At 60.4% G+C, this 55,364-nt stretch carries 52 protein-coding genes (1 of these 52 running past the window's edge); 22 read left to right on the forward strand and 30 right to left on the reverse strand.

Annotated features, from left to right (window positions below):
- The first annotated feature begins 326 nt into the window (after positions 1–326).
- Positions 327–1,388, forward strand: coding sequence for a DNA polymerase IV (gene dinB / locus ACLD1X_RS09930; RefSeq protein WP_429367148.1), 1,062 nt, complete (start codon positions 327–329; stop codon positions 1,386–1,388).
- Between the two features lie 111 nt (positions 1,389–1,499).
- Here dinB and ACLD1X_RS09935 read toward each other — a convergent pair whose 3' ends face one another.
- The 4 genes from ACLD1X_RS09935 to ACLD1X_RS09950 form a co-directional block, all read right to left on the reverse strand.
- Positions 1,500–2,453: a hypothetical protein gene (locus ACLD1X_RS09935; RefSeq protein WP_429367150.1), complete on the reverse strand. Its 954-nt coding sequence runs from the start codon at positions 2,451–2,453 to the stop codon at positions 1,500–1,502.
- A gap of 19 nt (positions 2,454–2,472) precedes the next feature.
- Positions 2,473–4,188 carry a proline--tRNA ligase gene (locus ACLD1X_RS09940; protein ID WP_429367152.1) on the reverse strand — a complete coding sequence of 572 codons (1,716 nt, stop codon included), beginning with the start codon at positions 4,186–4,188 and terminating at the stop codon, positions 2,473–2,475.
- Between the two features lie 143 nt (positions 4,189–4,331).
- The gene (locus ACLD1X_RS09945) at positions 4,332–5,891 is read right to left on the reverse strand and encodes an AmpG family muropeptide MFS transporter (RefSeq protein ID WP_429367154.1); all 1,560 of its coding nucleotides are present in this window, start codon (positions 5,889–5,891) and stop codon (positions 4,332–4,334) included.
- A gap of 44 nt (positions 5,892–5,935) precedes the next feature.
- Entirely contained in the window at positions 5,936–6,298 is a 363-nt protein-coding gene (locus ACLD1X_RS09950) for an MGMT family protein (RefSeq protein ID WP_429367156.1), read from the reverse strand.
- 154 nt (positions 6,299–6,452) lie between these two features.
- On the opposite strand from ACLD1X_RS09950, the gene ACLD1X_RS09955 reads away from it, so the two are divergent.
- A complete protein-coding gene (locus ACLD1X_RS09955; RefSeq protein WP_429367158.1) occupies positions 6,453–7,460 on the forward strand; it encodes a DUF481 domain-containing protein in 1,008 nt (335 codons plus the stop codon).
- Between the two features lie 147 nt (positions 7,461–7,607).
- On the opposite strand, the gene ACLD1X_RS09960 is transcribed toward ACLD1X_RS09955, so the two are convergent.
- On the reverse strand, positions 7,608–7,817 hold the full coding sequence (locus ACLD1X_RS09960) for a cold-shock protein (protein WP_002554837.1): 210 nt from the start codon (positions 7,815–7,817) through the stop codon (positions 7,608–7,610).
- A 353-nt stretch (positions 7,818–8,170) separates the two neighbouring features.
- Here ACLD1X_RS09960 and dcd point away from each other — a divergent pair, with 353 nt between their 5' ends.
- From dcd to ACLD1X_RS09975, 3 genes are all read left to right on the forward strand, one after another.
- Entirely contained in the window at positions 8,171–8,737 is a 567-nt protein-coding gene (gene dcd, locus ACLD1X_RS09965) for a dCTP deaminase (RefSeq protein ID WP_007904652.1), read from the forward strand.
- A 107-nt stretch (positions 8,738–8,844) separates the two neighbouring features.
- Positions 8,845–9,054: a hypothetical protein gene (locus ACLD1X_RS09970; RefSeq protein ID WP_085715610.1), complete on the forward strand. Its 210-nt coding sequence runs from the start codon at positions 8,845–8,847 to the stop codon at positions 9,052–9,054.
- 246 nt (positions 9,055–9,300) lie between these two features.
- Positions 9,301–9,681 carry a hypothetical protein gene (locus tag ACLD1X_RS09975; protein ID WP_429367162.1) on the forward strand — a complete coding sequence of 127 codons (381 nt, stop codon included), beginning with the start codon at positions 9,301–9,303 and terminating at the stop codon, positions 9,679–9,681.
- A 54-nt stretch (positions 9,682–9,735) separates the two neighbouring features.
- On the opposite strand, the gene ACLD1X_RS09980 is transcribed toward ACLD1X_RS09975, so the two are convergent.
- The 6 genes from ACLD1X_RS09980 to ACLD1X_RS10005 form a co-directional block, all read right to left on the reverse strand.
- Positions 9,736–10,500 carry an ABC transporter ATP-binding protein gene (locus tag ACLD1X_RS09980; protein WP_429367164.1) on the reverse strand — a complete coding sequence of 255 codons (765 nt, stop codon included), beginning with the start codon at positions 10,498–10,500 and terminating at the stop codon, positions 9,736–9,738.
- A gap of 13 nt (positions 10,501–10,513) precedes the next feature.
- On the reverse strand, positions 10,514–11,632 hold the full coding sequence (locus ACLD1X_RS09985) for a succinylglutamate desuccinylase/aspartoacylase family protein (protein ID WP_429367166.1): 1,119 nt from the start codon (positions 11,630–11,632) through the stop codon (positions 10,514–10,516).
- Positions 11,633–11,659: 27 nt separating this feature from the next.
- Positions 11,660–12,370 carry an ABC transporter permease gene (locus ACLD1X_RS09990; protein ID WP_429367168.1) on the reverse strand — a complete coding sequence of 237 codons (711 nt, stop codon included), beginning with the start codon at positions 12,368–12,370 and terminating at the stop codon, positions 11,660–11,662.
- On the reverse strand, positions 12,367–13,095 hold the full coding sequence (locus ACLD1X_RS09995) for an ABC transporter permease (protein ID WP_429367170.1): 729 nt from the start codon (positions 13,093–13,095) through the stop codon (positions 12,367–12,369). Before ACLD1X_RS09995 ends, ACLD1X_RS09990 begins: the two co-directional genes overlap by 4 nt.
- Positions 13,096–13,151: 56 nt before the next feature.
- Positions 13,152–13,934, reverse strand: coding sequence for a transporter substrate-binding domain-containing protein (locus tag ACLD1X_RS10000; protein WP_429367172.1), 783 nt, complete (start codon positions 13,932–13,934; stop codon positions 13,152–13,154).
- A gap of 430 nt (positions 13,935–14,364) precedes the next feature.
- Positions 14,365–16,815, reverse strand: coding sequence for a penicillin acylase family protein (locus ACLD1X_RS10005; RefSeq protein WP_429367174.1), 2,451 nt, complete (start codon positions 16,813–16,815; stop codon positions 14,365–14,367).
- A gap of 194 nt (positions 16,816–17,009) precedes the next feature.
- Here ACLD1X_RS10005 and ACLD1X_RS10010 point away from each other — a divergent pair, with 194 nt between their 5' ends.
- Positions 17,010–17,567, forward strand: coding sequence for a cysteine hydrolase family protein (locus tag ACLD1X_RS10010; protein ID WP_429367176.1), 558 nt, complete (start codon positions 17,010–17,012; stop codon positions 17,565–17,567).
- Positions 17,568–17,716: 149 nt separating this feature from the next.
- Here the strand turns inward: ACLD1X_RS10010 and ACLD1X_RS10015 are convergent, their stop codons facing one another.
- The 4 genes from ACLD1X_RS10015 to ACLD1X_RS10030 all read right to left on the reverse strand — a co-directional run bounded on the left by ACLD1X_RS10015 (position 17,717) and on the right by ACLD1X_RS10030 (position 19,480).
- Positions 17,717–17,923 (reverse strand): SEC-C metal-binding domain-containing protein, encoded by a 207-nt coding sequence (locus ACLD1X_RS10015; RefSeq protein ID WP_008056806.1) that lies wholly within the window; start codon positions 17,921–17,923, stop codon positions 17,717–17,719.
- A complete protein-coding gene (locus ACLD1X_RS10020; protein ID WP_429367179.1) occupies positions 17,920–18,414 on the reverse strand; it encodes an LEA type 2 family protein in 495 nt (164 codons plus the stop codon). Before ACLD1X_RS10020 ends, ACLD1X_RS10015 begins: the two co-directional genes overlap by 4 nt.
- 87 nt (positions 18,415–18,501) lie before the next feature.
- Complete coding sequence (locus ACLD1X_RS10025) at positions 18,502–18,978, reverse strand: YchJ family protein (RefSeq protein ID WP_429367181.1); 477 nt, start codon at positions 18,976–18,978, stop codon at positions 18,502–18,504.
- A 4-nt stretch (positions 18,979–18,982) separates the two neighbouring features.
- On the reverse strand, positions 18,983–19,480 hold the full coding sequence (locus ACLD1X_RS10030) for a DUF6231 family protein (protein WP_429367183.1): 498 nt from the start codon (positions 19,478–19,480) through the stop codon (positions 18,983–18,985).
- Between the two features lie 189 nt (positions 19,481–19,669).
- Here ACLD1X_RS10030 and ACLD1X_RS10035 point away from each other — a divergent pair, with 189 nt between their 5' ends.
- The 4 genes from ACLD1X_RS10035 (at position 19,670) to ACLD1X_RS10050 (ending at position 22,344) form a co-directional block, all read left to right on the forward strand.
- Entirely contained in the window at positions 19,670–20,362 is a 693-nt protein-coding gene (locus ACLD1X_RS10035) for an OmpA family protein (protein ID WP_429367185.1), read from the forward strand.
- Positions 20,363–20,452: 90 nt separating this feature from the next.
- On the forward strand, positions 20,453–21,166 hold the full coding sequence (locus ACLD1X_RS10040; protein WP_429367187.1) for an OmpA family protein: 714 nt from the start codon (positions 20,453–20,455) through the stop codon (positions 21,164–21,166).
- A 148-nt stretch (positions 21,167–21,314) separates the two neighbouring features.
- Positions 21,315–21,593 (forward strand): DUF1145 domain-containing protein, encoded by a 279-nt coding sequence (locus ACLD1X_RS10045; RefSeq protein ID WP_429367189.1) that lies wholly within the window; start codon positions 21,315–21,317, stop codon positions 21,591–21,593.
- Positions 21,586–22,344 carry a collagen-like triple helix repeat-containing protein gene (locus tag ACLD1X_RS10050; RefSeq protein WP_429367191.1) on the forward strand — a complete coding sequence of 253 codons (759 nt, stop codon included), beginning with the start codon at positions 21,586–21,588 and terminating at the stop codon, positions 22,342–22,344. The genes ACLD1X_RS10045 and ACLD1X_RS10050 overlap by 8 nt, the downstream gene beginning before the upstream one ends.
- Before the next feature lie 81 nt (positions 22,345–22,425).
- Here the strand turns inward: ACLD1X_RS10050 and ACLD1X_RS10055 are convergent, their stop codons facing one another.
- Positions 22,426–22,890 (reverse strand): CopD family protein, encoded by a 465-nt coding sequence (locus tag ACLD1X_RS10055; protein WP_429367193.1) that lies wholly within the window; start codon positions 22,888–22,890, stop codon positions 22,426–22,428.
- A gap of 99 nt (positions 22,891–22,989) precedes the next feature.
- Between ACLD1X_RS10055 and dinG the strand changes: the two genes are divergently transcribed.
- The 5 genes from dinG to pdxH all read left to right on the forward strand — a co-directional run bounded on the left by dinG (position 22,990) and on the right by pdxH (position 30,685).
- Positions 22,990–25,134, forward strand: a complete 2,145-nt coding sequence (gene dinG / locus ACLD1X_RS10060) for an ATP-dependent DNA helicase DinG (RefSeq protein ID WP_429367195.1) — start codon at positions 22,990–22,992, stop codon at positions 25,132–25,134.
- A 96-nt stretch (positions 25,135–25,230) separates the two neighbouring features.
- Positions 25,231–27,618, forward strand: coding sequence for a beta-galactosidase (locus tag ACLD1X_RS10065; protein WP_429367197.1), 2,388 nt, complete (start codon positions 25,231–25,233; stop codon positions 27,616–27,618).
- Positions 27,619–27,747: 129 nt separating this feature from the next.
- Positions 27,748–28,893 (forward strand): serine hydrolase domain-containing protein, encoded by a 1,146-nt coding sequence (locus ACLD1X_RS10070; RefSeq protein ID WP_429367199.1) that lies wholly within the window; start codon positions 27,748–27,750, stop codon positions 28,891–28,893.
- A gap of 112 nt (positions 28,894–29,005) precedes the next feature.
- Complete coding sequence (locus ACLD1X_RS10075; RefSeq protein ID WP_429367201.1) at positions 29,006–30,013, forward strand: OmpA family protein; 1,008 nt, start codon at positions 29,006–29,008, stop codon at positions 30,011–30,013.
- Positions 30,014–30,037: 24 nt separating this feature from the next.
- Entirely contained in the window at positions 30,038–30,685 is a 648-nt protein-coding gene (gene pdxH / locus ACLD1X_RS10080; protein ID WP_429367203.1) for a pyridoxamine 5'-phosphate oxidase, read from the forward strand.
- A gap of 6 nt (positions 30,686–30,691) precedes the next feature.
- Here the strand turns inward: pdxH and ACLD1X_RS10085 are convergent, their stop codons facing one another.
- Positions 30,692–30,928: a hypothetical protein gene (locus ACLD1X_RS10085; protein WP_429367205.1), complete on the reverse strand. Its 237-nt coding sequence runs from the start codon at positions 30,926–30,928 to the stop codon at positions 30,692–30,694.
- A gap of 165 nt (positions 30,929–31,093) precedes the next feature.
- Between ACLD1X_RS10085 and ACLD1X_RS10090 the strand changes: the two genes are divergently transcribed.
- Positions 31,094–31,558, forward strand: coding sequence for a glycine zipper 2TM domain-containing protein (locus ACLD1X_RS10090; RefSeq protein WP_007992400.1), 465 nt, complete (start codon positions 31,094–31,096; stop codon positions 31,556–31,558).
- 104 nt (positions 31,559–31,662) lie between these two features.
- Here the strand turns inward: ACLD1X_RS10090 and nhaA are convergent, their stop codons facing one another.
- A complete protein-coding gene (gene nhaA, locus ACLD1X_RS10095) occupies positions 31,663–32,850 on the reverse strand; it encodes a Na+/H+ antiporter NhaA (RefSeq protein WP_429367208.1) in 1,188 nt (395 codons plus the stop codon).
- Between the two features lie 247 nt (positions 32,851–33,097).
- On the opposite strand from nhaA, the gene ACLD1X_RS10100 reads away from it, so the two are divergent.
- A complete protein-coding gene (locus tag ACLD1X_RS10100) occupies positions 33,098–34,195 on the forward strand; it encodes a PLP-dependent cysteine synthase family protein (protein WP_429367556.1) in 1,098 nt (365 codons plus the stop codon).
- A 143-nt stretch (positions 34,196–34,338) separates the two neighbouring features.
- On the opposite strand, the gene ACLD1X_RS10105 is transcribed toward ACLD1X_RS10100, so the two are convergent.
- Both ACLD1X_RS10105 and ACLD1X_RS10110 read right to left on the reverse strand, forming a co-directional pair.
- Entirely contained in the window at positions 34,339–35,952 is a 1,614-nt protein-coding gene (locus tag ACLD1X_RS10105; RefSeq protein WP_429367210.1) for an NAD(P)/FAD-dependent oxidoreductase, read from the reverse strand.
- 107 nt (positions 35,953–36,059) lie between these two features.
- The gene (locus ACLD1X_RS10110; protein WP_429367212.1) at positions 36,060–36,728 is read right to left on the reverse strand and encodes a COG3650 family protein; all 669 of its coding nucleotides are present in this window, start codon (positions 36,726–36,728) and stop codon (positions 36,060–36,062) included.
- Positions 36,729–36,862: 134 nt separating this feature from the next.
- Between ACLD1X_RS10110 and ACLD1X_RS10115 the strand changes: the two genes are divergently transcribed.
- Positions 36,863–37,963 (forward strand): acyltransferase family protein, encoded by a 1,101-nt coding sequence (locus ACLD1X_RS10115; protein ID WP_429367213.1) that lies wholly within the window; start codon positions 36,863–36,865, stop codon positions 37,961–37,963.
- Positions 37,964–37,984: 21 nt separating this feature from the next.
- Here ACLD1X_RS10115 and ACLD1X_RS10120 read toward each other — a convergent pair whose 3' ends face one another.
- Complete coding sequence (locus ACLD1X_RS10120) at positions 37,985–38,584, reverse strand: short chain dehydrogenase (RefSeq protein WP_429367215.1); 600 nt, start codon at positions 38,582–38,584, stop codon at positions 37,985–37,987.
- A 107-nt stretch (positions 38,585–38,691) separates the two neighbouring features.
- On the opposite strand from ACLD1X_RS10120, the gene ACLD1X_RS10125 reads away from it, so the two are divergent.
- The gene (locus ACLD1X_RS10125; protein WP_057400812.1) at positions 38,692–39,600 is read left to right on the forward strand and encodes a LysR family transcriptional regulator; all 909 of its coding nucleotides are present in this window, start codon (positions 38,692–38,694) and stop codon (positions 39,598–39,600) included.
- Between the two features lie 200 nt (positions 39,601–39,800).
- Here the strand turns inward: ACLD1X_RS10125 and ACLD1X_RS10130 are convergent, their stop codons facing one another.
- From ACLD1X_RS10130 to ACLD1X_RS10150, 5 genes are all read right to left on the reverse strand, one after another.
- Entirely contained in the window at positions 39,801–40,502 is a 702-nt protein-coding gene (locus ACLD1X_RS10130; RefSeq protein ID WP_429367218.1) for an ABC transporter ATP-binding protein, read from the reverse strand.
- On the reverse strand, positions 40,503–41,270 hold the full coding sequence (gene livG / locus ACLD1X_RS10135; protein WP_429367220.1) for a high-affinity branched-chain amino acid ABC transporter ATP-binding protein LivG: 768 nt from the start codon (positions 41,268–41,270) through the stop codon (positions 40,503–40,505).
- Positions 41,267–42,523, reverse strand: a complete 1,257-nt coding sequence (locus ACLD1X_RS10140) for a high-affinity branched-chain amino acid ABC transporter permease LivM (protein WP_429367222.1) — start codon at positions 42,521–42,523, stop codon at positions 41,267–41,269. Before ACLD1X_RS10140 ends, livG begins: the two co-directional genes overlap by 4 nt.
- Positions 42,520–43,443, reverse strand: coding sequence for a high-affinity branched-chain amino acid ABC transporter permease LivH (gene livH, locus ACLD1X_RS10145; RefSeq protein ID WP_429367224.1), 924 nt, complete (start codon positions 43,441–43,443; stop codon positions 42,520–42,522). Before livH ends, ACLD1X_RS10140 begins: the two co-directional genes overlap by 4 nt.
- A 232-nt stretch (positions 43,444–43,675) precedes the next feature.
- The gene (locus ACLD1X_RS10150) at positions 43,676–44,803 is read right to left on the reverse strand and encodes a branched-chain amino acid ABC transporter substrate-binding protein (RefSeq protein ID WP_429367226.1); all 1,128 of its coding nucleotides are present in this window, start codon (positions 44,801–44,803) and stop codon (positions 43,676–43,678) included.
- Positions 44,804–45,153: 350 nt separating this feature from the next.
- Here ACLD1X_RS10150 and ACLD1X_RS10155 point away from each other — a divergent pair, with 350 nt between their 5' ends.
- Complete coding sequence (locus ACLD1X_RS10155) at positions 45,154–45,459, forward strand: DUF2288 domain-containing protein (RefSeq protein WP_429367228.1); 306 nt, start codon at positions 45,154–45,156, stop codon at positions 45,457–45,459.
- A 283-nt stretch (positions 45,460–45,742) separates the two neighbouring features.
- Here ACLD1X_RS10155 and ACLD1X_RS10160 read toward each other — a convergent pair whose 3' ends face one another.
- Positions 45,743–47,941: a hypothetical protein gene (locus ACLD1X_RS10160; protein ID WP_429367230.1), complete on the reverse strand. Its 2,199-nt coding sequence runs from the start codon at positions 47,939–47,941 to the stop codon at positions 45,743–45,745.
- A 196-nt stretch (positions 47,942–48,137) separates the two neighbouring features.
- Here ACLD1X_RS10160 and ACLD1X_RS10165 point away from each other — a divergent pair, with 196 nt between their 5' ends.
- Positions 48,138–49,034 carry an NAD(P)-dependent oxidoreductase gene (locus tag ACLD1X_RS10165; RefSeq protein WP_429367232.1) on the forward strand — a complete coding sequence of 299 codons (897 nt, stop codon included), beginning with the start codon at positions 48,138–48,140 and terminating at the stop codon, positions 49,032–49,034.
- On the opposite strand, the gene ACLD1X_RS10170 is transcribed toward ACLD1X_RS10165, so the two are convergent.
- Complete coding sequence (locus ACLD1X_RS10170; protein ID WP_429367234.1) at positions 48,991–51,207, reverse strand: putative bifunctional diguanylate cyclase/phosphodiesterase; 2,217 nt, start codon at positions 51,205–51,207, stop codon at positions 48,991–48,993. The two genes, ACLD1X_RS10165 and ACLD1X_RS10170, sit on opposite strands and share 44 nt — an antisense overlap.
- Before the next feature lie 147 nt (positions 51,208–51,354).
- On the reverse strand, positions 51,355–51,720 hold the full coding sequence (locus ACLD1X_RS10175; protein WP_429367236.1) for a YkgJ family cysteine cluster protein: 366 nt from the start codon (positions 51,718–51,720) through the stop codon (positions 51,355–51,357).
- A 267-nt stretch (positions 51,721–51,987) separates the two neighbouring features.
- Here ACLD1X_RS10175 and ACLD1X_RS10180 point away from each other — a divergent pair, with 267 nt between their 5' ends.
- Positions 51,988–53,337 (forward strand): spinster family MFS transporter, encoded by a 1,350-nt coding sequence (locus ACLD1X_RS10180; protein ID WP_429367238.1) that lies wholly within the window; start codon positions 51,988–51,990, stop codon positions 53,335–53,337.
- Between the two features lie 168 nt (positions 53,338–53,505).
- Here the strand turns inward: ACLD1X_RS10180 and rapA are convergent, their stop codons facing one another.
- Positions 53,506–55,364, reverse strand: the 3' portion of a protein-coding gene (gene rapA, locus ACLD1X_RS10185; protein WP_429367240.1) for an RNA polymerase-associated protein RapA. Its footprint extends 988 nt past the window's final position; the window shows 1,859 of its 2,847 coding nt (coding positions 989–2,847); the start codon falls outside the window, past its right edge — the gene reads right to left on this strand; it ends in the stop codon at positions 53,506–53,508.

A 55,364-nucleotide genomic window follows, 5' to 3' on the forward strand; every position in this document is an offset into this window, starting at 1 on the left:
AGCTACCAGACTGCTCCATCCCGCGTCTGTGTGTCGGCATTCTATAGAGATACGCCGGGGTGTCAACCGTCAATTCAGATAAAACCTGTTCCGCTTCAATCGGTTAGCTTGCGCAAGGGCGGGTTGATCAGCCTGTGAGGCAGGCGGGGCAAGGCCTGCGGCTCTATCGTGAGTGTTTCTTTGATTGAAAAAATAAATTTACCAACGACATTTCCCACGAGTCGAAAAGAACATTCAGACTACTGGTGCTATATACAGGTGTCGGTGAGATACTGCATGTCCGTCATACCACGACGCCTTTTCCTTGCCATGAACACTGCTTTGCCATGACTCAGCGAAAGATCATCCACGTCGATTGTGACTGTTTCTACGCCGCCATTGAGATGCGTGACGACCCGCGCCTGGCCGGCAAGCCGTTGGCAGTGGGTGGGTCGGCGGATCGGCGCGGGGTGATCGCCACCTGCAACTATGAGGCGCGAGCGTACGGGGTGCGTTCGGCGATGTCCTCAGGGCATGCCTTGAAACTGTGCCCGGACCTGATCATCGTCAAGCCACGCATGGATGCCTATAGAGAAGCGTCCAGGGAAATTCACACGATCTTTCGCGATTACACCGAGATCATCGAGCCGCTCTCGCTCGATGAGGCGTACCTCGATGTGTCGGACAGCGCGCATTTCGCGGGCAGTGCGACACGAATCGCCCAGGACATCCGGCGCCGGGTCTCCAACCAGTTGCATATCACCGTGTCGGCGGGTGTGGCGCCCAACAAGTTTCTGGCCAAGATCGCCAGTGACTGGAAAAAGCCCAACGGTCTGTTCGTCATTACTCCGGACCAGGTCGAGGACTTTGTCAGTGGCTTGCCGGTGAGCAAATTGCACGGGGTCGGCAAAGTCACCGCCGACAAGCTCGGCAAGCTGGGTATCTCCGATTGCCTGCAATTGCGCGAGTGGGACAAATTGGCGCTGGTGCGTGAGTTCGGCAGCTTTGGCGAGCGGCTCTGGGGCCTGGCCCGCGGGATCGATGACCGGGTGGTGCATAACGACAGTCGCCGTCAGTCCATCAGCGTTGAAAACACCTATGACGTTGACCTGCCGGACCTGAAGAGTTGCCTGGACAAGTTGCCCGAGCTGCTGGAAACCCTGGCCGGTCGCATGGCGCGGATCGACAGCAGTTATCGTCCGGGCAAACCGTTCGTCAAAGTGAAATTCCACGACTTCACCCAGACGACACTGGAGCAGGCCGGGGCAGGGCGGGATCTGGGAAGTTATCAGTTGATGCTGACACAGGCCTTCAATCGCGGCGGTAAGCCGGTGCGGCTGTTGGGCGTTGGCGTGCGACTGGAGGACTTGCGGGGCGGGTTCGAGCAGATGGAGTTGTTTGAGCGCTAGTTCGGAGGTGAATCTGCGGGCCCCTTCGCGAGCAAGCCCGCTCCCACATTGGATTTGAGGTGTTCACAAATCCAATGTGGGAGCGGGCTTGCTCGCGAAGGCTTCTGGCTTTTAATTCAGTCCCGGATTCGCCACCAGTCGTTCGCCATTGCGGGCCAGCGACTTGAGGAATTCACTCTGCAATTCGGGATCATTGCGCGTCAGTTCGATCAGGCTCTGTTCCAGCTCACTGGCTTCTTCTTCAAGACCCAGTTCCGACAGGCGCTTGACCCGGTGTACCCACTGGCTCACCTCATCACCTTCGAGGTCGTCGTAAATCAGGCCGTGGGCCTCATAGAGCTTGCTGCGCAGGTTGCTGCTGATGGCCAGGGTCGAATTGCTGTGCACGTTGCCTTGGGCATCCTCGACGCGGATCAGCAACCGGCTCAGATGATTGATGTCATGTTCGGCGAACGGGCTGTCCAGCAGATTCAGGCGCAGCACGCCGTTTTTGTCGGTGGTCAGCTCGAAGGTTTCCTTGCCGGCCTTGACTTCGACCGGGCGCTCGCTCCAGGGCAGGCTTGAGTACTCCGTGCGTTTGTCGCGCTGGACTTCGCCAATACCGGCCAGGTTTTGCTGGGCGCGGCCGTGGGACTGCACGTTCATGAACGGGTTGAGCCCGGCGAAACCGTAGCTCAGCCAGTCCTTGGTCACGCTGTCCGGCAGATTGCCGAGGGCGAACACGTTGACCACGTTGGCACCAATACCCGCCACCACGGCCACCGCGCCGAGCGGGATTTCGTAGATCTCCCGCCAGGGTTGGTACGGCGTATAGCGGTCGTAGTAACGCGTGACTTCGTACTCGGTGACTTCGAAAGTCTTCTGCTCGTGAATCTTCACCCGCCGTTGCGGCAGCTCAAGCACCTTGGGCTCACCGACATCGATCTGCAGGCTGTGATCGAGCAATTTGCGCTCGACACGTTCCTCTTGCTCGCTGCGTTGTGACATGTGGTTGGCACAGCCGCTGACCAGCAGGGTGCCGCACAAGGCGGCACCACCGAGGCCTAAGGTGTTTCGCTTGAACATGACGTCTCTATATCTGGTATCAGCGGCGGATGCGGGCCTGAAGGAAGGACAGCACGTCGGCGACCGGCAGCGCTTGTGCGTCGGCCTCGGTACGGCTCTTGTATTCCAGGTTGCCTTCGGCCAGGCCGCGATCGCTGACCACGATCCGGTGTGGAATGCCGATCAGCTCCATGTCCGCGAACTTGATGCCCGGGCTGGTTTTCTTGTCGCGGTCATCCAGCAACACTTCGAAGCCGGCAGCGGTCAGTTGCGCGTACAGCTTGTCGGTGGCTTCGCGAACCTGCTCGGTTTCGTAGCGCAACGGCACCAGGGCGATCTGGAATGGCGCGAGTGTGTCGCTCCAGATGATCCCGTTTTCGTCGTTGTTCTGCTCGATGGCAGCGGCCACCACGCGGGACACGCCGATGCCGTAGCAGCCCATTTCGAGGGTGACCGGCTTGCCGTTCTCGCCCAGCACTTCGCACTTCATCGCCTTGCTGTACTTGTTGCCCAGCTGGAAGATGTGCCCGACTTCGATGCCGCGCTTGATTTCCAGGGTGCCTTTGCCGTCCGGGCTCGGGTCACCGGCCACGACGTTGCGCAGGTCGGCAACGGTCGGAACAGGCAGGTCGCGCTCCCAATTCACGCCGAAGTAGTGTTTGTCGTCGATGTTGGCACCGATGCCGAAATCGCTCATCAGTTCGACAGAGCGGTCGATGATGATCGGCAGCGGCAGGTTCAACGGGCCGAGGGAACCGGCGCCGGCGCCAATGGCGTCGCGCAGTTCGCTTTCCGAAGCCATCACCAGAGGGCTGGCGACGCCTGGCTGGTTGGCCGCCTTGATTTCGTTCAGCTCATGGTCGCCACGGATGATCAGGGCAATCAGCTTGCCTTTCTCTTCGGCGTGCACCACGAGAGTCTTGATGGTTTTCTCGATCGGCAGGTTGAAGCCTTCGACCAGTTGCGCAATGGTCTTGGCGTTCGGGGTGTCGACCAGGCGCAGCTCTTCAGCCGGAGCGGCGCGCGAGGTTTCCCGTGGCACGGCTTCGGCTTTTTCGATGTTCGCGGCGTAGTCGGAGCCGTTGCTGAAAACGATGTCGTCTTCACCGGACTCGGCCAGCACGTGGAACTCGTGGGAACCGGCACCGCCGATGGAGCCGTTGTCGGCTTCAACAGGGCGGAACTTCAGGCCCAGACGGGTGAACACGTTGCAGTAGGCCTGGTGCATGCGGTCATAGGTGACCTGCAGCGAAGGCTGGTCGGCGTGGAACGAGTAGGCGTCCTTCATGATGAATTCGCGGCCGCGCATCAAACCGAAGCGTGGGCGGATTTCGTCACGGAATTTGGTCTGGATCTGGTACAGGTTGATCGGCAGCTGCTTGTAGCTGCTCAACTCGTTGCGCATCAGATCGGTGATGACTTCTTCGTGGGTGGGACCTGCGCAGAAATCGCGACCGTGGCGATCCTTGAAGCGCAGCAGTTCAGGGCCGTACTCTTCCCAGCGCCCGGATTCCTGCCACAGCTCAGCCGGTTGCGTGCTCGGCATCAACACTTCGAGAGAGCCGGCGGCGTTCATTTCTTCACGAACGACGGCTTCGACCTTGCGCATTACCCGCAAGCCCATCGGCAGCCAGGTGTACAGGCCCGAGGCGAGTTTGCGGATCATGCCGGCGCGCAGCATCAGCTGGTGGCTGATCACGACCGCGTCGGAAGGCGTTTCTTTTTGTGTGGCGAGCAAAAATTGACTGGTGCGCATGGTTGGCCGTTATCGATTGCTGATGACGAGAAATGACGGAGCATTGTACGGGCGAGATCCGCTGGCGTACAGGCGTGCGGTCGGCGGTGTGGCCGGAGGGCGTGATTCGCACGGCCCTCCGCGATTTTTCCTGCGTAAAGAATCTAGGATTCTTCGGCGACCGGGGTCTGCACCGGTTCCGGTGTCGGGGTCGGGCCTGCGCGGCGGTTCTCCTGGAACCAGTGCAGCGCGATCAGCAGCAGGGTCGGGACGCCCAGCAAGGCGGTGATCAGGAAGAAGTTGTGGTAACCGAATTTTTCCACCATGACCCCGGAGTAGCCGCCGATCAGGCGCGGCAGCAACAGCATGATCGAGCTGAGCAGGGCGTATTGCGTGGCGGAGAACTTGAGGTTGGTCAGGCTCGACAGGTAGGCGACGAACGCCGAGGTGGCCAGGCCCGAGCTGAAGTTGTCCAGGGAAATGGTCAGGACCAGCATCTGCAGGTTCGGGCCCATGTCGGCGAGCATCAGGAACAGGATGTTGGTCGCCGCCGAGGCGACGCCGCCAATGAACAGGATCGGCAGGATACCGAAACGCACGATCAACAGGCCGCCCATGCCGGCGCCGACCAGGGTCATGATCAGGCCGAAGATTTTGCTGACGCTGGCGATCTGGTCCTTGGTGAAGCCCTGGTCGATGTAGAACACGTTGGCCATCACGCCCATGACCGTATCGGACATCCGATAGGTGGCGATCAACCCGAGCAGCAATAGTGCTTGCCAGCGGTATCGCAGGATGAAGTCGTTGACCGGCGTCAGTACTGGCGCCAGGCCGCGACGGCCCATGGCCGAGAGGCACAGGGCGGTGAGCGTGGTGTAGAGGATGGCCCGCAGGAATGCGCGGTCTTCGAGCAGCAGGTCGAGCAGGCTCACGCCCTGGAACAGTACGCTGGCGAAGTCGGTGTTGTAGAGCTGGGTGAACATGGCCGGCACGGACACCAGCAATATGATCAGCACGAATACCGAGGCCAGTTGATGCGCGAAGCTGTAGCGTCCGGCCTGCAATTGCGTGCGCAGCGGCACAGGTGGTTCGCGCATGAACAGGGAGGTCAGCAGTGCCGGGACCATCAGCGCGCCGAACAGGATGTAGGTGCCGGCCCAGGCCGTATGCTTGTAGTTGAAACCTGTGGAGCCAAAGCCTTCGGCGAAGTACAGCGCGCCAGCGGTCGCCAGCAGCGCCGCGACCCGGTAACCGGACATGTAGCTGGCGGCCAGGGCTGCCTGACGATTGTCTTCGGCGATTTCCAGGCGGTAGGCGTCTACCGCGATATCTTGCGTCGCCGAGGCGAAGGCGACGACCACGGCGATGGCGATAAGCCAGGAGAGATGCTTTTGCGGGTCGCAGAAACCCATCCCGATCAGGCCAAGGATGACCAGTGCCTGGGACAGCACGAGCCAGGATCGTCGTCGACCGAGTTTGCCGAGCAATGGCAATCGCCATTGGTCGAGCAGCGGCGACCAGACCCATTTGAAGGCATATGCCAGGCCGATCAGGCTTGCATAGCCAATGGTTTCGCGCGCCACGCCGGCTTCACGCAGCCAGACCGAAAGCGTCGAAAACACCAGCATGTATGGCAGGCCGGCGGCGAAACCAAGCAGCAACAGCACGAGTGTCGAAGGGCTGGCATAAGCGGCGAGCGCGGCGCGCCAGGTTTTACGGGGCATGGGCTGGAGTCTGCCTCAAGAAATACGGAAACAAAGCGCGCACTCTAACCGCTGTGCTCTACCGGACGCCAGCCATGGCGCTGAATATCAACACGATTATTCAGGACACTGATGCCCTCCATGCGTAATCGTGCGCGCTGCTCATCCCCCGAAGGGCTGCCGACCGGCAGGCTGATACGCCCGTTTGCACCCAGAACGCGATGCCAGGGCAGCTTGCTGTCGCTCGGCAACTGGCTGAGGGTGCGGCCGACCCAGCGGGCGGCGCGACCCAGTCCTGCAAGTTCGGCCAATTGACCGTAGCTGACGACTTTGCCCTCGGGAACTTGCGCCAGTGTCAGATACAGTGCCGTGCGTCGGATTTGTGCCGCATTTTCGGGTTCATCGGTTGGATCGGTCACGTCCGTCATTCCTGAGGAAATCTGCTTTACCGTCTGTAGAGTAAATCCTGTGCAAAAAGTTGAGAAATGAACTCGGCAGAAATAGTCGGGTCAGTCCTTGTCAGGGTCTTATTCCTACGGATAATGCCGACTTTTCTTGCAAGCCTGAGTCCGTATTTTGCTTATGTTGTCCAGATCCCTGCTGTGCCTCGCTGTCCTCAGTGCTTCAACGCCCTTGTTGGCCGATACCGTATGGTTGAAGAACGGTGACAGGCTGAGCGGCAAGATCACACTGTTCGATGGCGGCAAGTTGTTGATCCAGACCGAGTACGCCGGCGCGGTGACGATCGACTGGAAACAGGTCAAGACCCTGGACAGCGATCAGGAATTGCTGGTCAAGCAGGATGCCTACAGTGGCGAGAAGGCCAAGTCGCTGAAAGCGGCGGATGCCGGCAAGGTCACGCTGGCCAACGGTGAAGCACCGAAGACGGTCGAGTTGGCGAGCATTCAGCAGATTCTCAAGCCAAAACCGGTGGTCGAGGATCTGGTGTGGAAAGGCAACGTCGATATCGCTTTGGATTACCAGCGGGCGGAAAACGACACCGATGACTACGGCATCGATTTCAAGACCAGTGCGCGTCACGGTCGCTGGCGGCATACCGCCGAAGGCGAATACAACCGCGAGTTCCAGGACAGCGTGGTGACCACCGACAACTGGCGGGCCGAGTACTCCATCGACCGGTTCCTGACCGAGCAATGGTTCTGGCAGGGGCGTCTGGTGTACAAGCGCGACAAGGTTGAAGACCTTTCCCGCCAGCGCACTGTCGGTACCGGTCCCGGTTATCAGTTCTGGGATGACGAACTCGGTGCGTTCTCCCTGGGTTCGCTGATCAACCACACGGACTATGAGTTTTCTGATGGCAGCAAGGACAACTTCTACGCCCTGGCCATGAAGTGGGACTACAACCGCTACCTGATCGGCAAGCGTGTCGAGTTCTTCACCAATGGTGAGGTCGGCAAGCCGTTGTCGGATGTCGCCGACTACGCACTCGATGCCGAGATGGGGTTGCGCTACAAGGTAACTGAATGGGCTTCGCTGAACCTGAAGGCCGAGCGCGACATCATCAGTGGTACCGAAGATGCGGATCTGGACAAGACACGCTATACCGCAGGGTTTGGCGTGACCTGGTAAGAAAATCAAAAAAGCGCCACCTTCAACTGCGCCTGCAAGCTCGACGCAGGGGCTGTTGAAGGTGGCGCTTTTTTGTGCGGACAAAACAGTCGCCCACAAAAAAGCCCCGCTGTTGAGGGCGGGGCTTTTTACTAAAGCAAGTACAAGTTAGATAACTTGAACTTCTTCAGCTTGCATGCCTTTCTGACCGCGGGTAGCGATGAAAGAAACCTGTTGGCCTTCTTTCAGGCTTTTGAAGCCGTCGGACTGGATAGCTTTGAAGTGAACGAACAGGTCGTCACCGGATTGTGGAGTGATGAAGCCGAAGCCTTTTTCATCGTTGAACCACTTAACGGTACCGGTTTGGCGATTAGACATGGTGTAACTCCTTGAACAAAGATAACTGCGACTCAGGAAGAACCCTGGCCGAGACTGAGTGCAAAGAGCAGGAAAAATTCTTGTAGATGGTTGGATCGAAATTCAACATATCGTGTAGAGATTCTCAGTGACACAAGCAGCACAGTGACGCCACCTTAACCCTTTTTCCGGAACGTGCCAATGCTTCTTGCGCAGGTTTCTCTGTTTTAAGGATCGGCGGTGTGACGGTTCGTCGCCAGCACAGGTAATTCCTGCCTGTTCGGCGAGAATTGCAGCGCGGACTTTGAACCCGGCGGCGCGCCCGGTAAGATGCGGGACAGATTTTTTCGACCTCGCTATTCAGGACACCCGCCATGAGCATCAAATCGGACAAGTGGATTCGCCGCATGGCGCAAGAACACGGCATGATCGAACCTTTCGTCGAGCGCCAGGTGCGCGGCAGCGACGATAGCCGTGTGATCTCCTATGGCGTGTCAAGCTACGGCTACGATGTGCGTTGCACCAATCATTTCAAGGTGTTCACCAACATCAATTCGGCAATCGTCGATCCGAAAAACTTCGATGCCGGCAGCTTCGTCGACATCCACAGCGACGTGTGCATCATTCCGCCGAACTCCTTCGCCCTGGCCAGCACCGTCGAATACTTCCGCATTCCGCGTAATGTGCTGACCATTTGCCTGGGCAAAAGCACCTACGCCCGCTGCGGCATCATCGTCAACGTCACGCCGCTCGAGCCTGAGTGGGAAGGTCACGTGACCCTGGAATTCTCCAACACCACCAATCTTCCGGCGAAAATCTACGCGAACGAAGGCGTGGCGCAGATGCTGTTCCTCGAGTCTGACGAAGAGTGTGAAGTGTCCTACAAGGACCGTGGCGGCAAGTACCAGGGCCAGCGTGGCGTGACCCTGCCTCGCACCTGAGTCAACCGTCCGACAAATACCGGGAATTCCTGGGCGGGCGTACACTCTATGGAGTGTACTGCTCCGATCCGCGCAAGGCGGTTCGGGCCATCGCCCAGGAGTGCCGAATGAAGATCGATCCACGAATCAGTGCCGAACTGGCACGGCTTGAACCCAATCAGGTTGGCGTTCTGGCCTGGTCCTTGATGGCACATCCGCCCGTCAGCATGGCGGGAGGCATCCCCGGTCAGCCTGACCCCGATACCCCGAATGAAGAGCCGATGGAACCTGGCGAGCCTACTTTGCCGGATGAGCCGCCGCCTGCGCCTGTTGTCTGACTTTCGATTTCCGCCGTTCATGGCCGGTGCACTGCAATGGCTTTCTTGAGCAAGCAGGCCGGTGTCTGTGTTTGCTATTTGCGAACGCGGGGTCTGAACCGGTTCGCACATATTCGGAAGTAACTGTGTCTGTCGTGGAAACCAATCGATGGGCTGGTCCGTGGTTCTATCTGCGAGCTGCGTGCCCTGGGGTCCTTGGCAGAGGTCGCCAGACAGTTACCCACGAATATGAAAAGGAACATTCAGATGAGTGCAAATCGAGCGGGGCATTTAAGTGCCGATGTGATCACGGCTGATGGCGTTTTGGAGTTTCGTGTTACGCAAGGGGTCTATTTCTTCGAGCGGCCAGGCATTCACTGTATCTTCGCAAATAATGGTCAGGGGAAGGAGTTTTATGTCTATCTGCCAGTGGGGACAGCAAGTGGCAGACATAGTTTGGGGCTTAATGAGGGATGCCCCATGGTTATTCATGTCACAGGTAGCTCCGAAGCAGAGGTGTACCCGGGCGTGCTTGAGTTGACGGTGGGTGAGGATGCTCGGTTTTCCGGAAGCTTCAGCGGGACAGATGCCGACGGTCTGGAAGTGACCAATGGCAGCTTCAGGCTGGAGTACGAAGCAGGTGTCTAACCCGGATTGACGATGGAAGCCGGATAAGCCGGCTTCCACTTCTCCTCCCGGCGACTATTTCAGGTTGCCACTCAGGAACTGCTTCAGCCGCTCGCTTTTCGGATTGCCCAGCACGTCTTCCGGCGCGCCTTCTTCCTCAACCAGGCCCTGGTGCAGAAACAACACCTGGCTCGACACTTTGCGGGCAAAGCTCATTTCGTGAGTCACCATGATCATGGTCCGGCCTTCTTCGGCCAAGCCCTGGATCACTTTCAGTACTTCACCCACCAGTTCCGGGTCCAGCGCCGATGTCGGTTCGTCGAACAGCATGACTTCCGGCTCCATGGCCAGTGCGCGGGCAATCGCGACCCGTTGTTGCTGGCCGCCGGACAGGAATGCCGGGTACTGGTCCGCCACACGGGAGGCCAGCCCCACCTTGTCGAGGTAGCGCCGGGCGCGGTCCTCGGCTTCTTTTTTGTCGCACCCCAGCACCCGTCGCGGAGCCATGGTGATGTTTTCCAGCACCGTCATGTGGCTCCACAGGTTGAAGTGCTGGAACACCATGGCCAGGCGCGTGCGAATGCGCTGCAGTTCAGCGGCGTCGGCCACGTGCATGCCGTGACGATCCTTGATCATGCGGACGTTCTGCCCGTCGAGGCTCATGGCGCCGTCGTTGGGTTGTTCCAGGAAATTGATGCAACGCAGAAAGGTACTTTTGCCCGAGCCGCTGGCGCCGATCAGGCTGATGACGTCGCCGGTCCTGGCCTTGAGCGAAACACCTTTGAGGACTTCATGGTCGCCATAGCTTTTATGCAGGCCTTCGATGGTCAATTTGTACATGGGGCATGCATCCTCAAGGCGAAAGTAGATAGCCGCTGCGATAGGCTTCGGTGCCCGCGACATGGGCGATCACCATGCCGGCAGTGGCCATGCGGCGCAGCGAACGGGCGTACATCAACCCGGCGGCGGAGCAATGAACGGGGGTGACGCTATCGTTGACCGGGTCGATGATTTCGGCGATCAGTTGTCCGGCTTCCAGGTACTGGCCCGGCAACGCGGTGAACACCAGCAGCCCGCCGACCGGCGTGGCCACCGGTTCTACACCGGCCAGCGGTGTCGCCGGATAAGGCAGCTCGGGCAGGGGCGCGGGGTCGCCGGCGATCGCGCCGAAATGGATCAGGTAGTCGATCAACGCCTGACAGTCGAGGCTGGCCAGTGGGTGATTGACGTCGCCCTGGCCGCGCAATTCGACAGTCACCGAAAAACTGCCTGGCGGAATGTCGAAGTGTTCGCCGAAGCGTTCCTTCAACTGCCACCAGAGCAGGGTGAAGCATTCGTCGAACGACTGGCCACCGGAATCGGTGGCCAGCAGGCTGGCTTCGGCGCCGATGTAGCGGGCCAGCGGCTCGACCTGCGGCCAGGCTTCAGGTGTGGTGTAGAGGTGCGCGACCGCTTCGAAATCGCAATGCAGGTCGAGCACCATGTCGGCGTCACAGGCCAGCCGTTGCAGGGTCAGGCGCTGGGACTGCAATTGGGTGTCGGCGGTCTGCCGGGCCAACGCGTCGCGCAGGCTGCTGCGGATCAGTTGCAGATTGTGCTGCGGATCGTCACTGAGTTCACCTTCGATCGCGTTGCCGACTTCCTCACTGAGGTCGACGAACCAGCGGTTGAAGTTTTGACCGCTTTCCAGCTCGTAGCGGCCCAGCGGTACATCCATCAGCACCTGTTCCAGGCCCACCGGGTTGGCGATGGGCACCAGCACGATTTCGCTGCGCAGGCGGCCGGCGGCTTCCAGCTCCGCCAGGCGTTGCTTGAGATGCCAGGCCACCAGCATGCCGGGCATTTCGTCGGCGTGCAGGGAGGCCTGGATGTAGATCTTGCCGTTGGCCGGTTGTGGGCCGAAGTGAAAACTGTGGATCTGTCTCGCGGTCCCCGGCAGCGGGGCCAGCAGGTCATGTTTCTGGTGGCGCATCTGTTGTTTCCTGAAGCAGGTTGAGACCTAGTGGGTCGGCCCGAGGAAGGCCAGCCATCGGCGTTCGGCGAGGCGGAAGAGGCCGACCAGCGCAAAGGTGACAGTCAGGTAGATCAGCGCGGCGATGCCGAACGACTGGAAGGTCAGGAAGGTCGCCGAGTTGGCGTCCCGCGCGACTTTCAGGATGTCCGGGATGGTCGCGGTGAAGGCCACGGTGGTCGAGTGCAGCATCAGGATCACTTCGTTGCTGTAGTAAGGCAGCGAACGACGCAGGGCCGATGGCATGATCACGTAGGCGTACAGCTTCCAGCCAGTCAGGCCATAGGCCTTGGCCGCTTCGACTTCACCGTGGGCCATGCTGCGAATCGCCCCGGCGAAGATCTCCGTGGTGTAGGCGCAGGTGTTCAGGGCGAAGGCGAGGATGGTGCAGTTCATCGCATCGCGGAAGAAGCTGTCGAGCAGCGGTTGCGCGCGCACCGCGGCCAGGCTGTAGATCCCGGTGTAACAGATCAATAGCTGGATATACAGCGGCGTGCCACGGAACAGGTAGGTGTAGAACTGCACCGGCCAGCGAATGTAGAAGTTCGGAGAAACCCGGGCGATGGACAGCGGAATCGACACCAGAAAGCCGAAGAAGATCGACGCGCTGAGCAGCCACATGGTCATGGCCAGCCCGGTGATGTTGTTGCCGTCGCTGTAGAGGAAAGGTTTCCAGTATTCCTGCAGGAGTTCGATCATCGTACGGCCTCCCGTGTTCCGGCGGCGTAGCGGCGTTCGAGCCGGCGCAGGATGAAGTTGGAGACACTGGTGATCACCAGGTAGATCAAGGCAGCGAGAACCAGGAAGTAGAACAGTTGATAGCTGCTTTTACCGGCGTCCTGCGCGGCCTTGACCAGATCGGCCAGGCCGATGATCGATACCAGCGCGGTGGCCTTGAGCATGACCATCCAGTTGTTGCCGATGCCCGGCAGGGCAAAACGCATCATTTGCGGAAACACCACGATCCAGAAGCGCTGGCCGCGTTTGAGGCCATAGGCGGTGGCGGCTTCGACCTGGCCCCGTGGTACCGCGAGAATCGCGCCACGGAAGGTTTCGGTGAAATAAGCGCCATAGATGAAGCCCAGGGTAATGACCCCGGCACTGAACGGGTTGATCTCGATGTATTCCCATTCCATGTAGTCGGTCAGCGACGTCAGCCAGGTTTGCAGGCTGTAGAAGATCAGCAGCATCAATACCAGGTCCGGCACCCCGCGAATCAGCGTGGTGTAGCACAGGGCAGGCAAGCGCAGCAGTTTGACTTTTGACAGCTTGGCACTGGCGCCGAGCAGGCCGAGCAACACGGCCACCAGCAGCGACATCGCCGATAATTTGATGGTCATCCAGGTGCCTTGCATCAGCAAAGGACCGAAGCCCTTGAGGCTGAAGGCTGAGAGCCCCAGATTTTGCAGGAGGTTTTCGAACATAAATCAGCAACCTGATCGGAAGAAAAAAGCGCCCATCGCGAGATGGGCGCCGGGCATTATTTGCCGCTGTACAGATTCAGATCGCCAAAGTGTTTCTTCTGAATGGTGGCGTAGGTGCCATCATCGTGTAACGCTTTGATACCTTTATCCAAAAGGGCTTTCAGCTCGGTGTTACCTTTCTTAATGCCGACAGCGGTTTTGGCTGGCAACAGAGGGTCATCAACCGGCTTGCTGACTTCGAAATCGGCACCCTGTGGCGACTTCAGGAAGCCCAGTTCGGCTTGCAGCATGTCCTGGATGCCTGCGTCGAGACGACCGGAAGTCAAGTCGGCGTAAACCTGGTCCTGGTTGGCGTAGGCCTGGGTTTTCACGCCGGCCTTGTCCAGGATGGCCTTGGCGTAGGCTTCCTGAATGGTGCCTTGCTCGTAACCGACGGTCTTGCCTTTGAGGGAAGCGGTGTCGGTCGTGATGCCGGAACCTTTCTTGTACACGAGAGCGGTCGGGCCGGAGAACAGCTCGCTGGAGAAGTCGATGACTTTTTCGCGGGCTTCGGTGACGGTCATCGACGAGATCACACCGTCGAATTTATTGGCCTTCAGGCCAGGGATCATGCCGTCGAAGTCACTTTCGACCCACTTGCACTTGACCTTCAGTTCGGCGCAGATCGCGTTCCCCAGATCGATGTCGAAGCCTACCAGGCTGCCATCGGCCGCTTTCGACTCGAACGGTGCGTAGGAAGGGTCAACGCCGAAACGCAGTTCTTTGTATTCCTTCGCCATGGCGGAGCCAGCAGCCATGCACAACGCCAGTGCAGAAAGGGTCAGCAATGCTTTTTTCATTATTCAATCCCTAAAAACCAATATGAGCGCTTGGGCGCAGAATTATTGTTACTGGAAAGCGTAAGACCTATTGAAAGTAGCAATTTCCGAACCAGAGTGCCGAACAAGCGTTTTAAAAGGTGCTTGGAAATGGCCGGAGACAGATTTATGCACGAAAACGGGCGCAGGGAAATGGCTGCACCCGTTCGGTTCAAAAGAAAAAATATTGAGGATGAAAAGAGGTTCTGGCTGAGCAGATTTTGCAGGGTCGCAAGGGCACGCTCGCTGGCATCTGGTGGGCTGTCCCAGACGGCGAATGTGTCATTTTCGGGAACCAATGACAGCCCCCTGCAGGAGCGAGCCTGTTCGCGAAGCGATTCAACATTCAATCTCCATTTTGAATGTCAGAGCGCTTTCGCGAGCAGGCTCGCTCCCACAGGCAAGGCCGGAGTTACTTGCCGGGCGTCAGCGTCAATCGCGCCTTGCCATAGGCGTTGTCGAAGTTTTGCGGCTGCATCGGCAGGCTCATGTACTGGCCCTTGAGCCAAGGTTCGATGCCGTTGAGGTAATTCGGGCTGGCCGGGTTGCCGGACTGGCCGGTGCCGTTCTGCGCCATCAGCGGTTCGGACTGGCCGAAGTCGACGATAAAGCGCATGGCTGGCGCCAGCGTGGTGTTGAAGTCCTGGCCCCAGGCGAAGGCAGCGGTATTGAGCGTGGTGTGATCGCCGCCGGCCGGCAGTGGCCCGCGTACAGTCTGGCCGCTGCTGTTCTTCCAGTCATAGCGATGCAGTTTGCCCCACTGCCAGGCTTTGTGATCGCTGCCCATCTGGCTGTCGCCTGCGCTGATCGCTGCCGCGAGGCTGCGAGCGAGGATGGCCGGTTTGTCTTCTTTTTGTGCGGTGCGTACGTCATCCCAGAACGGGCTGTCCTCACGTCCGAGCAAATGATCGGCCTGGGCCGCGTAGGACAATTTGCCGTCGGCGACAAAGGCTTTCCATGCCGGGCTGCTTTCAGGGCCCAGTTCATCGAGGAAGATCTGCCGGGTGCTTTCCTGCAGGAACAGTTCGTAGATTGCCGCATCGGTGGAGGTCGGGCCGAGTTTGCCGTCGAACGCCATCAAGCGGCTGTAGGCCTCGTGGGCCTTGGCGCGATCGGCCGCCGGCAAGGCGTCGATGGCTTGCTTGAGCGGCTGGGCCATACCCGGTGCTTCAAACATCTTCTTCAGCTTGGCAGCGAAGGTCGTGGTCTGGTCGTATTGCATGGCGATCAGGCTGCGGCTGTCGTGTTTGCCGGCACCGGCCAGTTCGGCCAGGCGCTCGCCGCGCTCCGGAGCGGCCCAGGAGTTGGACAACTGCATGCCGTAGCCATGGGGAATGACCCGCTGGTTGGCAGTGCCGAGCCAGCCTTGGGCCGGGTCCTGGTCGTACGGGTGCAGCATCGGGTCGGCATAACCGTCCCAATCGTAGCGGCCTTCCCAGCCCGGAGAGGGCAGCAGGCCTTCGCCTTCGCGGCGGTTCGGGTAACGACCGGTGACTTGCCAGCCAATGTGGCTGGCATCGGCAAACACCAGGTTCAGCGCGATGGCGCGGATTTCGCGGCTGGCATCCGAGGCTTTCTCGACGCTCTGGGCGCGGGACAGGTCGAAGAACGCATCCAGGCTCTTGTCGTCGGTGAAGCTCGGCATCTGCAAGGCCAGGCCGAAACCATTGGCCAGCGTGGTGCCCTGGGCACTGTTGAGCAACGGGCCATGGCGGGTTTCGTACACGACTTCGCGAATCGGCCGCTGGCCTTTGACGAAATAGGTTTCGTTGCGCACGATCGCCGGCTGCCATTTCCCGGCGTTCTCAAAGGTAAGCCCGTTGCCCTGGCGCTTGATCTTTTCCAGGAACAGGTCCTGGTTGTCGCCCATCACGGACGTCATGCTCCACGCCACTTTGCCGTTGAAACCGCCGAGCACCATCGGCAGGCCGGCGATGGTCACGCCGGACGCCTGATACTTCGGCGCGCGAATCTGCACGTAGCTGAACAGCGAAGGCACGCCCAGCGGGCCGTGGCTGTCACTGGCCAACAGGCTCTTGCCGCTGCGGCTGCGTTGCGGGGCGATGGCCCAGTTGTTCGACGAGGTGGCGCCCAGCAGATTGAGGTCCGACAGTTGCCCGGCGGCCTTACTGAGTTCGGCCAGCCCCGGGACTTGTCCGTTGAGCTTGAGTCCTTGCAGTTTTTCGCTTTCGGCGACCGGCAGTTTTTCATCGGGAGCCGACGGTGTCAGCCAGGCGAGCTTGTCGGTGGTGACGGTCTGGGCCAGCACCAGCGAGGAAATTTCTTCCGGCAGGTTGGTCGACTGGCTGAAGTTCAGCAGGCAGAAAATCAGCGCCGAATCTTCCGGCTGCCAGTATTCAGGCTTGTAGCCGGTGGCCGCCAGGTCCGCCGGCAGTTTGTCGCGGTAGCGGAACAGGTAGGCGTTGACGCCCCGCGCATAGACTTCGAAGAAACGCTTGAGGCGCGGCGAAGAGGCTTTGTACAACTCGCCGGCACTTTTCTTCAGGTTGACCGCCCGCATATAGCGGTCGGCGTCCAGCAGGTCCGCACCCTGCATCTCGGCCAAACGGCCCTGGGCCAGCAGGCGCAGGGTAACCATTTGGGTGATGCGGTCGCTGGCATGCACGTAGCCGAGGGTGAACAGCGCGTCGTGGAAGCTGTTGCTTTCGATCAGCGGCATACCCATGGCATTGCGGCGCACCGAAACGTTCTGCGCCAGGCCCTTGAGCGGCTGTACACCGGAGGTTGGCGGGAGGGTGTCCTGGGCGTTGAAGTTCTGACATCCGGTCAGGCTCAAGACACCGGCCACTGCTGCGGCAACGCCGAACCGGGGTAGAAAATGAGTAAGGGCTGGCGAGGCCATGGCAAAGCTCCTGCGGGGGTAGAGGCGGCGGCGCGCAATAAAGGCGCTACGTTAGTGAGCGGGAGGTGGCCGCGCAAGCGGGGTGCAAGGTTATTTCAGGATTTGTCTGATAAACCTGAAAGATCGCACCCTTGCCAGTCGCAATGGCTGATGTTGAAGTGCGAAACGCTCAACAATCCTGGAGAACAGTCGGCATGGAGCTCAAGGCAAACGCGGCACTGATCATCATCGATCAACAAAAAGGCATTCTTCACCCCAGGCTTGGCCGCAGGAATAATCCTCAGGCCGAAGAGCGCATGCTGGAAATGCTCGATCATTGGCGGCGCACCGCTCGCCCGGTGATCCATGTGCAGCATCTTTCCCGCTCAGAAGACTCAGTGTTCTGGCCGCAGCAGTCGGGGGTGGAGTTTCAAGAACGTTTTGCACCAGGGGCCGGCGAACGCCTGATCCAGAAGCAGGTGCCGGATGCGTTTTGTTCGACGGGGCTGGAGACAGAGTTGCGCGAGGCGGGGATCGGGCAGTTGATCATCGTCGGTGTCGCGACCCACAACTCGGTGGAGTCCACGGCGCGCACCGCGGGCAACCTGGGGTTTGATACGTGGGTGGTCGAGGATGCCTGCTTTACCTTCGACAAGGCTGACTTTTTCGGCCATGCCCATAGCGCCGAAGAGGTGCATGCGATGTCGCTGGGGAATTTGCACGGCGAGTATGCGACGGTGATTAGCAGTGCATGTGTATTAAAGGCTGACTGAAAAACCTGTAGGAGCGAGCTTGCTCGCGATGGTGTGTCAGCAACACAGATGTCGACTGACAGTCCATCGCAAGCAAGGGAACCGCATTCACACAACAGACCTGCTCGCGAACGCGATTCAACAGGCGAAGCAAGTCTTCGCCCGAAGCATCAAGCGCCGTGGCACTTCTTGAATTTCTTGCCGTTGCCGCACGGGCATGGATCGTTGCGGCCGACATCTTTCAGGGCATTGCGCACCGGTTCCTGGTGAGCGTGGCCGCAGTTCGGACCGTGGACATGACCGTGGTCGTGATCATGCTGGTGGTGGTCATGATCGTGGTTGCAGTCAGGGCCGTGGACGTGGGGTTGCTGGGTCATCGGTGTTGCTCCGGAATTAAATCGGCGGGGATTATCACGCCATTGCGCGCCAGGTGCACGTAGTGGGCGATGAATATACCGGTTTCCAGTTCACCTTCCAGACGATAAGGAACGGGCTGATCGGGATTTTTCAGCTGTTTGACCAGGTCACGCACCTTTGACCACAGGTTGGTGCGGATCGGCACCTTGAAGTAGGCGCTGTGTTTGGCGCCGACGGTGAACCAGTGTTCGTGCTCGCCTTCGGCCAGCAGAATGTCGCCCAAGTGAATGCGGTACTCCAGGCTGCGCACCGTCAGGTCGCTGTCATTGGGGTTGTCGATGCGAAAATGCAGGAGGAATTTCTGCTCCAGCAATTTGGCGCGGACCACCTCGATCTTCACCAGATGGACCTCGGGGTCCGGCAAGTCGTCGCCGAACCACGATGCACAGCCGCCGAGTCCCAGCGTCAGGAACAGCGTGAGCAGATAACGTGCGCCGCAGCGGATGATCATCGTGGCGTTTCTCCCTTGAGCCCCAGTCTAGACCCAAAAGATCGCAGCCTTCGGCAACTCCTGCGGGGTGGACGGGCATTGCATGTCCTAATTGCTGAAATACCCTGCGCAACACTTCTTGAATTTCTGCCCGCTCGCGCATGGGCAGGCGTCATTGCGCCCGGGCTTGAGCGGTACGGTGGGGTCGATGAAATACCAGCGCCCGGTGTTTTGCACAAATGACGAACGCTCCCGGTGACTGTGCTCGCCACTGCTGTCGTGCCACCGCGCGGTGAAGGTCACGAAGGCATGTTCAGGCTGGCCGCCCAGTACTTCGGAGCTTTCCACCTCAAGGCCCAGCCACGTGCTTTGCGCGCTCCAGTCGCTGATCGATTGACGGTCCAGGCCGGCCTGTTGGGCAGGCAGGGTGGTGGCCACCAGATAATCGACCAGCCCCAACACATAGGCGCTGTAGCGCGAGCGCATCAAGGCTTGCGCGCATGGTGCCGGGTGCCCGGCATGGTAGTGACCGCAGCAGGCATCGAGCGGGGTGCCGCTGCCGCAGGGGCATATGGATGTACTCATTGCATTACCACCAGTATTTCCCGAAATTTTCCGGATTGGCCCAGAAGCGCGAATTGAGCCAGTCGGGGACTTGTTTGTATTCAAGCAGATCGTAGGTAAACAGGGTCAGGACCTGTTCGTCCCGTTGAAAGCGTTCACTGGCTTGCAGGGCCAGGGAGAAAAAGTCGGTTTCCTGCCAGCCGCAGGCCGGCAGGTCTGCCAGCACGGCGATGCGGCTGGCGTTGAGATTGCGGATGCCGCCCAGCAGGTTCAGGCCGTCGCGCTTGGGCAGATGCTCCAGGCAATCGACCGCCAGGGCCAGGTCAAATCGGCGGGCTGCCAACTCGGCAGGCAATGGCCCGGGGGCAGCGAACGCGACGCTGCTGTCCGGGTGCGCGAGTTTGAACGCTTCCAGTGCCGGGAACTCGCTGGCGCCGATCAACAACAGGCGCGCGGGGGCATATCGGTCAAGTAAAGCGGCCAGTGCCTGTTGTGGCGTGCGTGAAGAAATACCTGCAGTCATCGAAGATCCTCAATCAGATCTGCCAAGACTAGCCTGCCCGAACGTTGAGGCCTAGAGCGGCCTGGCGACAAAAGCGCCAACCTGTCGCCAATGCGTGAATAAACAGCATGGCCTATTGCTGGCGGAGTTTAAAACTCGGGTCTTTACTACCTGAATCGGTTCTAAGCCGATCCTTCAGGAGAAAACTAGATGAGCATAGTTCGGACAGCATTACCCTTGGTTCTGCTAACCAGTGTCTTGACTGGTTGCGCAGGTTTGCAAAAAACCGATTGGCCGACCTGTGCGGCGGTTGGTGGTGTCGTGGGTGCGGGCCTCGGTGCGACCGAAAGTTCGGCATGGGCAGGGTATGGTGCTCTGCTCGTCGGCGGTACGGCAGCGGCTTATTGCTGGGTTCATGGTGATGGCGACGAAGACGGCGATGGTGTGCCGGATAGCCGTGACAAGTGCCCTGGCACGCCAAAAGGCGTTCAGGTCGATGCCAACGGTTGCCCACCAGCACCGGCGCCTGTGGTCGAAGAAGCGGTTGTGGTCAAGGAAGAAACCATCGTCATCCGCGATGTTCACTTCCAGTTTGACAAGGCCACGCTTACCTCGTCCGACAAACAGGTACTCGACAAGATTGCCACTCGCCTGAAAGCCGAAGCCCCGACTGCCAAACTGACCGTCACCGGTCATACCGATAGCGTGGGCAGCGACACCTACAACCAGAAACTGTCGGATAAACGCGCCCACTCGGTGGTTGAATACCTCATCTCGCAAGGCGTGCCTCGCAGCAACTTCGTGTCGGTTGTCGGTGCCGGTGAAAGCCAGCCGGTTGCTGACAATAAAACCGCTGACGGTCGTGCACAGAACCGTCGTACGGAAATCAAGATCGAGCGTTAAGCCCCCTCGCATCCGCGCCTTGTGCAGTCGCGGATGCGGGTCTTTACTCCTGTGTAACCGGTATTGGCCGGTGACACAGGAGCTTTCAACATGATCGTTCTCACAAGGACCGTCTTGCCGGTTCTGCTACTTGGCAGCCTCTTGACCGGCTGCGCGACCCACAGCGATGGCACTGCCCCTCTCAATCAACAGAACTGGCCAATTTGCAGCCTCATCGGCGGCCTGGTCGGTGGTGGTCTGGGCGCCATCGAGAGCGGAGGTTGGGCCGCGGGTGGAGCAGCGCTGGGTATCTTGTCTGGCGGCTTGATCTGCTATGCCCAGGATGGCGACGAAGACGGCGACGGCGTTTTCGACCGACGCGATCGCTGCCCTGACACCCCCGCCAATACCCCGGTCGACCATCACGGTTGCCCGATGCCGCAGTATCCGGCGGCCAGCGTCAAACCCGAGCCTGCGCAATCCGAAGTCATCACCCTGAGCGATGACGTGCTGTTTGCCTTCAATCAATCCGACCTGACCCCCACGGCCAAGAGTCAACTGGATGCGTTGATGAGCAAGTTCGAAGATGCCAATGTGGTCAGCATCAAGGTGGTCGGCCATACCGACAGCGTCGGTGCGGATGCTTATAACCAGGCCTTGTCGGAGCGCCGCGCCAGCAGTGTGGCGGAATACCTGCTGAGCCAGGGGGTGGCGCCGAACAAAGTCACCAGCGAAGGCAGGGGCGAGAGCCAGCCGATTGCCGACAACGAAACGGAAGCAGGGCGTGCGAAAAATCGTCGCGTGGAACTGCATATCAACCGCTAAACCAAGAGATAGAGCCGTCGAGCGACTGTTGTGAACGCTGCGACGGCCGTTCGGCGGCCTTCATGAAGAATTTTCCGTTGCCCTCTGGCTTATCCCGCGTGGAAGCCGTTACTGTGCGCCCAAACAATAATTCTCATCGGGGGAGCGTATGAAAGTGTTATGGGGGCTGGGGCGCTTGTTGACCCTGCTGTTCTGGTCGGTGGTGCTGGTCAATCTGCTCATGCCGTTCGTCTTTCCGCTGCACCCGTTGGTCAATCTGGCCGGCGGCCTGTTGGGGTTCATCCATCTACTGGAAGCGTTGCTGTGCTATCGCAGCCTGCGGGGTCGCGCCCATCCCTGGCTTGACCGCCTGAAAATCCTCATTTTCGGCGTATTCCACCTGCAAACCATTCCTGCCCCCACCGCTTCGAAGGCTTCCCATGCGTAAACTCTGCCTGCTCGCCACACTCATCAGCCCATTGGCCTGCGCGCAGGTAGTGAGTGTCGAACCCAACTCGCTGATGCGCTTGCCCAACACCGCCAGCACCCTGCAACTGGAACGCCTGGAAGTGGCCGATTACGGCACCTTGCTGATTCCCTCCAATGTCACTGAAGTCACCGTGGGTGAGTTGCATCTGGGGCGTGAAGCGCGCATCGCCATCGTGCCGGCGGAACAGGCGCTGGCGCTGAAGGTCCATCGCGCCGATTTGTCCGAAGGCAGCCAGATCACCGCCCGTGGCGCACCCGGGACCTATCAGAAGGCCGCTCGATCCGGACGCAATCTTGATTTGCAGATCAAGGCACTGAACGCACCGCAATTGATCGTTGATGCCCGTGGTGGCGCGGGCGCACCGGGGTTTGTCGGTCTCGATGGGGCTAACGGCCAGGAGCCGGGGTGCACCTGGGGTCAGGCCGGTCGCGGTGCCGATGGCAGTGATGGCAGCAATGGTCAGCCGGGCGCGCCAGGAGCGCTGGTCAAGCTGGCCGTGCCGCACGACTTCCCGGCAGACCGGATCAAGGTTCAGGTGGCTGGCGGTGCCGGTGGCCTGGCCGGCCCGGGCGGCAAGCCGGGTGCGGGGGGCAAGGCCAAGGGTTGCCTGATCTACAAGGCCGATGGTGGCAAGAGCGGTAAACCTGGCGCCGACGGGCAGCCGGGACCTGAAGGCGCGGCCGGTTCGGTGACGGTTCAGCGGTTATAAGAAACACCGAGAACTCTGTGGTGAGGGGGCTTGCCCCCGTTGGGCCGCGAAGCGGCCCCAAATACTTTGATCGCGATGCTTTTAGAACATCGGCCGAACCGACGCAATCACCACCACGGCCAACCCCACCAGCAGATTGATCCCCACCAAGCGGCGAATCCGCCCCAGCACCGCCGCCCCCGCCGGCCAATCCTGTGCGTCCACGGCGGTGCGCAGTTCCGGCAACATCAGCGCCTGAATCCTGATAAACAGCGCAGTCATCACCACATACAAGCCCATCATCACCTGCACATAGCGCGGCGCGTTTTCAAAACCGGTGAAGTGCAGATTCAGCATGACCACACCGCTGACCGGCAACAGCACCACCGCCACCCAGACCCAGCGGAAAAAACCTTGAAACACTTCTACCCACAACTTCAGCCGGGCAGGGCCTTCAAGTGCCTTGACCGCTGCGGGACGCAGGATCATCCAGGCGAAAAACATGCCGCCAACCCAGACCAGGGCCGCCAGCACATGCAGGCTATAAATGAGGCTAAAAGGTGTCATTGGGTTACTCCGTTCTGCGCGGGATTCATTAGCGGGGTATGATAGCGGCCGAACCGAACTACTGAAAATTTATCCAGCGTTTTTTGCGCCCGACAATCCATGATCAGCACTGAACTCAAAACCACGATCCAGGGCGCCTACTCGCGTTTTCTCGAAGCCAAGAGCCTCAAGCCGCGCTACGGCCAACGCCTGATGATCGCTGAAGTCGCCAAGGTCCTGGGTGACATCGACACCGACGACGAAGGCCGGCGCAGTGGCGACCCCGCGATAGTCGCGGTGGAAGCCGGCACCGGTACCGGCAAGACCGTGGCCTACAGCCTGGCGGCGATTCCCACGGCGAAGGCCGCCGGCAAGCGCCTGGTGATCGCCACGGCCACCGTCGCCCTGCAGGAGCAGATCGTCTACAAGGACCTGCCCGACCTGATGCGCAACAGCGGGCTGAACTTCAGTTTCGCCCTGGCCAAGGGGCGCGGGCGCTACATGTGCCTGTCCAAGCTCGACATGTTGCTCCAGGAAGGTCACGCGCAGACCGCCACCGCACAGTTGTTCGAAGAAGAAGGTTTCAAGATCGAGGTCGACGAGGCCAGTCAGAAGCTGTTCACCAGCATGATCGAAAAACTCGCCGGCAATAAGTGGGACGGCGACCGCGACAGTTGGTCAACCGCCCTGGAAGACGCCGACTGGGCGCGCCTGACCACCGATCACAGCCAGTGCACCAACCGTCATTGCCCGAACTTCGGCCAGTGCGCTTTCTACAAGGCCCGCGAAGGCATGGGCAAGGTCGATGTGATCGTCACCAACCACGACATGGTCCTGGCCGACCTGGCCCTGGGCGGCGGCGCCGTGCTGCCGGACCCGCGTGACACCATCTACGTGTTCGACGAAGGCCATCACCTGCCGGACAAGGCCATCGGCCATTTCGCCCATTACACGCGCCTGCGCTCCACCGCCGACTGGCTCGAAACCACGGCCAAGAACTTCACCAAACTGCTGGCCCAGCATCCGCTGCCGGGCGACCTGGGCAAGTTGATCGAGCAGGTGCCGGAGCTGGCCCGTGAGATCAAGACCCAGCAGCAGTTCATGTTCACCGCGTGCGAGCAGATTGCCGATTTCAAACCCGGCGAAGACGTGGAAGGCCGCGAACGCCCGCGTCATCGATTCGTCGGCGGGGTGATTCCCGAGCACATGCGTGAAATGGGCATCGAGCTGAAGAAAGGCTTTGCACGGCTGACCGATTTGTTTACCCGCCTGACCGACCTGCTCAAGGAAGGCATGGACGGCGAGGTCAACATCGGCATTGCCAGCAATCAGGCCGAAGAATGGTATCCACTGTTCGGCAGCCTGTTGTCGCGCTCCTCCGGCAACTGGGAGCTGTGGACCGCCTTCACCGTCGAAGACCCGGAAGACAACCCGCCCATGGCCCGCTGGTTGACCCTGGCCGAAAGTGGTTCGCTGTTTGACATCGAAGTCAACGCAAGTCCCATCCTCGCGGCGGAAATGCTCCGGCGCAATTTGTGGAACGTGGCCTATGGCTGTCTGGTGACCTCGGCAACCCTGACCGCTCTCGGCACCTTCGACCGCTTCCGCATGCGCGCCGGCCTGCCGAAAAAAGCCGTGACGGCGGTGGTGCCAAGCCCGTTCCATCATGCCGACGCCGGTGTGTTGCGGGTGCCGAACCTGAATGCCGACCCCCGTGATGCAGCGGCGCATACCGCCGCGATCATTCGTGACCTGCCCGAGCTGGTTGAAGGCTCGCGGGGCACGCTGGTTCTGTTTTCCTCGCGTAAACAGATGCAGGACGTGTTCGATGGCCTCGACCGTGACTGGCGCAAGCAAGTGTTCATCCAGGGCAACCTGTCGAAGCAGGAAACCCTGAACAAGCACAAGGCGCGAGTCGATGGCGGCGATTCCAGCGTGTTGTTCGGCCTGGCGAGCTTCGCCGAAGGGGTCGACTTGCCCGGTGCCTATTGCGAGCACGTGGTCATTGCCAAGATTCCTTTCTCGGTACCCGATGATCCAGTCGAAGCCGCCTTGTCCGAATGGATCGAGGCCCGGGGCGGCAATCCGTTCATGGAAATCTCCGTACCGGACGCTTCGCTGAAGCTGGTCCAGGCCTGTGGTCGCTTGCTGCGTACCGAAGAAGACCGCGGCACTATCACCTTGCTCGACCGGCGCCTGGTGACCCAGCGCTATGGCAAAGCCATCCTCAATGCGTTGCCGCCGTTCCGTCGAGAAATTTCCTGACGCACCGGTGGGCAGTTTTGCCCGCCGCGTTGTCTATCTCTCTGCCATCGCTTTTCCACTGGCCCATTGAAGGTCGTTAGGGAGAATTTCGTTCTCATGATTTGCCGTTCGTTGCCTGCCGTTTTTGCCCTGCTGTTCGCAACACCTTTGCTGGCCGCTCCCGCCGGCCAGCAGACGCTGTTCAACTTTGTGCGCCCCGCCGACGTGGTCCAGGTGGCGACTCAGGATGCCGACCTGCCGCAGTCCAACGCCGAGCAGACCCCCGAGGGCGAAGTGCTGCGCCGGGTGACGTTCAACCCGGTCGCACGGCCGACATTGCGCCTGACCCCGCAAACCGGCGCCTGGGACTGGTCGCAGTCGGGCGTCATGAGCCTGCGGATCCAGAGTGCGATGAACTGGGCGTTGACCCTGTACGTGACCATCCAGAGCAACGACGGCAAGACCCTGGTCAGCCGCGTCGATCTGCCGGCGGGGCCGGCGCAAACACTGTTGGTGCCACTGCAAGCGACATCCCCGTTGAGTCAGGGCATGAAGGCTGGCCCGCCGATGCCGATGACTGTCGACGGCCAGCGTGTGCTGCTGGCCAGTAGCGCCGGTGAGCTGGATCGCAAGGAAGTGGTGTCGGTGAGCTTGTCGATGGACCAGCCGAAAGCCGCGCAGAGCATCCTGCTGGAGCGCTTTGGCGTGCAGGACGGTGAGTCGGTCACCCAGGCCGTGTATGGCGGGTTGGTGGATGCTTACGGCCAGTCGACCCGGGGCAAATGGCCGGAAAAAATCAGCAGCGACGAACAACTCAAAGGCGCCGCCAGCAAGGAACAGCAACAACTGAAAACCTGGCTGGCCGAGCGCGAAAAGTCCTCCCTGGACAAGTTCGGTGGTTTGACCAAAGGCCCATCCTTCAAGGCCAGCGGCTTTTTCCGCACAGAGAAGCGCGACGGTCGCTGGTATCTGGTGACGCCTGAAGGCCACCCGTTCTATTCCCTCGGGGTCAATACCGTGGCCCCGGATGTCAACCAGACCTATGTGGCCGGCCGCGAGTGGATGTTCGAATCCCTGCCCAAGGCTGACGAGGCGCTGGCCAGCCACTATGGAGAAGGCGACAACCGTGGCGGCAACGGGGCCGATCAAGGACGCGGCTACAATGCCGGTCGCTGGTACGACTTCTACGCTGCCAACCTGCAGCGCCTGTATGGCGATCCATGCGGCCAGGGCAGCGAAACCAAAGCTGGCGTCGCCGAGGCGGCCAAGTCCGAAACGACGCAAGCAAAAGCTGTCGAACCGTGCAAAGCGAAGTTCGACGAGCAGCGCTGGGCCGGCCACACCCTTGATCGCTTGCAGGCCTGGGGTTTCAACACCCTCGGCAACTGGAGCGCGCCGGTACTGGGTAACGCTGATCGCGTGCCGTACACCTTGCCGCTGTCGATTGTCGGCGACTACGCCAGTATCAGCACCGGCACCGACTGGTGGGGCGGCATGCCGGACCCGTTCGACCCACGTTTCGCCATGGCCACCGAACGCGCCGTGGCGATTGCCGCTCGCGACCATCGAGACGATCCATGGCTGATCGGTTACTACGCGGACAATGAATTGGCCTGGGCCGGTCCCGGCGATGACCCGAAAGCCCGTTATGCCCTGGCCTACGGCACCTTGAAAATGACCACCGATGTGCCGGCCAAGCGTGCATTCCTCAAGCAACTGCGCGACAAGTACCGCAATCAGGATGGCCTGTCGAAAGCCTGGGGCATTGATCTGCCGGCCTGGGAACTGATGGAAGATCCGGGATTCGTGCCGCCGCTCCCGAGCGCCGAACACCCGGAAATCGAAGCCGACTTCAAATACTTCCAGAAGGTCTTTGCCGACACTTACTTCAAGACCATCTCCGACTCACTCAAGTGGCACGCGCCCAACCAGTTGCTGCTCGGCGGCCGTTTCGCCATCAGCACGCCGGAAGCCGTGGAGTCCTGCGCCCAGTATTGCGACGTGTTGAGCTTCAACATGTACACCCTGCAACCTCAGGATGGCTATGACTTCGCCAGGCTGCGCAGCCTCGACAAACCGGTGCTGGTTACCGAGTTCAATTTCGGCTCGACTGATCGTGGCCCGTTCTGGGGCGGCGTTACGCCATTGGCCAAGGAAGAGGAGCGTGGTGCGGCGTATGCCAACTTCCTCAAGCAGGCCTTGAACGAGCCGTCGATTGTGGGCGTGCATTGGTTCCAGTACCTCGATCAACCGGTCACCGGGCGCCTGCTTGACGGTGAAAACGGTCACTTCGGGCTGGTGGGCATCACGGATCTGCCGTTCCAGGGCTTTGTCGACAGTGTGCGCAAGAGCAACCTGGCGACGGTCGAGCAACTGGGCAAGGAGGCCGAGAAGGCTGCGGCCGCCGCCGACAAGGCCAGCCACGATGCCGAGGGCGGTCGCAAGGCCGAGGCCGGCAAGGGGCCGGGGAAGGGCGCTGGTGGGCACTCCGGGAAAGGCCATTAATCGCTGAAACTCTGTGGCGAGGGGGCAAGTCCCCTCGCCACAACCGCCCGGCCCAACCCTGTTCCCAAAACCCTCAAGGGCTGGAACAATGCCCGCCACTTTGTAAAGCGTTAATCCGGGGAGTTGCGGGTGCAGATTCAGGGTCATTACGAGCTTAAGTTCGAGGCGGTGCGTGAGGCGTTCGCGGCGTTGTTCGACGATCCCCAGGAGCGTGGCGCGGCGTTGTGCATTCAGGTCGGTGGCGAAACCGTCCTCGACCTCTGGGCCGGCACTGCCGACAAGGACGGGGCCGAGGCCTGGCACAGCGATACCATCGCCAACCTGTTCTCCTGCACCAAGACCTTTACCGCCGTTACCGCGCTGCAATTGGTGGCCGAAGGCAAGCTGCAACTGGATGCTCCGGTTGCACGCTACTGGCCCGAATTTGCCGCTGCCGGCAAAGCGTCTGTCACCCTTCGCCAACTGCTTTGTCACCAGGCCGGTCTTCCGGCATTGCGCGAATTGCTGGCCCCCGAAGCCCTTTATGACTGGCAAACCATGGTCGACGCCCTGGCCGCCGAAGCGCCGTGGTGGACGCCGGGCGAAGGCCACGGTTACGCGGCGATCACCTATGGCTGGCTGGTTGGCGAATTGCTGCGCCGAGCCGACGGTCGTGGGCCGGGTGAATCCATTGTCGCGCGGGTCGCCAAACCGTTGGGCCTGGACTTCCATGTTGGCCTGGCCGATGAAGAGTTCCATCGCGTGGCCCATATTGCGCGGGGCAAGGGCAACGTCGGCGATGCCGCTGCCCAGCGCCTGTTGCAAGTGACCATGCGTGAGCCTACGGCCATGACGACCCGGGCGTTCACCAACCCGCCGTCGATCATGACCAGCACCAACAAGCCCGAATGGCGACGCATGCAGCAACCGGCCGCCAATGGCCATGGCAATGCCCGCAGCCTGGCCGGGTTCTACACCGGCCTGCTCGACGGCAGCCTGCTGGAAAGCGAAATGCTCGATGAATTGACCCGTGAGCACAGCCTCGGCGAGGACAAGACTTTACTGACCCGGACCCGTTTCGGCCTGGGTTGCATGCTCGATCAACCGGACGTTGCCAATGCCACCTTCGGCCTTGGCCCGCGGGCGTTTGGTCATCCGGGTGCCGGCGGCTCCATCGGTTTTGCCGATCCGGAGTACGACGTGGCCTTCGGATTTGTGACAAATACCCTGGGGCCGTACGTCTTGATGGACCCGCGCGCGCAAAAGCTGGTGCGGGTTCTGGCCACTTGTCTGTAAAAGCCGCTATCGGGTTCCGGAACTGGAACCCAAAAGTCTTTTCAGTTTCAAAGCGTCTGCTTGTACGGGCCGATGTGGCCTGATTTTTTGACTTCATTTTTGTGGATATCCAATGTCATCCAATAAAACCCTCGCCTTGGCCCTGTGCTTTGCTATTACCGGTTGCGCACAGACTCCACAGAAAGACGCGACAGCACCGGTCGCCAAGACTGAAAGCGCCAGCCACTGGTACTGGCCGTTCGGTTCCGACGACAGCACAGGCAAGCCTGCGGCCAAGCCGGAGCTGAAACCTGAAGTCAAACCCGTTGCAGTCGCCAAGGCCGGAACCGATAGCGGCAGCAAGTGGTGGTGGCCGTTCGGCGGTAGCGAGCAGAGCGCCACCAAGGCTGTACCGATGCCTGACCCGAAAGTCACCCAGGCCTGGCTGGACGACTACGAACCGCGTCTGCGCGAGGCGGTCAAGGACAGCAACCTGCAACTCGAGCGTCGTGAAAACGTGCTGGTGGTGACTGCACCGGTCGAAGGCTCGTTCAACCCTGATCGTCCGGCCATGCTGCTGCCGGTCACACTCGGTCCGTTTACCCGTGTTGCCAAAATCCTTGAAGCCGATCCGAAGACCGCTGTCCTGATCCTCGGCCACAGCGATACGTCCGGCTCTGCGCCGGCCAACGTCAAGCTGAGCCAAGAGCGTGCCCAGGCCGTTGCGGCGATTTTCCGTCTCAGTGGCTTGCAGCGTGATCGCTTGATGCTGCGTGGCCTGGGCGGCGATGCGCCGCGTGCCGCCAACGACAGCGTGCAAGGGCGTGCGTTGAACCGCCGCGTGGAACTGCTGGTGACCCCGCAAAACACCATGGTCGCGCTGCTGAGCAAATACAACATGCCGGCACCAGCGCCTGTGAGCATGGTCGCTGCTGCTGACGTCAAGCCGGCCGCCAAGCCTGTGACACCGGCCCCTGCGTCTAAAAAGGCGGCTGTTCCAGCAATGAAAAAAGCCCCGGCGAAAAAAGCTCCGGCCAAGAAAGCACCGGCGAAAACTGCAACGCCGGCGAAGAAAACCACGCCAGCCAAAGCCTCTGCGGCAGACAAGAAGGTCGCCAACACCGATACTGCAAAGCAGTGATTCGTTAACCAGAAGGAATGCGCCATGACCCAGGGCCTGGCAGATATGCGTCGTGACTACACCCGTGATGGCCTGAACGAGGCGCAAGCCCCGGCCGAGCCGTTTGCGTTGTTCCACCAGTGGTTTGCCGACGCGGTGAAAACCGAACAGGCGCCGGTGGAAGCCAACGCCATGACCCTGGCCACCGTCGACCAGGACGGCCGGCCGCATTGTCGCATTCTGTTGCTCAAGGGCCTGGACGAGCAGGGCTTCACCTTTTTCACCAACTACGACAGCGCCAAGGGCCAGCAACTGGCCGCGAATCCGTTCGCGGCCATGACGTTTTTCTGGCCAGCGCTGGAGCGCCAGGTGCGCATCGAAGGGCAAGTGGTGAAGGTGACGCCTGAAGAGTCCGATGCCTATTACCAGGTCCGTCCGCTGGGCAGTCGCCTGGGGGCCTGGGCATCGCCGCAGAGCCGCGTGATCGCCGATCGTGGCGAGCTCGAAGCGCTGCTAAAGGACACCGAGCAACGTTTCAGCGACACCCAGCCACATTGCCCGGAACACTGGGGCGGCTATCGCCTGCTGCCGGAGCGCATCGAATTCTGGCAGGGCCGTCCAAGCCGCCTGCACGACCGCCTCAACTACCGCCAGCAGGGCGCCGACTGGGTTCTTGAACGCCTGGCACCCTGAGCGGCCCTACCGGTCGGGATAACTTGCCGCAGCGGCCTCCAGCCACTTCGGCAGGTCTCGACGCCTGATCTTCTGCGCCCGGGCACTCGCCAACCGTTCGAGCATGAAGGCTTTTTTCTGTTCGTCCTTGCCGGCCAGCGACAGTGCCAGGTCACGATCCATCCAGCGTTTGATCCGCACGTACAGCCACCAATGGAAGTACAAACCGGCAACAGTCGTGACGACGATGATAAAGTAATCCATGAAAATCCTTGGTCAGTGGGGCGATTTTCCGATTTTGCCGCTACTGTGTGAGTTCGTGGAGGTGCCTTAACGGGGCCTGAATCAAAGCAATTTTACCCGGGCGGTGTCGTGACAGGCGTCAAGCCGCCGGGTTTAATGAACATATGTTTCTTTGGAGTTGATGCTATGCGTAAGTCTGTTCTGCTGGTTGCTTCCTTTTCCACGATGGCGATGTTACTCACGGGCTGCCAGTCGAGCCTGACCGGTGACTCCTACTCCCGTGACGAGGCGCGTCGAGTGCAGACCGTTCGCATGGGTACCATCGAAGCATTGCGTCCGGTAAAAATCGAAGGCACCAAAACCCCGATCGGCGGCGCCGCGGGCGCAGTGGTTGGCGGCGTTGGCGGCAGCTCCATCGGTGGCGGCAAGGGCAGCGTCGTTGCTGCAGTCATCGGTGCTGTGGCTGGCGGTCTGCTCGGTTCGGCTGCCGAAGAAGGCCTGACCCGCACCCAGGGCGTGGAAATCACCGTGCGCGAAGACGATGGCAGCATGCGCGCCTACGTTCAGGAAGTTCAACCGAACGAAGTGTTCCGTGTTGGCGAGCGTGTGCGCATCGCCAGTGTGAACGGCACCAGCCGCGTTTCGCACTAAGCGCAAACACCGGATAAACAAAAAACCCGATCAGGTGACTGATCGGGTTTTTTGTTTTTCAGCTGTGGAGCGTCTCGGCTGGTGCCAGGTGTAATCGCTGTTTATCAGGAGGCCAGCGCGGTGTTCTTGCGGCTCGCTATCGCTGTCACCGCATAACCGATCAACGCGGCCAGTATCGAACCGGTCAGGATCCCCATGCGGTCCATCCCGGCGAAATCACTCACGCCCGGCTCAAAGGCCAGCGAGCCGACAAACAGGCTCATCGTGAAACCAATGCCACAGAGAATCGCCACGCCCAGCACCTGACCCCAATTGGCGCCTTGGGGCAGGGCGGCGATACCGGTTTTCACGGCCAGCCAGGTCAGGCCAAAGACACCGACGGTCTTGCCCAGCAGCAGCCCGATGGCGATACCCATGGGCACATGGTGAGTGAAGCTTTCGACGGTGACGCCGCTCAGGGACAGGCCGGCATTGGCGAAGGCGAACAGCGGCAGGATGCCGTAGGCGACCCACGGGTGCAGGGCGTGTTCCAGGGTCAGCAGCGGCGACGGCTCGGCATTTTTCGTGCGCAGCGGAATGCAGAAGGCCAGGGTCACACCGGCGAGGGTGGCATGGACACCGCTCTTGAGCACGCAGACCCAGAGGATCAAGCCAATGATCATGTACGGCCCGAGCTTGACCACGCCGAGCCGGTTCATCCCGATCAGCGCCGCGATACAGGCCGCGGCCAGTGCCAGGGACAGGGTCGACAGGGCGCCGGAATAGAAGATCGCAATGATGATGATCGCGCCGAGGTCGTCGATGATCGCCAGGGTCATCAGGAACAGTTTCAGTGAAACCGGAACGCGTTTGCCCAGCAACGCCAGCACGCCAAGGGCGAAGGCGATGTCGGTAGCGGTCGGGATTGCCCAGCCGTTGAGGGCCGGTGGCGTGTCGCGATTGAGGTACCAGTAGATCAGTGCCGGCACGACCATGCCGCCAATCGCCGCCGCGCCGGGCAGGACGATTTGCGACGGTCTGGACAACTGGCCGTCGAGGACTTCGCGCTTCACTTCCAGGCCGATCAGCAGGAAGAACAGCGCCATCAGGCCGTCGTTGATCCACAGCAGCAAGGGTTTGGCGATTTTCAGCGCGCCGATCTGGGCCACCACGGGGGTGTCCAGCAGGCCGTTGTACAGCCACGACAGCGGCGAGTTGTTGATGATCAGGGCCAGAACGGCAGCGGCTATCAATAGCAGACCGCTGGCAGCTTCCAACTGAAAGAAACGCGTGAAAGTGCTACGCAGAGGCAAGGTCGCTCTCCATCCGTGAATTCAAAAGGTGTTACACCCTAACAAGTACGGTTAGTTGTTAAAACAAAAGTTATATTCTTTTTTGTTATATGCCGTTACAGACCCGCCTGCGGACAAGGACCTGAGCCTAGCAGTTGTCTGGCGTATTGGACCTCAGCTGTATCTGTGACGGATGCAGGATTTTTCCTAAGCTGCATGTATGCGCCTTGCCAAAAGGCCGACTCCTGCCTGATTCAACGAGAAAACCATCATGAGCGACAACCGACAGTGGTCCCGCGAAGCGATCCGGATCATCGAAGCCGATTTCCAGCGCAGTGCCGACACCCACTTGATCCCCTTGCCGCTACCGGGTTTTCCAGGCATCGAGTTGTATTTCAAGGATGAATCCAGCCATCCCACGGGCAGCCTCAAGCACCGCCTGGCCCGCTCGCTGTTCCTGTATGCGCTGTGTAACGGCTGGCTCAAACCCGGTGCGCCGGTCATTGAAGCGTCCAGCGGTTCGACGGCGATTTCCGAAGCGTACTTCGCGCGGATGCTGGGCTTGCCCTTCATTGCGGTGATGCCGGCGACCACGTCCAGGGAAAAGATCGCGCAAATTGCCTTCTACGGTGGCCAAAGCCACCTGGTGGACGACCCGACCCAGATCTACGCCGAGTCCGAGCGCCTGGCGCGCGAACACGACGGGCACTTCATCGACCAGTTCACCTACGCCGAACGCGCCACCGACTGGCGGGCGAACAACAACATTGCCGAGTCGATCTTTCATCAGATGCGTTTCGAGCAGCATCCCGAGCCCAGCTGGCTGATTTCCAGCCCCGGAACCGGTGGCACCACGGCTACCCTGGGCCGATACGTGCGTTATCGCCAGCATTGCACCCGCGTGCTGTGTGCCGATGCCGAGCGTTCGGTGTTCTTTGACTACTACCAGACGGGCGATGCCAGCCTGCGCCTGGACCACGGCTCGCGCATCGAAGGCATCGGCCGGCCGCGTGTGGAGGCGTCGTTTCTGCCCAAGGTGATCGACGCGATGGTCAAGGTGCCGGACGCCTTGTCACTGGCGGCCATGCACTACCTGGCAGAGCGCCTGGGGCGCCATGTGGGCGGGTCGAGCGGGACCAACCTGATCGGCGCACTGATGGCCGCCCAGCAGATGAAGGCGGCGGGGGAGAAGGGGTCTATGGTGGCGATTCTGTGTGACGGCGGCGAGCGCTATGCCACGACGTACTACGATCAGGATTGGCTCAAGGCCCAGGGGTATGAGTTGAGTGGCTTGATGGCTGCGGTGGCGGCGACGGTGGAACGCGGTGAGCCATTGCCGGCCTCGGTGCTGCGCGCCAATATCTGAAATTCATAAGGCGCTGAATGCCACTGTGGGAGCGAGCCTGCTCGCGAAGGCGGTCTATCAGTCAACATTCGTGTTGAATTTGATACCGCTTTCGCGAGCAGGCTCGCTCCCACAGGGATTTGTGTCACTTCAATGATCGGGTATCAAGCCTCTAGACCGAGTATGTCCCGGGCCACCGCTTCAGCAATGCGAATCCCGTCGACACCCGCCGACAGAATCCCGCCCGCATACCCGGCACCTTCACCGGCCGGGAACAGGCCTTTCACGTTCAGGCTCTGCATCGACTCGTTGCGGGTAATGCGCAGTGGCGACGAGGTTCGCGTCTCGATCCCGGTCAACACCGCATCGTGCAGCGAGTAACCGCGAATCTGCTTTTCGAACGCCGGCAAGGCTTCGCGAATCGCTTCGATGGCGAACGCCGGCAGTGCCAGCGCCAGATCACCCAGGGCTACGCCCGGCTTGTAGGACGGTTCGACGCTGCCCAATTCGGTGGACGCTTTGCCCGCGATAAAATCGCCGACCAGTTGCGCCGGGGCTTCGTAGTTGCTGCCGCCCAGCACAAAGGCGTGGGATTCCAGGCGCTCCTGCAGCTCGATACCGGCCAGCGGGCCGCCCGGATAATCGACTTCCGGGGTGATGCCGACGACGATACCGGAGTTGGCATTGCGCTCGTTACGCGAGTACTGGCTCATGCCATTGGTCACGACGCGGTTCGGCTCGGAGGTCGCCGCTACCACGGTGCCGCCCGGGCACATGCAGAAGCTGTAGACCGAACGGCCGTTCTTGGCGTGGTGCACCAGCTTGTAGTCGGCGGCGCCCAGTTTCGGGTGGCCGGCGTACTTGCCCAGGCGCGCGCGGTCGATCAGCGACTGCGGGTGCTCGATGCGGAAACCCACCGAGAATGGCTTGGCTTCCATGTACACGCCACGGCCGTGGAGCATGCGGAATGTATCGCGGGCACTGTGGCCGAGGGCCAGGATCACGTGCCGGGAGTGGATCTGCTCGCCGCCGTCGAGTTCGACGCCGACCAGTTGGCCGTCATCGATCAACACGTCGGTGACACGCTGCTGGAAGCGCACTTCGCCGCCCAGGGCGCGAATCTGCTCACGCATGTTTTCCACTACACCGGTCAGACGGAACGTACCGATGTGCGGTTTGCTGACGTAGAGGATTTCTTCCGGCGCGCCGGCCTTGACGAATTCGTGCAGGACCTTGCGACCGAGAAACTTCGGGTCCTTGATCTGGCTGTACAGCTTGCCGTCGGAGAATGTCCCCGCGCCGCCTTCACCAAATTGCACGTTGGATTCGGGGTTGAGCACGCTTTTGCGCCACAGGCCCCAGGTGTCCTTGGTGCGCTGGCGTACTTCGGTGCCGCGTTCGAGGATGATCGGCTTGAAGCCCATTTGCGCCAGCAGCAGCCCGGCGAAAATCCCGCACGGTCCGAAGCCGACGACGATCGGGCGCGCACTCAGGTCGGCCGGTGCCTGGCCTGGCGCTTTGTAGCTGACATCCGGCGCCACGTTGACGTTACGGTCGTCGGCGAACTTGTGCAGCACCGCCGCCTCGTCGCGAACTTCGAGGTCGATGGTGTAGATGAAGCACAGTTCGGAGGACTTTTTACGCGCATCGTAGCTGCGCTTGAACAAGGTGAAATCGAGCAGGTCATCGCTGGCAAGCCCCAAGCGCTGCACGATGGCAGGGCGCAGGTCTTCATCAGGGTGGTCGATCGGCAACTTGAGTTCGGTGATTCGTAACATGGCGGGATCCGGTTCGCGGGGCGCACAACTGCGCCAGGGCGTTTGAAGCCCGCGATTATAAGCCCCAAAGGCTGCGTCCAGTGAGGCAAAAACCGCCTCTCGTCGAATCAGTCGTCGCGCGATCCGCCGAAATAACCGCATCCGCGCTGCACCTGGCCGTCAATTCGCAGCTCGGCGCTCATGTGCTGGATGCTGCCGGTGCTGCTGTCGACGCAACGTTGCGGTGCAACCCAGAGTTCGATGTGCTGGTTGTTGGCTTCGGTGCTGAGGTTGAAGCGGCCATCGCCCAGTTGCTCCTCGACGTAGGGCACGGCCAGTGGCGGCTGGCCGGCGCGGTCGATGACCATGCCTTTGCCGCTGACTCTCACGCTCCACTGCGGGGTATGGCCGGCGGCGCGCAGAATCAGCTGTTTGAAGTTCGGATCATCGCACGCCGTGCCCGAACGCTCGACGCGGTACAACTGCTGCAGATCGAGCTGGCCGTCACCACCGCTGCCGGGCACAACCCGTCCGCGCACGTCGGCAAACAGCTTGCCCTGTTTGTCCGCCAGGCTGGCGGCCTGCTGCAGGACACTGGTACCGCCCGTGTCGTTGACCACGTAGCGATTCGCCTGGCTGCACGGCTGGAACAGCAGTTTGCCGTCCGCTGCGGTCAACTGGCCTTGCATGCGTGTCTGGCCGACATGGGAGGCGCTCTGCCGTTCCCCCTCGAACAACTGGCAAGCGGCGAACAGCGGAAGCAGGGCAACGAGGACTAGGGAACGGGCAACACGCATCTTGGGGTCTCCTGACAGGTGCCGCCACGTTACTCAGGCAAGCCTGTGACCACAAGGCTTGTGTGTCAGGGATTGAGTTGCCGGGGGCGTCGCAGCATAGTGGCGCACTTGTCCAGGAACGGGCCCATTTTGGCATGAACCAACACCTGTCTGTTTTCCCCAAGCGGCTGTACGCATTGGATGCACTGCGCGGTATCGCGGCGCTGGCGGTGGTGTTCTGGCACTGGCAGCACTTCTTTTTTCAAGGGGCAGTGCCAGGGCCGCTGCAAACCGGACAGCAACCTTTCTACAGCCTGTTCTCGTTGTTTTATCGACAGGGTGGCGATGCGGTCGCGCTGTTTTTCAGCTTGTCCGGGTTCATCTTTTTCTGGTTGTACGGCCGGGCCGTGGCGCGGAGAAACCTGAGCGCAAAGCAGTTTTTCATCGAGCGTTTCAGCCGGATCTATCCACTGCATCTGGCAACCTTTGGCGCTGTTGCGCTGCTACAGATGGCCTACACGCGGTATACGGGAAACGCTTTTGTTTATCCGTTCAATGATCTCTATCACGGATTGTTGAACCTCTTTCTTGCCCCAGCGTGGGGACTGGAACAAGGCTGGTCATTCAACGGCCCGGCCTGGTCGATCTCTGTTGAAGTGCTGCTCTACGCGGCGTTTTTCCTGCTGTGGCGTTATTCACCTTTTCCAACGCTGGTCAGCTTTCTGTTGATCGCCGTGGCGGCTTGCATCTTTCCTGGCCAGTACAAGATCAGCCTCGGCGTGTTCAGCTTTTTCTGCGGTGGCGTTGGTTATGTCTGGGTCGCGTGGCTGCTGCAACGGGCGCCCATGCGCTGGGTGGGCATTTGTTTGGCAGCAGGTTGTGCAGGCGGATGGTGGCTGTTTGGCGCTGATCAGCCGTTGTTCAGGTTTGCGCTGTTGTTTCCGCTGACGATCATGGCCATTGCGGCATGTCATCAATGGCTGGAGCCGCTCGCCCGGCGTCTGGCGTGGCTGGGCGATATCAGTTACGCCGCCTATTTGCTGCACTTTCCACTGCAGATTATCGCCGCGCTGCTGGCGGATAAATTCTTCCCGGGGCGTAGCGTCTTTTATCAACCCTGGACGTTGCTGCTGTTTTTTTCGGTACTGATCGGTGCCAGCCTGATCTGTCATCGATGGTTCGAACGGCCGATGCAACAGTGGTTGCGACAGTTGGGGTACGAGCGACTGGCGAGCGGCGTGATCGCTCGCCAGTAACGCGTCTGTCAGTAAGAACGGTCAGCCGACGTGAAAAGTCTGACCTGTTTGCAGGCCTTCCACACTCTTGGCGTAGGCCAATGCCACATCCACCGCAGGAACCGGCTTGAAGCCACGGAAGTACGGCGCGTATTTACCCATGGCTTCGACGAGGACATTGGGGCTGATCGAGTTCACACGCAGGCCGCGCGGCAACTCGATGGCGGCGGCCCGGACGAAGCTGTCCAGTGCACCGTTGACCAGCGCCGCCGAGGCACCGCTGTAAATCGGATCGTGGCTGAGTACGCCGGTGGTGAAGGTGAACGAAGCGCCGTCGTTGGCGAAGTCGCGGCCGATCAGCAACAGGTTGACCTGGCCCATGAGTTTGTCTTTCAGGCCCAGGGCAAAGCTCTCTTCGGTCATCTCATTGAGCGGGGCAAAGGTCACGTTGCCGGCGGCGCACACCAGTGCGTCGAATTTGCCGGTTTGCGCGAACAGTTTGCGAATCGAGGCGCTGTCGCTGATGTCCACCTGGAAGTCGCCGCTGGTGCGACCGATGCGAATGATTTCGTGGCGTGGCGACAGTTCTTTGTCGATGGCCGAACCGATGGTGCCGCCTGCGCCGATCAATAGAATTTTCATGGATGTCGATCCTCGTTGTGGGTTGAACGAGGTATCAGTTTAGGGTGGTTTTTTTCGCAGATAAGCGCACTAATAGGCAACCTTTGGTTTTCAAATGGAAACAATCCATGAGCGAGATGGATGACCTGGCCGCGTTCGCCGTACTGATCGAAGCGGGAAGTTTCACCCTGGCGGCGCAGCAGCTCGGTTGCAGCAAAGGCCAGCTGTCCAAACGTATCAGCCAGTTGGAAGCGCAGTTTTCGGTGGTGCTGTTGCAACGCACCACTCGCCGCCTGAGCCTGACGGCGGCCGGTGCCGCGTTGTTGCCCCAGGCACAGGCGCTGGTGGTGCAAGTCGAGCGGGCGCGCCAGGCCCTGGCGCGGCTGAAGGACGACATGGCCGGCCCGGTGCGCATGACGGTGCCGGTATCACTGGGGGAAACCTTCTTCGATGGCCTGTTGCTGGAGTTCTCCGCCAAATACCCTCAGGTGCAGATCGAGCTGGAGCTCAACAACAGCTACCGCGACCTGTCCCGTGACGGCTTTGACCTGGCGATTCGCTCTGACGTGGCCATTGATCAGCGACTGGTGGCGCGCCCGCTGCTGGCGTGGCAAGAGCTGACCTGTGCCAGTCCGGCTTATCTGGAGCAATACGGTGAACCGCAAACACCCCAGGCGCTGGCCGAGCATCGTTGCCTGCTCAACAGCCATTACAGCGGCCGCGAAGAATGGCTGTATCACCAGCAGCACGAGTTGTTGCGAGTGCGGGTGTCGGGGCCGTTCGCCAGCAACCACTACAACCTCTTGAAGAAAGCCGCACTGGTCGGCGCCGGCATTGCGCGCCTGCCATCCTACTGTTTGCCAACAGAACTGGCCGATGGGCGTTTGCGATGGCTCCTGCGCGATTATCAGACCCGCAGCATGCCGATGTACCTGGTGCATCCGTATCAGGGCGGACTGCCCAAGCGCACGCAGGTGCTGGCGGATTACCTGATCGGGTGGTTCAAGCGCAGTGGGGAGGTGCTGGATCGGCTGTAAATCTTCACACGCACGTCCTGTAGGAGCGAGCTGGCTCGCGATGGACGTTAACGATGACGAGGGTTGTCTGAATGAACGCGGCGCCCTCGAGTTTTTCGCGAGCAAGCTCGCTCCTACAGAAGAGGGTTTACGAAGTCAGGGAGGTTGCCATGCATAAAAAAAACGGCCCGTGAAGGCCGTTTTTTGTTTACCGCAAAGGCTTAGCCGCCGAGGTACGCTTCGCGCACTTTCGGGTCGGTCAGCAGCGCTTCACCGGTGCCTTGCATCACCACCCGGCCGTTCTCCAGAACGTAGGCGCGGTCAGCGATTTTCAGCGCCTGGTTGGCGTTCTGCTCGACCAGGAACACGGTCACACCGTCCTTGCGCAGCTGTTCGATGATGTCGAAGATCTGCTGGATGATGATTGGTGCCAGGCCCAGCGACGGTTCGTCGAGCAGCAACAGCTTGGGCTTGCTCATCAGCGCACGGCCGATGGCGAGCATTTGCTGTTCGCCGCCGGACATGGTGCCGCCTCGTTGGCTGAAGCGTTCTTTCAGGCGTGGGAAAAGTCCGAGGACCTTGTCCATCTGCTCCTGATAGTCGCCCTTGGCGGTGAAGAAACCACCCATGGAGAGGTTTTCTTCCACGGTCAGGCGGGAAAACACCCGACGACCTTCCGGCACCACGGCAATGCTCTTGCGCATGATCTGCGAGGACTCCTGGCCGACCAGTTCCTCACCCATGTAGCGGATGCTGCCGCTGTGGGCGCGCGGCGAACCGCAAAGCGTCATCAGCAGCGTGGACTTGCCGGCACCGTTGGCACCGATCAGGGTCACGATCTCGCCCTGGCGGACTTCGACGTTGACGCTGTGCAGGGCCTGGATCTTGCCGTAGAAGGTGGAAACGTTTTCGAACTGCAGCATTTACGCTTCCCCCAGGTAGGCTTTGATCACTTCAGGATTGTCGCGGATCTGTTCCGGCGTGCCGTCGGCCAGGGGCGTGCCCTGGTTGATCACGACGATGTGGTCGGAAATGCTCATGACCAGTTTCATGTCGTGTTCGATCAGCAGCACGGTGACGTTGTGCTCTTCACGCAGCACGCTGATCAGCGCCTTGAGGTCCTCGGTTTCCTTCGGGTTCAGGCCGGCGGCCGGTTCGTCGAGCATGAGGATCCGCGGGCGGGTCATCATGCAGCGGGCGATTTCCAGGCGACGTTGCTGACCATAGGCCAAGGTGCCGGCCGGGCGGTTGGCGAACTCCTTGAGGTGAACCTTTTCCAGCCAGTATTCGGCGTATTCCATGGCCTCGCGCTCGCTTTTGCGGAACGACGGGGTCTTGAACAGGCCGGCCAGGAAGTTGGTGTTCAGGTGACGGTGCTGGGCGATCAGGAGGTTCTCGACCGCTGTCATGTCCTTGAACAACCGCACGTTCTGGAAGGTGCGCACCACGCCCTTGAGGGCGATCTTGTGGCCGGGCAGGCCTTCGATCGGCTCGCCGTCCAGCAGGATGCTGCCGCCGCTCGGCTTGTAGAAGCCGGTCAGGCAGTTGAACACGGTGGTCTTGCCGGCGCCGTTGGGGCCGATCAGCGCAACCACTTGTTTCTCCTTCACGCTCAAGGCCACGCCGTTGACCGCCAGCAAGCCGCCGAAGCGCATGCTCAGGTTTTCTACTTTCAGGATCTCGCGGCTCATTTGCGCAGCTCCATGTGAGGACGTTGCATGGGCAGCAGGCCCTGAGGGCGCCAGATCATCATCAGCACCATCAAGGCGCCGAACATCAACATGCGGTATTCACTGAACTCACGCATCATTTCCGGCAACAGGATCATCACCGTGGCCGCGAGTACGACACCCAGTTGCGAGCCCATGCCGCCCAGCACCACGATGGCGAGGATGGTCGCCGACTCGATGAAGGTGAAGGACTCCGGTGTCACCAGGCCCTGGCGCGCGGCGAAGAAGCTGCCGGCGAAACCGGCGAAGCAGGCACCCAGGGTGAAGGCCGACAGCTTGATGATCGTCGGGTTCAGGCCCAGCGCACGGCAAGCGATTTCGTCTTCACGCAGGGCTTCCCAGGCACGGCCCAGTGGCATGCGCAGCAGGCGGTTGATGACGAACAGGGCGAACAGCGCGAGGAACAACGCAACCAGGTAGAGGAAGATCACCTTGTTGATCGAGTTGTATTCCAGGCCGAAGTACTCGTGGAACGTCTGCAGGCCTTCAGCCGCCTTGCGCTCGAAGGTCAGGCCGAAGAACGTCGGTTTCTCGATGTTGCTGATGCCGTTCGGACCGCCAGTCAGGCCGGTGAGGTTACGCAGGAACAGGCGGATGATTTCACCGAAGCCCAGGGTCACGATGGCCAGGTAGTCACCGCGCAAGCGCAGCACCGGGAAGCCGAGCAGGAAGCCGAAGGTGGCCGCCATCAGGCCGGCAATCGGCAGGCAGATCCAGAAGCTCAGGCCGTAGTAGTGCGACAGCAGCGCGTAGCTGTAGGCGCCAACGGCATAGAAGCCGACGTAACCGAGGTCGAGCAGGCCGGCCAGGCCGACCACGATGTTCAGGCCAAGGCCGAGCATCACGTAGATCAGCACCAGCGTGGCGATATCCACTGCACCGCGAGAGCCAAAGAACGGCCAGACCAGGGCACCGGCGATCAACGCGATGATGATCCAGCGTTGCGTGGTCGGCAGGGTCAGGAAGTTGCTGGCCTTGGCCGGAATCAGCGGCATGCCTGGCGTAGAACGCCAGACCGAACTGATCTGCCGGTCGAACAGCACGCGCAGGAACATCAGCACCGAGCACACCGCGATGGTGATCAGGGTGGTGTCGCTGGTGCCATGAACTTCGAGGTTGATGCCGACGATGGTCAGCTTCAGACCGAGTACCGGGTAGGCCACGGCCCACACCAGCAAAGCGCTGAACAGCGCCTGTTTAAGATTCCTAGTCATACCTTCTCAACCTCCGGACGGCCCAACAGGCCGGTTGGCCGGAACAACAGCACCAGAACCAATAGACCGAATGCCACGACGTCCTTGTACTGGTCGCCGAAGATATCGGCACCAAAGGCTTCCGCTACCCCCAGCACGATCCCGCCGAGCATGGCGCCGGGGATGCTGCCGATACCGCCCAGTACCGCTGCGGTGAAGGCCTTGAGGCCGACGAGGAAACCGGCGTTCGGGTTGATCACGCCGTATTGCATGCTCAGCAGCACGGCCGCGATGGCCGCCAGAGCAGCACCGATGACGAAGGTCAGGGCGATGATGTTGTTGGTGTTGATACCCAGCAGGTTGGCCATCTTGATGTCTTCGGCGCAGGCGCGGCAGGCGCGGCCCAGGCGGGAGCGGGAGATGAACAGGGTCAGGCCGAGCATGGCGATCAAAGTCACCACGAACACCACGATTTGCATGTAGGAGATCAGCACTTCGTGTGCGCCACCTGGCCCGATGGAGAAGTTGCCCGGAATCAGGTTGGGGATGGATTTGTCCTTGGAGTCTTGCGCCAGCAGAACCGTGTTCTGCAGGAAGATCGACATGCCGATGGCGGAAATCAGCGGGATCAGACGGTTGCTGCCGCGCAGGGGGCGATAGGCGATCCGTTCGATGCTGTAGCCGTAGGCACTGGTGACGACGATGGTTGCAAGGAAAGCAGCGGTCATCAACAGCGGAACGCTGTCGAGTCCCAGCATGGCCAGCCCGGCAATGGCGATGAACGCCACATAGGAGCCGATCATGTACACCTCGCCGTGGGCGAAGTTGATCATTCCAATGATGCCGTAAACCATCGTATAGCCGATGGCGATCAGGGCATACGTGCTGCCAATGGTCATGCCATTAACCAGCTGTTGGAAAAAGTGATAGATGTCAGGCATTACAGCGCTCCTAAAAACCTGATACGCATTTCACTGGTGGAGTCATTTTCCCGCCCGGGCCCCGTGGATCTGCATCCACCTCGAATCCGGGGTTTGCCAGCGAACCGCTGATGACGGTTTTGAGATTTTCAGGTGGGGAGGCTGGCGGATCACGCCAGCGCGGCCCAAAACGTTCGTAAAACAAAGCCCACGGCACGCCGTGGGCTTTGTTGGCAGTCAGTCAGGCAGCGCCTTACTGAGGCGAAGCTTCAGTTTTCGGTTTGCCGAAGTGCCACTCGTAAACCACGAACTTGAAGTCTTTCAGGTCGCCCTTGGCGTCGAAGCTCAGGTCGCCGGTCGGGGTCTTGAAGGTGCCGGCGTGGATGGCTTCAGCCACTTTGGCAGCGTCTTCGCTCTTGGCGGCAGTGATACCACCGGCAATGACTTCCACAGCCGAGTAGGCCGGGAACACGAACGGACCGCTCGGGTCTTCTTTCTTGGCCTTGAAGTCTTCAGCCAGCTTCTGGTTGGCCGGATCCTGGTCGAAGGACTTCGGCAGGGTCACCAGCAGGCCTTCGGAAGCGTCCTTGGCGATCTGCGAAATGGAGTCGTTACCCACGCCTTCCGGACCCATGAACTTGGCTTTCAGGCCTTTTTCCTGGGATTGACGCAGGATCAGGCCCAGCTCCGGGTGGTAGCCGCCGTAGTAGACGAAGTCGACGTTGGCTTGCTTGAGCTTGGAGATCATCGACGAGAAGTCTTTGTCGCCGGCGTTGATGCCTTCGAACACGGCAACCTTCACGCCTTTGCCTTCGAGGGTTTTCTTCACGGCGGTGGCGATGCCTTCACCGTATTGCTGTTTGTCGTGCAGGACAGCAACGATTTTCGGTTTTACGTGATCGGCAATGTAGTTACCGGCGGCAGGGCCCTGGGCGCTGTCCAGACCGATGGTGCGGAACACCATTTTGTAACCACGGTTGGTGATGTCCGGGCTGGTGGCAGCCGGGGTGATCATGATCACGCCTTCGTCTTCGTAGATGTCCGAAGCCGGTTGAGTGGAGCTGGAGCACAGGTGGCCGACCACGAACTTGACGCCGTCGTTGACGACTTTGTTCGCAACCGCAACAGCTTGTTTCGGATCACAGGCGTCATCGTATTCAACGGCTTCGAGTTTCTTGCCGTCTACGCCGCCCTTGGCGTTGATCTGTTCGATGGCCATTTTGGCGCCACTGAACTGCATGTCGCCGTATTGGGCTACAGGGCCGGTTTTAGGGCCGGCGATGCCGATCTTGATGGTGTCAGCTGCGAACGAATGGCTGGCAACCCCGGCCAGAACCATAGCGGCAAACAGTTTGGAAATCTGCTTAGTAGCCTTAGTCATAGTGCTCCACTCTTACTGTTGTAGTTTTTATAGTCCTGGCGCCGAAAGCAGCAGAACCGGGTCAGATATCTGCGACATTCCCCGGAAAAGTCCCTCGGCAACTGTACCGGTACAGTGTAGAGCGCCGATTGTCGGCCTGGGAAGGCGGCGCCGGGGGACAAAACCTGCAAGTGTCGCTTTATTGAAAGAAAGATACAGAATTGCGGCGGGGTGTTGAGAGGCTTATAGCCTGATTCAGTGCATTCCCTGGCTTTCCTGCGCTTTTCATTTCGGTCACTCGATTACATCCGGGTTTTTCTGCCAGACCACCGACGTTATCATTCGCGTCGATTTCTTTTCCGGACAGTCCCATGAACAAAGAACCTAGCACCCTCTATGCCAAGCTGCTTGGTGAAACCGCATCTATTACCTGGAAAGAGCTGGAGCCGTTCTTCGCCAAGGGTGCCCTATTGTGGGTCGACCCTGGCCTGGATTTGATCGCTGCCGCCGAAGCCGTGGCCCAGGATGAAGGCGAGAAAGTGGCCGCCTGGCTGGCCGCTGACAAACTCGCCAAGCTGTCTGAAACGCGGGCGCTGGATCTTTTTGAACGAGATCCGCAGTTGTGGGCCGTGGTTGTTTCGCCGTGGATTCTGATCCAGGAAAGGGCGCAGGCTTAAAAGGTTGCACCTGATTGGTGCGCTCCTTTCAGAGGGAAAGTGTGTAGCCGAGTAGCGTGATGGCATGTTGCCGTAGAGAAAGGCCACAGCCTCACGGTGACGTAAACGTAACGGGAACAGTTGGGAGGGCAACTGAACGGTTGCTCAATTGTTTCTGGATGTTGATGTGTGTTGTTTTTGAGGACGCCATCGCGAGCAAGCCCGCTCCCACATTTAACCGTGTTCCTCCAGAAGGAATGCAGTCGAAAGTGGGAGCGGGCTTGCTCGCGAATGGAGGCGACGCTTAGTAAGCCGTCTTGCCCGTATGGTTATTCAACGAAATGACCTTGGTCTTGCCGATGCGGTGACGATAGATCTCGCGCAGGTACTTGATCGATTTCTTCACGCAATCGCGGGACAGGCGGATGTCGTTGATCGAGACGAATTTTTCCTTGTCGTTGATCAGCTCACGGTACTTCTTCTCGTACATCGGCTTGATCGCGTACCAGTTGGTATCGAGGATCTTCGCCGGGTTCTCGAATTCGTTGAGCAAGTCGTCGATGCGGTCTTCATCGAAATGTTCGTTGATGATGAAGTCCAGGATCGAGTTGTCCAGGGTCTCGTCGAAGCGGTACGGGTTTTTCGCGAAACAGCGCTTGATGAAGGCCACGATCAGCGTCAGGAAGTCGTCCGACAGGCATGGGCTCTTGGCGATCAGGGTGGTCAGCGACAGGTTGGCCGAGGCACCGATCACCAGCGCATAGCGCTTGAGCGTGGTGTTGGGGAACAGGCTGTTGAGGTGTGTCTTCAACCGGTTCAAATCCATGTAGGACAGCTTGTAGTCCTTCGGCAGGGAAACGATCGACACCACCGACGAGCAATTCTTGAAGAAGTGCAGGTCATGCAGGGCCGCCGCGTCGTAACCCGAGTTCTTGTACTGCTCCAGCGACGCGCGATAGCGCTTGGACTCGATCGGCAACAGGCTGATGCCTTCGATGGCCTGGGTGACCTTGTTGAAGTGCGGCAGGTCGATCGAACGGAAGAACAGGTCGTCGATGTTCAGGCGCTGCGGCTCTTTCTCGAACACCTTGAATTTGTCGCTGCTCGGCGGCGGGGTTTCCGGCACTACGGACTCGGCATAGGCGATCGCCACCGGGCCGGCCAGGCTCATGAACAGGTCGTTGGCGTCCAGGCGGATGGTTTCGCCGATGTCGATGCCGGCACGACGGAAATAGTTCTGGTCGTAGTCGGTGGTGACCGCCTGGGCCGTCAGAATGTTGAAGATCTGCTGCGAGATGTATTGGTTGGCATGCTTTTCCATGGCATTGACATCAATGTTCTGGATGTTGCCGTCATCGTTCTCTTCGGCGTAGCGCATGATGTCGTTGGAAATCAGCATCATCGCGTTCCATGGGCGGATGCGGCCCATGACGCTGGCTTCGCTGCTGTCTTCGTTGGCGAAGTTGTAGGAGAAGTCCCACTCTTCCGACAGGTACTTGCACAGCAGGCGACCGGCGTTGATGTGCAGCGCCTCGGACATTTCACTGCGGTGATCGGAAATGTTCGGCAGTACACAGATGCCACTGGTGAAGATCGGTTCGAAAACGAAGGAGTGCCCGCTCTTGCTGTCGTGCTCGTCCATCGGTTTGGTGTCGAACGTCTTGTTCATGTACGAGTGCTGCTGGGCCAGGCCGAACTCCGAGGCCATGCCCGAGCCGGTACCGCCGCCGGCACTGAAGATCGAAAAATACAGGCGCGACTGGTTGGCCTTGATGCCGCAGCTGTCGATCAGGTAGGAGTGAATCATTTTCCAGTCAGGGCTGGAGAAACGCTGGGTGTCCTTGTTCAGGATGATCTTGGCCAGGTACTGGCCGAGGATCGGCGCGTTACCGGCGCCACCGGCGTGGACTTCCGACAAGTCCATGATCTTCATCTTGCTGTAGTCGCGCAGGAAGCCGCTCTTTTCGCCCTTGCGCGAGAAGCGGATGCGTCCGGCGATGTCCTTGTCCAGGTCGCCGAGCATCACCAGCGGCTCGACCAGAAACACCGGCTTGGTGTTTTTGTTCGGGCCCAGGCGCAGGTTGTTGCGGATCCACTGGGCCGGGCTGTAGCCCTTTTCGGCAAAACGCTTGTCCGGCGACAGGCGATCTTCGTTGTTGAATTCGTTGAGGTAGAACTTGCGGGCGTTGTACACCAGCTCCGCCACGTCCAGCGCGATGTTCGAGCCGCAACGGCCCAGACCGATCAGGCACACCGACGGGAATTCCTGGTCGTTGTGCTGTTCGCCGTCGCCTTCCAGGCGCGGTGGGCGCGGGAACACCATGTCGCGCAGGCCGTCGAGGTTGTCGAGGATGCGGTCGGTGTTGGTTTCGGTGAAGTACAGATACTGCTGGGTCGCCAACGGGCGGGATTGAATCAATGGCTTCGGTGATGACGGGCTGTTGGCCGCGGGGCTCAACGTCAGATCGGTTACCGCAGTGGCCGGGTTGTTTTTAGAAGTCATTGTTCGCCATCTACCTGGGCTGATTGGTTGTCCGACTCACTGTCGTCGAACCGTCACGGAATAGAATCGCGTCTTTTTTCAGCGCGTACTTGGACCATGCCTTGGTCTTTAGCCCGAGCATTACTCGGAGTGAATCCTTTCCTAAGTCATGATGGATCGGCCAATATCTGACGATCTTTAATCAAAAGGAGGCTAAATGATGTCAATGCAACCTTCGCTGGGGTTTGCCGGCATCGGCCTGATGGGGCTGCCGATGTGCCGGCGCCTGCTCGCTGCGGGGTATCCGCTGGCGGTATGGAATCGCAATCCGGACAAGTGCCGGCCGCTGGTGGAGGCAGGTGCGCGCCAGGTCGCCAGCCCGGCCGAACTGTGCCGGCACGCCGACGTGGTGATGTTGTGCCTGGCGGATACGTCGGTCGTGCGCGAGGTGGTGTTTGGTCCGACAGGTATTGTCGAGGGGGCAAAAAAGGGCCAGCTGCTGGTGGATTTTTCCAGCCTGGAACCCAACGCCACGCGGGAAATGGCCGCAGAGCTCGCCGGCAGAACCGGCATGGGCTGGCTCGATACGCCGGTGTCCGGTGGCGTGGTCGGTGCCGAGGCTGGAAGCCTGGCGATCATGGTGGGCGGCGAGTCACGGGATCTGGAGCGGGTGCGCCCCGTTCTGCTGAGCCTGGGGCAGCGCGTGACGCACATGGGCGGTGTCGGGGCAGGGCAGGTGACCAAGGCGTGCAATCAGATGATCGTCGCCTGCAATGCCTTGGTGATTGCCGAAGTGGTCGCGCTGGCCGAGCGTTCCGGGGTCGATGCAAGCCTGATTGCCGAAGCGCTGGCCGGCGGTTTTGCCGATTCGAAACCCTTGCAGATCCTGGCCCCGCAGATGGCTGAAAATCGTTTCGAGCCGGTCAAGTGGCACGTGCGCACATTGCTCAAGGATCTGGATACGGCGGTGAAGTTTTCCCGTGAGCAAGGTTCGGCAACACCGATAAGCGGCCTGGCCGCGCAGTTGATGCGCTTGCATGGGAGTCAGGGTTTCCTTGAAAAGGACCCCTCTACATTAGTGCAGATGTACCGTGAGCCAGACACAGCGACGTGACGGAGTAGGTGTGTTTGCGCTGGTTGATTTCGTTCAGCACCGCAAGCAGGTCGGCCAGTGGCACCGGCCGACTGAGCAAATAACCCTGGACGAAGTCACAGCCGTGGTTTTCCAGGAACTGGTATTGCTCGAAGGTTTCGACCCCTTCGGTGACCACTTGCAGGTGCAGGGTATGGGCCATGACGATGATCGCCTGGACAATTTCCATGTCCTGGGTGGCCTTGGGGATGTCCTGGATGAACGAGCGGTCGATTTTCAGCGTGTTGAGGGGCAAGCGCTTGAGGTAGGCCAGGGATGAATAGCCGGTACCGAAGTCATCGATCGAAAGCGACACGCCGAGGGCGCGTATCTGTCGCAGCAACACCAGGGTGTTGGCGATATTGCCCATCAAGGCGTTTTCCGTGACTTCCAGTTCCAGCCGGTGGGGCTCCACACCGGCGCTGCGCAATGCGTACTCGATTTCATCGGCCAGTTCTTCGCGCGCCAGGTTAAGGGGCGAGCAATTCACGGCGATCTTGAGGTCTTCACAGCCCTGGCGTGACAATTCGCCAAGATCCTCGCAGGCCTTGCGCAGCACCCAGTTGTCCAGCTCGGCGATCAGGCCGTTGGCCTCGGCGATGGCGATGAAGCGATCCGGCGCGAGGAAACCGTGGACCGGGTGTTGCCAGCGGATCAAGGCTTCGAGCTTGCTGACCTGACCGGTCTTGAGGTCATAGATCGGCTGGTAATAGAGCATCAGGCCGGTGTCTTCACGCAGGGCGTGGCGCAACTCTTCTTCCAGTTGCAGCTCCAGCGTGGCGCGGGTTTTCAGGTTGGCGCTGAAAAAGTTCAGGCCGTTACGACCGCTGCCCTTGGACTGATACAGCGCCAGGTCGGCGTTCTTGAGCAGTTCTTCACATGTCTTGCCGTCTTCCGGAAACAGGCTGATGCCGATGCTGGTGGTCATGACCATGCGCCGCCCGGCCAGCTCGATGGGTTCTTTCATTTTCAGCATGATGCGTTGGGCCAGCTGTCGCGCTTCGTCACGGTCATGCAGGTCTATGAGCAGGCAGAACTCGTCGCCACCGAAGCGCGCGACCACATCCTCGTGGCTGCGAATCGAGCTCTTGATGTGCGCGGCAAGCACTTTGAGCAGTTCGTCACCGGCATCGTGGCCAAGGCTGTCGTTGATCCGCTTGAAATGGTCGATGTCCAGGAACAGGACCGCCAGCATCCCGCCCTCGTTGGTTTTCTCGATGAGTTTTTCGGCGAAGATCTGGTTGAACCCGCGGCGGTTGATCAGGTTGGTCAGCGCATCGTAGTGCGCCACCTGTTGCAGCGACATGCGCGCCTGGTCGAGTTGGCTGAGCAGGGAGTTGACCCGCTGCAGGTCGTGGTCCTTGTGTTGCAGTTTCTTGTCCGCCAGTGCCGCACTGATGCTGCTGCCGATGATCAGCAGGGTCATGACCGTCACGGTCAGCGCCAGTTGCAGATGGCTTTGTTCGCCGGTTTGCGCTGGCAGGCTGCCGTTGGGCAGTACCAGGTTGAAGGCGGCCATGGCGGTGAGGTGCATGCTGAGGATGCCCGCCCCGAGCAACAGGCTGGCGCAGTATTTGAAGAGTTGATGCAGCACGCCGGCACCGTCGCGCAGATACCATGCCAGCAACAAGGCTGCCAGCGCGGCACCGATCGCGATCGCGATGGAAAGGGCAAACAGACCCGGATGGTAATAGACCGTGGCACTGGAGTGCATGGCCGTCATGCCCACGTAATGCATGGTCGCGATCCCCAGGCCAATGCCGATCGATGCCTTGAGGCACTGTTGCAAACTCAAATCAGGGAGGCTGAGGGTATGCATTGCCAGCCACGCGGCGAGCAGCGCGATGGTCAGCGAGAACACCGTGACAGGCAGTTGGTAGTAAAGATCGACAGGCGCCCGGAATGCCAGCATCCCGACGAAGTGCATGGCCCAGATCGCGCCGGCCAGGCATCCGCTGCCCACCCAGCGCCAGCGCGTCTGGGAGGCTGATTTTTCCGCGTGAGCGACTCGTTCGGCCATGTCCAGTGTCGCGAAACAGCCGACACAGGCGACCAGATACGCCAGCAGCACCAGAAAAGGGTCATGTGTGCAATTGAGTATGACCTGCCCGCTCTCTGGTAGCTCGGTAATGAAATGCAAACCAAGCCACTCCATAGCATGCCCCATCGTTGTCCCTCAGGCGGGCGCAAGGAGCGCCAGCGAATGACTTGGAGTATAGAGGGCATGGATGGAGCGCAAGCGGTAGTGGCACATTGGTGCCAAATATTTTGACATCAGCCTAATAGCGATTGGTGCTAAAACTCAGGCGATTTGCTTCTGAGGCGTCTCGAATGCGGGTTGCAGGGCCGGCAAGCCGAATGCGGCACGGGCTGCGTCGCAATCGGGATTGGCCAGGCCGTCGACCCAGGAAGCTTCGAACTCCCGGCAGGTGCTCGAGCGCTTTTCGTAAATCGAACACTGCACAGTGCTGCCAACGACTCCTGTCAGGCTGGTACAGCGCACGGGTTTGCGGTCGGTGCCGATCATTGCGACCCGACTGGGGCTGATCTGCTCGACAAGCTCATCGGGCACTGTCCCCCCGGAAGAAACGCATTCACCCCAGAAAAATGACACGCGAAAATGGGAACAGCAGGCACCGCAATTCAGACACGGACTGGCTTCGGACATGGGCGATTATCGTAAGGAGGAGTGGAGACACAGGGGGGAACGAGGCCGCTATTCTAGGCTTCGCCAACGGCTTGGGAAGGGGGGGTGAAAGGTATTTTTCATCAGCCTGACGGGCTGCGAAATACCCATCCTGCGAAAGCTCCTACAAGTCGCGTCCCATGGGTTGGTATCAGCCTGGCGAATAATGAAAGACAGGTGTAGCCGGCCTGTCTAGATTGCAAAGTCCGGGGGCAGTGACGCCCCAAAAACAATAAAAGAGACGGACCCATGCAGAACTCGACCCAAGCGGCCAATGCCTGGCGCATCCTGTTCCTGTTGTTCCTGGCCAACCTGTTCAATTTTTTTGACCGCACCATCCCGGCCATCATCATCGAGCCCATTCGCATGGAATGGCACCTCAGTGATTTCCAGTTGGGGATCATCGGTACGGCGTTCACCATCGTCTACGCCATTGCCGGCTTGCCGTTGGGGCGGATGGCCGACACCGGCTCGCGCAGCAGGCTGATGGGCTGGGGGCTGGCGGTGTGGAGCGGGTTGACCGCCGTCAACGGTATGGTGGGCAGCTTCTGGAGCTTCCTGATCGTGCGCATGGGCATCGGCATAGGCGAAGCCAGTTACGCGCCTGCCGCCAATTCGCTGATCGGCGACTTGTTTCCGGCACACCGCCGGGCGCGGGCCATGGGCATCTTCATGCTCGGGCTGCCATTGGGGCTGTTGCTGGCGTTCTTCACCATCGGCGCGATGGTCAAGGCCTTCGATAGCTGGCGCGCGCCGTTCTTTATCGCCGCGGTGCCCGGGCTGATCCTCGCGATCTTCATGTTTTTCATCAAGGAACCGAAACGCGGCGCTGCCGAGAGTGTTCAGGTGTCGCAGGAAAAGATCGATCGACCGATCCGTCGGGTACTGGCCGTGCCGACCTTCCTGTGGCTGGTGATGGCAGGCCTGTGTTTCAACTTCGCCACCTATGCCTGCAACTCGTTCCTGGTGCCGATGCTGCAGCGCTATTTCCTCATGCCGTTGCAGGAGGCCGCGGTCGCCACCGGGGTCATTGTCGGTGTGACCGGGTTGTTCGGCCTGACCCTGGGTGGCTGGATCGCGGACAAGATTCACCAGAGGATTGCCAACGGGCGGCTGTTGTTTGCGGCCTTCAGCCTGGTGATTTCGACGGTCTGCACCGCGTGGGCGCTGCACTCCGGGCGCATTGAGATCGGCGTGTTTGTCGCCGTCTTCAGCGTCGGCTGGCTGTTCGCCTACAACTTCTACACCTGTGTGTACACGGCGATTCAGGATGTGGTGGAGCCGCGTCTGCGGGCGACGGCCATGGCGTTGTTCTTTGCCGGGTTGTACCTGTTGGGTGGTGGCCTGGGCCCGGTGGTGGTCGGGGCCTTGTCCGATCACTTCGCGCACACGGCCATGCTTTCGGCCGGGGCCGAACAGATGACCGAGGCCTTCAAGGCAGTCGGCCTGCACGATGCGATGTACCTGATTCCGGTGGCGCTGTTTTTCACCGTGGTGTTTCTGTTCCTGGCGTCGCGGTGTTTTGTGCGCGATGCCAAGCGGATGAAAGAGGGGTTGGTGGCGCTGGTTGAGCCCGTGGAGGCTATAGCCACTGCATGATCGCTTTCGCGAGCGGGCTCGCTCCCACATTGGTTCTTCGGTGCAAATGAGATCCCCGTGGGAGCGAGCCTGCTCGCGAAGAGTCCAGCCGCATCCCTGCAAAAACCAGATAGAAAAAAAAGGCCCGCATCGCTGCGGGCCTTTTTATTTGCGGATCGGGCAGGGGACTTAACCCGCCACCAGCACCCGGATCGCTTCCAGTCGCAGCGCAGCCTTGTCGAGCATGGCCAGGCCTTGCTCGCGTTGTTTGCGCAGGGCTGCCAGTTCACTGTCGCGCACGGTCGGGTTGACCGCTTGCAACGCGGTCAGGCGCGCCAGTTCTTCTTCGGTATCGGCAGCCAGGCGACGCTGCGCCTCGGCGACACGCTCGGTGTGGCGAGGCAGGATCTTCGCTTCACCGGCATTGATCCGTGGCGTCAGCTGGTCGCGCTGGGCCTGGATGAACTTGTTGGCGCTGGCACGCGGCACGCTTTCGAGCTGATCGTTCAAGGTTTCGAACGACACGCGGGCCGACAGGTCGTTGCCATTGGTATCGAGCAGGCAGCGCAGGGCGGCCGGCGGCAGGTAGCGGCCCAGTTGCAGCGAGCGCGGGGCGACCACTTCGCTGACATACAACAGTTCCAGCAACACGGTGCCCGGCTTGAGTGCCTTGTTCTTGATCAGCGCCACGGCGGTGTTGCCCATGGAGCCGGACAGCACCAGATCCATGCCGCCCTGAACCATCGGGTGCTCCCAGGTGATGAACTGCATGTCTTCGCGAGACAGCGCCTGGTTACGGTCGTAAGTGATGGTCACGCCTTCGTCGTCGCCCAGCGGGAAGCTGGCGTCGAGCATTTTTTCGCTCGGCTTGAGGATCAGCGCGTTTTCCGAGTGGTCTTCGCTGTCGATGCCAAAGGCGTCAAACAGGGTTTCCATGTAGATCGGCAGCGCGAATTGATCGTCCTGCTCAAGGATATCTTCCACCAGTGCGTCGCCTTCGCCCGCGCCACCGGAGTTCAGCTCCAGCAAGCGGTCACGGCCGGTGTGCAACTCGGCTTCCAGGCGCTCACGCTCGGTGCGGGCTTCGTCGATCAGCGCTTGCCATTCGACATCGTCGGCTTCTTCGAGCAGCGGCAGCAGGCGCGGGCCGAACTGGTGCTGCAAGGCATTGCCGGTCGGGCAGGTGTTGAGGAAGGCGTTCAGCGCTTCGTGGTACCACTGGAACAGGCGCTCTTGCGGGCTGGTTTCCAGGTACGGCACGTGCAGTTCGATGACGTGTTTCTGGCCGATCCGGTCCAGTCGACCGATACGCTGTTCCAGCAGGTCCGGGTGGGACGGCAGGTCGAACAGCACCAGGTGATGGGAGAACTGGAAGTTGCGGCCTTCACTGCCGATTTCCGAGCAGATCAGCACTTGTGCGCCAAACTCTTCGTCGGCGAAGTAGGCGGCGGCGCGGTCGCGCTCGAGGATGTTCATGCCTTCGTGGAACACCGTGGCCGGAATGCCGGAGCGCACGCGCAGGGCGTCTTCCAGGTCCATGGCGGTTTCGGCGTGGGCGCAGATCACCAGCACTTTGGTGCGCTTGAGCATCTTCAGTTGATCGATCAGCCACTCGACGCGCGGGTCGAATTTCCACCAGCGTTCTTCTTCGCTGGCATCCGGTTGGGCCTGGAAGCTGACTTCCGGGTACAACTCGGCATGATCGCCCAGCGGCAGTTCGAGGTATTCGTCCGGGCATGGCAGCGGGTACGGGTGCAGCTTGCGTTCCGGGAAACCCTGCACGGCGGCGCGGGTGTTACGGAACAGCACGCGGCCGGTGCCGTGACGGTCGAGCAATTCGCGCACGAGGCGGGCGCTGGCTTCGGTGTCGCCATCGTTGACCGCGGCCAGCAGGGCTTCGCCTTCGTTGCCGAGGAAACCGTGGATGGTCTTGTGGGCTTGCGGCGAAAGGCGTCCCTTGTCCAGCAGCTCCTGGACGGCTTCAGCCACCGGGCGATAGTTTTCGCTCTCGGCGCGGAAGGCCTGCAGGTCGTGGAAGCGGTTCGGGT

It is taken from the genome of Pseudomonas sp. 18173, assembly GCF_050432945.1.
Classification (GTDB): domain Bacteria; phylum Pseudomonadota; class Gammaproteobacteria; order Pseudomonadales; family Pseudomonadaceae; genus Aquipseudomonas.

Excerpts from the sequence above, each read along its gene's own strand:
- dinB (WP_429367148.1), top strand. The coding sequence starts at position 327 with ATGACTCAGCGAAAGATCATCCACGTCGATTGTGACTGTTTCTACGCC.
- ACLD1X_RS09935 (WP_429367150.1), bottom strand. The coding sequence starts at position 2,453 with ATGTTCAAGCGAAACACCTTAGGCCTCGGTGGTGCCGCCTTGTGCGGC.
- ACLD1X_RS09940 (WP_429367152.1), bottom strand. The coding sequence starts at position 4,188 with ATGCGCACCAGTCAATTTTTGCTCGCCACACAAAAAGAAACGCCTTCC.
- ACLD1X_RS09945 (WP_429367154.1), bottom strand. The coding sequence starts at position 5,891 with ATGCCCCGTAAAACCTGGCGCGCCGCGCTCGCCGCTTATGCCAGCCCT.
- ACLD1X_RS09950 (WP_429367156.1), bottom strand. The coding sequence starts at position 6,298 with ATGACGGACGTGACCGATCCAACCGATGAACCCGAAAATGCGGCACAA.
- ACLD1X_RS09955 (WP_429367158.1), top strand. The coding sequence starts at position 6,453 with ATGTTGTCCAGATCCCTGCTGTGCCTCGCTGTCCTCAGTGCTTCAACG.
- ACLD1X_RS09960 (WP_002554837.1), bottom strand. The coding sequence starts at position 7,817 with ATGTCTAATCGCCAAACCGGTACCGTTAAGTGGTTCAACGATGAAAAA.
- dcd (WP_007904652.1), top strand. The coding sequence starts at position 8,171 with ATGAGCATCAAATCGGACAAGTGGATTCGCCGCATGGCGCAAGAACAC.
- ACLD1X_RS09970 (WP_085715610.1), top strand. The coding sequence starts at position 8,845 with ATGAAGATCGATCCACGAATCAGTGCCGAACTGGCACGGCTTGAACCC.
- ACLD1X_RS09975 (WP_429367162.1), top strand. The coding sequence starts at position 9,301 with ATGAGTGCAAATCGAGCGGGGCATTTAAGTGCCGATGTGATCACGGCT.
- ACLD1X_RS09980 (WP_429367164.1), bottom strand. The coding sequence starts at position 10,500 with ATGTACAAATTGACCATCGAAGGCCTGCATAAAAGCTATGGCGACCAT.
- ACLD1X_RS09985 (WP_429367166.1), bottom strand. The coding sequence starts at position 11,632 with ATGCGCCACCAGAAACATGACCTGCTGGCCCCGCTGCCGGGGACCGCG.
- ACLD1X_RS09990 (WP_429367168.1), bottom strand. The coding sequence starts at position 12,370 with ATGATCGAACTCCTGCAGGAATACTGGAAACCTTTCCTCTACAGCGAC.
- ACLD1X_RS09995 (WP_429367170.1), bottom strand. The coding sequence starts at position 13,095 with ATGTTCGAAAACCTCCTGCAAAATCTGGGGCTCTCAGCCTTCAGCCTC.
- ACLD1X_RS10000 (WP_429367172.1), bottom strand. The coding sequence starts at position 13,934 with ATGAAAAAAGCATTGCTGACCCTTTCTGCACTGGCGTTGTGCATGGCT.
- ACLD1X_RS10005 (WP_429367174.1), bottom strand. The coding sequence starts at position 16,815 with ATGGCCTCGCCAGCCCTTACTCATTTTCTACCCCGGTTCGGCGTTGCC.
- ACLD1X_RS10010 (WP_429367176.1), top strand. The coding sequence starts at position 17,010 with ATGGAGCTCAAGGCAAACGCGGCACTGATCATCATCGATCAACAAAAA.
- ACLD1X_RS10015 (WP_008056806.1), bottom strand. The coding sequence starts at position 17,923 with ATGACCCAGCAACCCCACGTCCACGGCCCTGACTGCAACCACGATCAT.
- ACLD1X_RS10020 (WP_429367179.1), bottom strand. The coding sequence starts at position 18,414 with ATGATCATCCGCTGCGGCGCACGTTATCTGCTCACGCTGTTCCTGACG.
- ACLD1X_RS10025 (WP_429367181.1), bottom strand. The coding sequence starts at position 18,978 with ATGAGTACATCCATATGCCCCTGCGGCAGCGGCACCCCGCTCGATGCC.
- ACLD1X_RS10030 (WP_429367183.1), bottom strand. The coding sequence starts at position 19,480 with ATGACTGCAGGTATTTCTTCACGCACGCCACAACAGGCACTGGCCGCT.
- ACLD1X_RS10035 (WP_429367185.1), top strand. The coding sequence starts at position 19,670 with ATGAGCATAGTTCGGACAGCATTACCCTTGGTTCTGCTAACCAGTGTC.
- ACLD1X_RS10040 (WP_429367187.1), top strand. The coding sequence starts at position 20,453 with ATGATCGTTCTCACAAGGACCGTCTTGCCGGTTCTGCTACTTGGCAGC.
- ACLD1X_RS10045 (WP_429367189.1), top strand. The coding sequence starts at position 21,315 with ATGAAAGTGTTATGGGGGCTGGGGCGCTTGTTGACCCTGCTGTTCTGG.
- ACLD1X_RS10050 (WP_429367191.1), top strand. The coding sequence starts at position 21,586 with ATGCGTAAACTCTGCCTGCTCGCCACACTCATCAGCCCATTGGCCTGC.
- ACLD1X_RS10055 (WP_429367193.1), bottom strand. The coding sequence starts at position 22,890 with ATGACACCTTTTAGCCTCATTTATAGCCTGCATGTGCTGGCGGCCCTG.
- dinG (WP_429367195.1), top strand. The coding sequence starts at position 22,990 with ATGATCAGCACTGAACTCAAAACCACGATCCAGGGCGCCTACTCGCGT.
- ACLD1X_RS10065 (WP_429367197.1), top strand. The coding sequence starts at position 25,231 with ATGATTTGCCGTTCGTTGCCTGCCGTTTTTGCCCTGCTGTTCGCAACA.
- ACLD1X_RS10075 (WP_429367201.1), top strand. The coding sequence starts at position 29,006 with ATGTCATCCAATAAAACCCTCGCCTTGGCCCTGTGCTTTGCTATTACC.
- pdxH (WP_429367203.1), top strand. The coding sequence starts at position 30,038 with ATGACCCAGGGCCTGGCAGATATGCGTCGTGACTACACCCGTGATGGC.
- ACLD1X_RS10085 (WP_429367205.1), bottom strand. The coding sequence starts at position 30,928 with ATGGATTACTTTATCATCGTCGTCACGACTGTTGCCGGTTTGTACTTC.
- ACLD1X_RS10090 (WP_007992400.1), top strand. The coding sequence starts at position 31,094 with ATGCGTAAGTCTGTTCTGCTGGTTGCTTCCTTTTCCACGATGGCGATG.
- ACLD1X_RS10105 (WP_429367210.1), bottom strand. The coding sequence starts at position 35,952 with ATGTTACGAATCACCGAACTCAAGTTGCCGATCGACCACCCTGATGAA.
- ACLD1X_RS10110 (WP_429367212.1), bottom strand. The coding sequence starts at position 36,728 with ATGCGTGTTGCCCGTTCCCTAGTCCTCGTTGCCCTGCTTCCGCTGTTC.
- ACLD1X_RS10115 (WP_429367213.1), top strand. The coding sequence starts at position 36,863 with ATGAACCAACACCTGTCTGTTTTCCCCAAGCGGCTGTACGCATTGGAT.
- ACLD1X_RS10120 (WP_429367215.1), bottom strand. The coding sequence starts at position 38,584 with ATGAAAATTCTATTGATCGGCGCAGGCGGCACCATCGGTTCGGCCATC.
- ACLD1X_RS10125 (WP_057400812.1), top strand. The coding sequence starts at position 38,692 with ATGAGCGAGATGGATGACCTGGCCGCGTTCGCCGTACTGATCGAAGCG.
- ACLD1X_RS10130 (WP_429367218.1), bottom strand. The coding sequence starts at position 40,502 with ATGCTGCAGTTCGAAAACGTTTCCACCTTCTACGGCAAGATCCAGGCC.
- livG (WP_429367220.1), bottom strand. The coding sequence starts at position 41,270 with ATGAGCCGCGAGATCCTGAAAGTAGAAAACCTGAGCATGCGCTTCGGC.
- ACLD1X_RS10140 (WP_429367222.1), bottom strand. The coding sequence starts at position 42,523 with ATGACTAGGAATCTTAAACAGGCGCTGTTCAGCGCTTTGCTGGTGTGG.
- livH (WP_429367224.1), bottom strand. The coding sequence starts at position 43,443 with ATGCCTGACATCTATCACTTTTTCCAACAGCTGGTTAATGGCATGACC.
- ACLD1X_RS10150 (WP_429367226.1), bottom strand. The coding sequence starts at position 44,803 with ATGACTAAGGCTACTAAGCAGATTTCCAAACTGTTTGCCGCTATGGTT.
- ACLD1X_RS10155 (WP_429367228.1), top strand. The coding sequence starts at position 45,154 with ATGAACAAAGAACCTAGCACCCTCTATGCCAAGCTGCTTGGTGAAACC.
- ACLD1X_RS10160 (WP_429367230.1), bottom strand. The coding sequence starts at position 47,941 with ATGACTTCTAAAAACAACCCGGCCACTGCGGTAACCGATCTGACGTTG.
- ACLD1X_RS10165 (WP_429367232.1), top strand. The coding sequence starts at position 48,138 with ATGATGTCAATGCAACCTTCGCTGGGGTTTGCCGGCATCGGCCTGATG.
- ACLD1X_RS10170 (WP_429367234.1), bottom strand. The coding sequence starts at position 51,207 with ATGGAGTGGCTTGGTTTGCATTTCATTACCGAGCTACCAGAGAGCGGG.
- ACLD1X_RS10175 (WP_429367236.1), bottom strand. The coding sequence starts at position 51,720 with ATGTCCGAAGCCAGTCCGTGTCTGAATTGCGGTGCCTGCTGTTCCCAT.
- ACLD1X_RS10180 (WP_429367238.1), top strand. The coding sequence starts at position 51,988 with ATGCAGAACTCGACCCAAGCGGCCAATGCCTGGCGCATCCTGTTCCTG.